Genomic DNA, 57,369 nt, shown 5'->3' with positions numbered 1-57,369 from the left:
AGTTAGTAGAAGTTTATGTAGATAACGGTATCTCTGGTACAAGTTTAAAAAAAAGAACTGAACTAAGAAGACTGATGAAAGATGCAGAGAAACAGATGTTCGATGTTGTTTATGTAAAATCAATATCACGATGGGCACGGGATACAGTTGATTCCTTAAACCTTATCAGAAAACTAAGAAGTCTTAATATTAGGTTAAGGTCAATTACAGAAAATTATGATTCGTTCACTGACCAGAATGAATTTTTCTTGACAATACATTCTGCTGTTGCTCAGCAAGAAAGCGAACTTACATCTGCAAGAATAAAGTTCAGCACCGCAGAAACTGCTAGAAAAGGAAAACATCATGGTACTCCACCATATGGTTATAACAAGGTTAATGGAAGACTGGTACCTAGTCCTTTACACTCAATAACTGTACAAGAGATATTTAAGCTTTACCTGTATGAAGGTTGGGGGGTCCAAAAGATTGCTAATTATTTGACGTCGAATAATGTTCCTACTCCCCGTAGAGTATTGAATGCAAAGAATGCTGGGGATAAATGGCACGACTCTGCTGTTCGTATAATACTGACTAATCCTCATTATGTCGGTGATTTAGTCCAAGGACGGGAAACTACTTCTAATGATAAAGTTTTTCTTCAAAAACGGGGTTATAAAAGCCGAATTCGACATAGTAAAGAGAATCACATAGTCGTAAAAAATACCCATAGCGCTTTAATAAGTCACAGTGAATTTGAAGAAGTTCAATCCAAATTAACTATGAGGGCAGAAAGAATTTTCCGCGGTAGAGGAAATAAGTCTATATTCGCTAGATTAGCGTTCTGTGCCGATTGTGGTGCTGGTATGATTTATAAAAAGGACAGAAAGAGTTATGTTTGTGGTACTTATCAAAAAAATGGTAGTAAGAAATGTGGTTCACATAAGATTCAGCACGAATCACTTAAAGAGGCAGTCTTAACAGACGTCCATGAATTGGCAAGTCCGACAATTGATATGCAACCTTTACTTGAAATAGCATTAAGCAGGTTTAATAAACAGGCTAGTTCATTTAAAGAGGAACTTAGTCAAGTTAACCGTGAACTAACTAATATCCAAAGTGAACTGACTCAGCTCACTCGAAAATTGGCAAAAGGTCTTATTCCAAATGACTTATTTCAATTGGCTAATGAAGATATTATGAAAGAGAAAAAAATTTTGGAAAGTAGGGCAAGTGAGTTAGTTAGATTACTTTCTTCAGAAGAAGACAGTGTACATCATTTGAGCACCTTCCAAAAACAGTTAAAAAAATTTGTTGAATTACAAATCTCTGACGAAGAAGTTCTTCGACAAATGTTGCACAATTTAATAAAGAGAATTGAGATTTTTGCTGATGGTACAATTAGTATTCACTATAGATTTAAGAACCCAATATAAGGAAGGCTTAGAAGCCTCCCTTATATTATTTTTTTAATGTCATCAATAATACGCTCTCAACATGCGCAGTATGCGGAAACATATCAACCGGCTGCAAATACTCCACCTTATAATCTTTAGACAAATAATCAATATCCTTTGCTAAGGTAGATGGATTACATGAGACATACACAAATTTCTTCGGTTTAACCTTTTTAATCGCGTCTAATAATTTTCGATCACAGCCAGTTCTCGGCGGGTCAACGACAACCACATCTGGGCGCCAGCCTTCTTCTACCCATTTCGGCAGCCAGTGTTCTGCTGTGCCTGTTACATAGGTTGCGTTTTCGATACCGTGTCTATCTGCGTTTTTTTGTGCATCTGTAATCGCAGCTTCGATTGTATCCATGCCGCGGACTTCACTTGCGCCGTCTGCTAGCCATAAGCCAATAGTTCCGACCCCACAATAAGCATCCGCTATTTTTTCTTTTCCTGTTAACGCTGCTGCTTTTTTTACTTCATCGTACAGCTTTACTGTTTGAACAGGGTTCAATTGGAAAAAGGCACGGGCTGACAATTCGAAGTTTAAATCACCTAGTGTTTCTTGAATGACTTCTTCCCCACTTAAATGGATGGTTTTTTCGCCAAAAATAAGAGACGTTTTGTTGCCGTTGATGTTTTGCACTAAAGATTTTACTTCTGGTAATCTTTTTTGAATTTCAGCCATTACTAATTTTTTTCTTGGCATTTCTTTTTGTGTTGTGATCAATACCACTTGTACTTCTCCAGATTCAAAGCCAGCGCGTGTTACAATCGTGCGGACGATCCCTTTTTGTTTCCGTTCATCATAGATTGGCACTTGGAATTCTTCTAAGATTTTGCGGACTTCTTCTGATACTTTATTCGTTAACGGATGCTGTACCATACAATTCTGAATGGGGATTAAGCGATGGGAATCTAGTCCATATAGCCCTGCAATCACAGCACCATTTTTTTGCTGTCCCACTTGGAATTGACTTTTATTACGATAATTCCATGGATCTTCCATGCCGATTGTTGGGCGAATATCCAATTTATCGATTTTTAGCTTTGTATGTCTTTCTAATGATTGAATGACAATATCTCTTTTTTCCTGCAATTGCTGATCATAGGCTAAATGCTGAAGCTGACATCCTCCACATTGTTCATAAAAAGGACATGGTGCTTGTACGCGAAAAGGCGAGGCCTTTCTTATCTTCTTTACCTTTCCTTCTGAAAACTTGGGCTGAACCTTTGTTGCTTCTACTACCACTTCTTCTCCGGGAAGAGCACCTGGCACAAATACAACCTGCCTTTTAAAATAGCCGACTCCTTCTCCGTTGATCCCTAAACGTTTTATTGTCAATGGGAAGGTTTGTCCTACTTTCAGCTTCGCCATCGTATTTTGTTGTTTATCTTTCATCTATAATTACTCCTATTATCTTCTATTAAAAGGGTACTACTAGCTTTCCTCATTATGTCTTCTTCCTATACTAAAGCTTCTTTGGGGAAATATCCAGTTTCTCTTATTCCCAGAAGCTGAAAAAGATTTCCAGCTAATAAAAACTATAATTCCTCAGGTAAATAGCTTAATGACAAGTGAAGCAACTATTGCAAAAATATTGTAATAGTTGCTTTTTTAACGAAAACTCCTGAGGCAGCTATAAAATAATTACTGTCAACCATCCCTTAAGGTATTGACATGTAGATAATTCTAAGCTATTCTAAATAACGCAAGTAATTACTTACATTCATTTTTGGAAGTTGGATGGGATATGGAAAAAATAAATAGTACATCAGATCGAATCATTCAAGCGTTTATTGAGCTATTTCGTGATTATGGATATAAAGGAACAACGACCCGCGCCATTGCCGAAAAAGCAGGAGTAAATGAAGTAACAATTTTCCGCCATTTTGGAAATAAAAAGGGGATTATGGAAGCAGCTATTCAATCAGTATCCTATCACCCTATGTTAGAAAAAGTTATTAATGAACAAATGGTTTGGGATCTTGAACAAGATTTGTGGGTAATCGCAGAGGGCTACCTTACGTATATGGAAAAAGTTAAAGATTTAATTATGATTGGTATGAGAGAAGCGCAAATGTTTCCCGAACTTAATGAAACGATTGTTAACATTCCAAAGCAATTAAAAGAAATGATGGTATTATACTTTAATGAGATGAATAGAAGAGGCAAGATAGTGGATACAGATATTGATTTTCAAGCGATGAATTTTATCTGGCTGAATTTCGGCTACTTTCTTTCAAAATCTCGCTTTGGTGACAGTGTCATTTCAAGTTCAAAAAAGGATTTTATAAAACACAGTGTTTATCTTTTTGCTAGGGGATTAACACCCTAGTAATTTTTTTTACTACAAATGCAAGCATGTACTTGCTTTAAAAAGGGGAATTTAAATGAAAACATTAAAACAATTTTTTAAACATCCTGAAACTATTATTGGTATTTCCACTGCGGTTGCATTCCTATTAATTTTCTTCTGTGTATGGATGACAGCATATGATGGCGTTAATAATCGGATCGACAAACTGAAAATTGGCTTAGTTAATGAAGACCAACAAATAGGTTCCATGATTGAAAAAAAAGTAGTGAAAAATGTACCATTTGAAGTGAAAATGTACCAATCGATTGATTCTGCAAAAAAAGATATGAATCAATCAAAACTAGATATGGTAATGCATATCCCTGCAATCTTCTCTAGTCGACTACAAGAAAATGGGAAACCGGAAATTAACTATTTCATTAACCAAGCAAACGCTACTTTGGCAAAACAAATAATGGATGGAGCAGCAAAGAATATTACTCAATCCATTAATGAAAATGTTTATAATTATAAACAACAACTTATTCTGTCAAACTTACAGGAACAATTAGGAAAAAACATACCATCAAATGAGCTCGCACAAGAATTTTCAAAGGGAATTTCTCAAGCTTTGGAATCTTTAAACATCCAATCTGTCCAAACAACTGTAGAAAAGACGAATAATGTTGATGGATTTGCTCCTACTATGGTGCCGATGATGATGGTACTTGCTTCATATGTAGGCTCTATGATTATGAGCCTTAATATGAATATTGTTTCATCAAAAATAAAAAGCAATTATAATAAATGGTCGATATTCTTAGTAAGACAAATCATTAATATAGGTGCATCCATTCTTTTATCTGGCATCACATTATTATTGTTTGCTATATTTAATATTGAATTACACATATCTATAATGGAGTCAGGAATATTTCAAATTTTTGTCTATTTTTCTTTCTTAAGCTTGACACAGATGTTTGTTATTTTATTTGGACCAGGTGGCATGTTATTTAACATCCTTGCCCTTTCATTGCAGCTTGTTACTTCAGGAGTAATTATTCCAAAAGCGATGTTATCCAGCTTCTATCAGACGATTGGTTCCTATTTACCGGCAACATATGCCTCAAATGGCTATTATTCATTGATTTTTGGAGGAAAGAGTTTAACAACTGAGATGATGGCTCTGCTAATCGTATCAGCTGTAACCCTTTTTGTAGCATTGTTTAGAATTGCTTTACTAAAAAAAAGCGTTTCTACAAATAGTGTCGTGAGTCAATAAGACTGTTTTACAAACTAGGTATTCAAAACAGCATTAGCACTGAAAAAGCTTCCTAAAATATCCCCCTTTCCAGCTAATAAAAACTACATTCCTTAGGTATATGGAACTGAAATTCATTACATGATTTAGCATTGGCTTAATAGTAGATTAATAATCCTTTTCTATACTAAGGTAGTACGAAAAATTACTTTGTTGAGGTGATTCTTTTGAATTTCAAGAAGTTAACATTGGGAATGATGACTGCTTTACTTTTTACAGGAATGTTAGTTGGCTGCTCTGACCAAAAAGATGACCAAAAGGAAGATACCAAAACAGAAACACCAGCAGAGAACGAAACAAAAGAATAAGAACATGAATATAGAAATAAGAAAGAGGCTGATCCCGATGTTCAGCCTTTTTTCTTATATGCATTTTCAAAAAAAGCAGATTATTCTTCTTCTGAACTTGCTTTATTTTTCAGAGCAAAATAATCTTTTAACATCACCTGATTTTCTGCTATATCTGCTAGTGTATACTGGTCCAATACTTTAAAAAACTGTTCCAATGCATTATTTAGAACATGCTTTAATGAACATACCGGCGTAATGACACAGGCATTTTTATCCTCAAAACATTCTACCAAATAGAAGTTTTCCTCTGTTTGGCGGATAAGTGCGCCAATATTGATTTCTGCTGGATCCATCGCTAAACGAAAACCACCGCTTCTCCCTCTGATTGTTTCTATATAGCCTAATTTTCCGAGATTGAAAATAATCTTCATCAAGTGATTTTTCGATATATTATAAACTTCGGATATTTCTTTGATATTTGTCAGTTTTGGTGTTTCTTTTGTTGCCAAGTAGATTAATACTCTTAGAGAGTAGTCAGAATAGTTAGTTAACCGCATAACCCTATCTCCTTTTGCTATTTTTACGGTTCTAATAGTGAAAATGTGAACATTTTGTTAAACATGTTAAAAACAGTGAAAAAGATGTATTTGAAATATTGCTTTTATCCAGACAGACTTTTATCATTAAAGATGTATTTAAAATATTACTTTAAAAGAAGGTTATAAAAATGCTATCACAAAAAACAATTGACATTATTAAATCTACTGTACCAGTATTACAAGTACATGGTACACAAATAACTACTGTTTTCTACAAAAATATGTTTGCTGCACACCCTGAACTGCTGAATATTTTTAATCATGCTAATCAAGCACGAGGACGCCAGCAAACCGCTCTTGCTAATACCGTATTAGCAGCAGCACAAAATATTGATCAGCTTGAGACTATTATACCAGTTGTAAAGCAAATCGCCCACAAACACCGCAGTTTAATGGTGAAAGCCGAGCACTATCCAATCGTCGGGGAATTTCTTTTAAAAGCGATTAAAGAAGTTCTTGGAGATGCTGCTACTGATGAAATTATCCAAGCATGGGCTGATGCTTATGGTGTCATTGCCCAAGTATTTATTGATATTGAAAAAGAAATGTATGAAGAAAGTGCTTCTAAAAATGGCGGCTGGGCTGATTATAAAGAATTTAAAGTGATGAAGAAGATAAAAGAAAGTGATGTTATTACGTCCTTTTATTTAGCTCCAGCTGACGGCAGTTCATTGCCAGCCTATGAAGCTGGTCAATACATTACCATCCGCTTATCCATTCCCGGGGAAAAATTCTTATTTAACCGTCAGTACAGCCTATCATGTGCCAGCAATAAAGAATATTTCCGTATTTCCGTTAAAAAGGAAGCGTCAGTAGAAAATCCGGACGGCAAAGTTTCTAATTATCTTCATAGCGATATTGATGTTGATGATCTAATAGAAGTTACCGTTCCAGCTGGTGACTTCACCCTTTTAAAAGAAGAAAGCCCGATTGTTTTTATTAGTGGTGGTGTTGGTATCACCCCATTTATGAGCATGGTAGGAACTATTGCAAAAGAGCAGCCAGATCGCGAGGTACAATTTATTCATTCTGCAAGAAGTGGTTCCGTTCAAGCATTCAAAGAGGAATTAATCCAACTGAAAGAAAAAATTGCGAATTTCAACCTTTCCTATATATACGAAAATCCTTCTGAAGAAGATAAGCTAAATCCTTTCTTCCAAAAAGCTGGCTATATTGATGCTGACTGGCTAAAAGAGAATGCCATCACAGCAGATGGACATTACTATGTCTGCGGCCCAGTTCCATTTTTACAAGCAGTGATAACAGGGTTAAAAGCAAATGGGGTTGATGATAGTCAGATTCATTATGAATTCTTTGGTCCTTCTATGAAGTTATAAGAAAGAAAAAAGCCATTTGTCCGCTGACAACTGGCTTTTTTTCTATTAATGGATATCCCGTTTCTTAAAGTTACCGCCTTTTACTTCTGATACATCATAAATAGCGACAAATGCTGTCGGATCTAATTCATGAATAATTTCTTTCATTTTTCTTTCTTCCATGCGACTGACTACACATGTAATTTCTTTAAATGGTTCATTCGAGTATCCACCTTCTGCAAGTGTATAAGTGGCACTACGACCTAGGCGGTCACGAATGGTTTCAACCATTATTTCCGGCTCATCTGTAATAATTTTAAACGTTTTGGATCCACTTAACCCTTCTTCTACAATGTGGATTACTTTAGAGGCAATGAAGTATGCAATCGCGGATAAAATAGCTCCTTGGAGACCAAATACGGTAGATACGAAAATAAATACAAACAAGTTTAAAAATAAGATTAAGTCACTTGTTCCGAATGGTAACTTTCTTGAAAGTAATACAGCTAACATATCGATTCCATCTAATGCTCCACCATTACGCAAGGCTAAACCCATTCCAAAACCAATGATAATCCCACCAACAACCGTTATTAGAAGTGTATCTCCTTCAATGATGGTCGGGACATGGTGCATTAAGCTTGTACTAATTGCTAAGGAGAGTATACCGATAACCGAATATATAGCAAAACTTTTTCCTATCTGTTTATATCCTAAAAATATAAAGGGAATATTTAATATCCCAATCAAAATTCCAAGGGGAAATCCCATTAACTGAGAACCAACGATACTTAAACCAGTAACCCCTCCATCGGAGACTGCATTGGGAATAAGCACTGCTTCCAGTCCATATCCCGTGATAATTCCTCCAATAATAACTAATAATGCTCTTGAAGCCTTAAGAAGCTTCTTTTGTTTTTTCTGTGTCTTTTTCTCCATTTACTTTCCTCGTTTCAAACTATTTAAATAATCAACTTATTTATATTTTACCATAGTTAATTGTTAACAACTAAAGATAAGGCTAAAGAGCTACTCAATGCTTCTCCATAGGTAAAGGGATGCATAGCTTAAATATGGATGCCATTCCGGGAGCAACGCCTCCATTTCTTCTTTTGTCGGCTTCTTATCCAATTGTAAAAGCTTTTTCAACGCATTTTGAATCCCTATATCCGCAATGGGAAAAAGATTATTCCTTCCTAATCCAAATAACAATAGATTCTGAATCGTCCATTGCCCGATTCCTCGATAGCGGATTAATTCTTTCATAATTTCGTCATCAGACTTTTTTTCTAAACTAGCGAGATCTAAATTACCTTTTATTATTTCATTGGAAAGATCGATAATATACTCTGCTTTTCTTGTACTAAATTGCAGCTCACGCAATTCTTGGACGGTAAGCTTTGCTACTGTTTCTGGTGCTGGGTAAAACCAGACACCATCTTTTTGAAAACCATATGTAGTCACAAAACGCTGGGTTAAGGTGAAGGCAAACTTTAGGTTTAGCTGCTGATGGATTATACACTTTACTAAACTGTTGTAAGGATGAAAATCTAATACAATCGGTGTTCCATAATGCTCCTCAAAGAGCGGCTTTAATTTGGTTGCTTGAAAATGTTCATGAATGGCGAGCAAGGATTCATCCCACCGGAAAATTCTGCGGATTTCTTTATAAATGAGGTCATGCAAAGAGGAATCTATTTCCTCCCATTCTAAGCGAAATGTTGGTTTTTCCGTTATTCCAGTTGCTTGTATCTTCACCACGATTGGTTTGTTATCGATACGAAGTGGTACTTTGACCCATCTTGCTTCTTTATCCAGTACATGTAGTGGATCTAAGGCTAATCTGCTCAATACGAGATCAAAATTATAAGGTCCTTCAATTTTAATGGTATGCAAGGTGATCACCTGTTTTTTTCTTGTATTATAGCATGAAAAAGCCCAATCAAGAGAAGAAAATCTCTAATTGGGCATGCTTACCATTCTTAATGCATGATCCCTTCATCCATTTCTTTCTTCAGTGTTAAATCGTCTAAGCTTTTAAAAGTATAGCCTCTTTTTTTCAAATCTTTAATTGCTTGTTCCAGCGCTTCTGCGTTATCTTTTGAAACAGTATGAAGTAATAAAATACAGCCAGGATGAACTTGTTTCATTATATTATCATAGCTATACTTCCAGCCCTTTTGCTGATCGGTCTTCCAATCTACAAAGGCTAATGACCAGAACACTTGTGTATATCCTAACTCTTGAGCAAGCTTTAATGTTCTCTCACTAAAAACACCACGCGGGGGACGTAAATAAGTCATTCCCTTTTTCCCTGTTAGTACTTCCGTTTCTTTCACAACGGAATCAAGCTCCTGCTTTAACTTTTCATCACTAACTTGGGTAAAATCTGGATGATGGTAGGAATGGTTTCCAATAATATGGCCTTCCGCAGCCATTCTTTTAACAAGATCTGGAGCACTTTTTAAATAATGACCAGTAATGAAAAACGTTGCAGGTACCTTTTCTTTTTTTAGAACATCAAGAATTTTCCCTGTATACCCATTTTCATAGCCATTATCAAAGGTTAGATAAAGCACCTTATCTTCACTTGTATCTTTATAATAAGCACCATACTTTTCTAGTAAAGCATCTAACTCTGGTCCTGCTTCTGCTGGTTGTTCATTTGCTGCCTTTTTGAATCCCCAGCTTTGTGGTTTATTGGATACACTCGCTACAGCAGGAAGGGCAAATAAACAAAAAGCAGAAAAACAAATAAACGCTTTGATTGCTAATTTCAATGTAATTCCTCCTTTACCGTTCATTCCTTTTGTTATTTTCTGTACACTGGAGGAATTCATTCTTGGTAATAACAAGCAAAGAAAAAAACGGCTAATCTTTTAGCCGTTCTCACCAAATTTATTTGTATACACGATCTTTAAATTGCGCTAATTTTTCTAAAGAGGACATTTCAATATCTTGATGAAGAGAATTACCATGTGCATCCATTGTCACCACGGCTTTAAATCCCTCTACTTTTAAATGCCACATCGCTTCAGGAATTCCAAACTGCATTAGGTCTACACCTTCTACCGATTTAATGCAATCTGCGTAATATTGGGCCGCTCCGCCAATGGCATTTAAGTACACACCGCCATGCTCTTCCAATGCCTTTAATGTTTTAGCACCCATACCGCCTTTTCCAATCACTGCGCGAATGCCAAATTTTTTCATGATATCCCCTTGGTAAGGCTCTTCCCGAATACTTGTTGTCGGTCCAGCAGCCTTCACATGCCAATTTCCATCTTCATCTTTGAGCATAACTGGCCCACAATGATAAATAATTTGTCCATTTAAATCAATTGGAGCCTCATTTGTACTTAAATATTTATGGATCGCATCTCGCCCTGTATACATCATTCCATTAATTTGGACAACATCTCCGACTTTTAATTGGCGGATTTCCTCTTCACTAATTGGTGCTTGAAGAGTAATAACTTCCTCTGCTGCCGCTACTTCATTGTCTTCCGTTTCTGCTTTGAAATCAATTTTATCTCCTTCTTGATATTGCCATTCCTTAATTTCCCCTGTATCAGGGTTTACGGAGATAGCCAAACGACGGAATGCCCAACAATTGTAAGCAACAGATACAAAGAAGCTAGCCGGAATACGGTTCATCACGCCAATTTTACAGCCTAACAGCGTTGTTTCCCCGCCAAATCCCATTGTACCAATTCCTAGTTTATTCGCATTCTCCATGATATACGCTTCTAGCGCCGCTAATTCTGGAATATCATTTGTATCGTCGACAGAGCGGAATAGCTGCTCTTTCGCTAAATCATATCCTGCAGAACGGTCTCCACCGATACCGACTCCAATGAAACCTGCACTACAGCCTTGCCCTTGTGCTTGATATACAGAATGAAGAATACATTTGCGAATTCCGTCTAAATCACGCCCAGCACGGCCAAGCCCTTCTAATTCACATGGAAGACTGTATTGAATATTTTTATTTTCACAGCCTCCGCCTTTTAAAATTAAACGAATATCGATATAATCCTTTTCCCACTGTTCAAACTTTATGACAGGTGTCCCTGCCCCTAAATTATTCCCGCTATTTTCGCCTGTAAGTGAATCAACGGAGTTTGGTCTGAGCTTCCCATTTTTCGTTGCAAGCTCCATTGCTTCATAAATAGCTGCTTTTATATCCAGCTGATTGACAGCAATAGGTGTTTTTATTTTAAATGTTGGCAGCCCTGTATCTTGGCAAATAGGCGAGACTTCCTTATCCGCCATCCCAATATTTTGCGTAATGGTCGCTAAACTCATCGCCGAACGAGTCCCAGCATTTTCTGATGCAGTAGCTTTCGCAATTGCACGGCGCACATCTTTTGGAAGATTGGTCGATGTTTCTACAATTAAATCGTAAATACTCTTCTTCAGATTTTCAAAATACATGCTTCTCCCCCTCATTTGAAAAGCGCAAGGCATACCTTGCACATTTTTTGTTACATACAAATACTCCCTATAAAAAATTATACTCTTCTCTTCGGCGATAGAGAAGTGATTTGCAATCGTTTACAGAAATATTCCCCCAAAAAAACAAAAAAAGCCTGGATGATTTTCTCCATCCAAGCAGTATAATCCTATAAATCTCTATGTTTAAACTCATTACATTTCGATTCTATTTCATCTATCATTTCAATTAAGCGATCAATATCCTCTAGTTCAGCTTCTTCTGGATCAATTGCATCTAGCACATCCATAAACATATTTAATCTTGTTTTTAGAAAAGTAACTTGCTCATTTTTATCTGTAATTGAACTACCCAATGTATTCTCTCCTTTCAAAACTACTTCTTAATCGTAACGAATTTTTCTTCTTTCGGCAACCTTCGTCTTTTTAGCTTTGCACAGGTATTATTTTTTTACACATTCATAGCGGAAAAAGAAAGAAACATCCAGTCAAAGATGCTCCTTTCTGTTTATTTATTGAAACTTTCCTTCCCTAACCCTGTTGCTATATAATCGATAATTCTATCCATCACTTTAGGAAAAAGCTCTGTTCCTATTTCATCTTTATGCAATCTTATCATCATAATCGCTTGGATAACTCCTACCGTTAATTCGGGATTCTCTTTAGGTAAGACTCCACGGTCCATGAGAGTTTTAATAGCGTTGATTCCTCTTTGAGTATGTATCCGCGAGAACTCTTCCATCTGTTCCGGAAGTTTTCTTGTAAGTCTTTCATGTTCATCACTCTGAAAAACGCGCTGAAGAAAAGGATTTTCCTCAACAAATGTAAAAGATGTATGAAAAAATGAAGTAAGCAATTCTTTTGAAGAGAGATCTTCACGAAATAATTCAGCAAGAACTGTCTCACGTACTTCTTCTTCATTTTTTAGAATTTCAAAATAAAGCTCCTCTTTAGATTGAAAGAACTTATAGAAAGAGCCCTTAGCAATCCCACATGCCTGCACAATATCATCAATAGTTGTTTTTGCCAGTCCATACTGTATAAAAATTTCTCTTCCTTTTTCCATAAGGGAACGATGAATATGCTCTTTTTCTTGTTTTGTAAATTTAGGCATGACAAATCTCCTTTTAATATTTTATGACTTTTTATAGACATTTAGTCACATAATGTTTATACTTATCTTAATCTCTTTGTAAATAAAAGTAAATAAGTAATAGCATATTTTTAAATCTATATGACTATAAGACCTTTTTTGTTCATATAAAGAGATGGCAATGGAGGGGAAATTCATTGTTAGATCCATTCCCCCTCTTTCAATATTGAATATAAAGATGGAGAGATGATAATGAAGACCTTAGAAAAAGCATTTGAATTTGAAAAATTATATAATTTTCGTGATATTGGCGGTATGACAACCAGTGACGGGCGCAAAATGAAAGCTGGTGTTTTATTTCGTTCAGAAGAGTTATCTAAGTTATCCAACAAAGATTTGGAAACCTTCGATAAATTGAATATAAAAGCCATTTGTGATTTAAGAACACCTAATGAACAAAAATCAAAGGTAAGTCGTATCCCGACCGGAAAAAGAATTCAATTATTAAATGTATCCATCCATGATAAAAGCCGAGAATTTACCCGTCTTGAATTCTTTAAATTTCTAGTTAGCAAGTCAAATACCATTGATTTTGAAAAGATCATGAAAGAAATGTATGAACATATGGCCTTTGGCTGTCATAAGGAAATTCGCGAAATTCTTATCTTTCTTTCAAACCAGCAAAATATTCCTGCCCTGATTCATTGCACAGGAGGAAAAGACCGAACTGGCTTTATATCAGCAATTATTCAATTACTTGTGGGTGTCCCATATGAGGCGGTTATAAACGAGTATCTAGTATCAAATCAGTTAATAGCTGCTCGTATGAAGAAAGTCGAAAACTTTATTAGATGGATGAGTTTGTTTCAAGTATCACCAGAACGATTAAAGCCCATGCTAGAGGTTCAACGTGATTACTTAGAAGACGTATATAGTAAAATCATCGAGGAGTACGGAAACATAGAAACATATCTTCTGGTGGCTTGTAATATTCCTCAAAGCAATTTAGACAAGCTCAAACAATTATTAATTGAATAGAAAGTTATGATCTTTAATATAGGGGCATTACATGTGAAGATGGGTTTAGAGATAATTTAATTGGTGATTTGGCTTAACTTTCTACCCAGCAAGTTTATTAAAAAGAAGACAACGCTACATAAAAAGAGCATCTTCTAAGACTTAAGATGCTCTTTTTCTCTACATTATTGTAGGACTGTCCCCTTTTCCTTTACCTCCATATCTTCTCTAACAGCAGGAAGCTGGGTTCCTTCTTTCATTTCTGATGATTCAATTATTTGATCTTTCGTTGTAGCTATCCTGTTCGTAATTTGATTATATTGTCTCTTTGTTTGAAAGTAGAGTTGTTTGAAATCCTCTGTAATTTCTTTTAAGTCCTTGGAACGCTCACGCACAGTGGATTGAATCTGCTTGTACAATCTCTGGGTATCATTCGTAATAGCTTTCATGGCATCAGAGGAACGATGGAATCTTTCCTTCCAATCCTTTTTAAATTCATCTGGGTTATCTTTATAACTCTGAACAATACGAGTGCTTCCATCTTTTATATTCTCGAATTTCTGCATCGTTCTTTTCCTTGTAGCTGGATCAATTAGAGAAACTGTGACACCAATGACACTTCCAATTACTAAGCCTGTTACAATTTTATTTCCTTGATTTGCTGCATTAGACATATCATTCATCTCCCTTCTTCTCGTTAAAGATTCTTTTCCCGCCTACGCAATATTTAAACAAAAACGTTTGACAGATAGGATTTTTCCTTTAATAATGACAAGGGGCCTTATATCCCTAACAATGAAAAAAGCATTCTATACCTTTTTTACACATAGATATAGTTAACTATTTATTTTATAAAGGAGCTTATGATGATTACTGAAAAAAACATAATTTCTCCAAGCATTGATCCTTGGGAAGCTTATATGGATATGGAGCAGCATGGAAAATTAACCTTATCTAACATTGAATTTACTACAACAACCTTATGTAATATGCGCTGCGAGCATTGTGCTGTTGGTTATACTCTTCAACCAAAAGACCCGAATGCTTTACCGATTGATTTATTACTAAAAAAACTGGATGATATTCCGCATTTACGCTCACTAAGTATTACTGGCGGAGAGCCAATGATGAGCCGAAAATCTGTAGAAAACTATGTTGTCCCTCTTTTTAAATATGCACATAGTCGCGGAGTAAAAACACAGTTAAATTCAAATTTAACACTAGGTCTGGATCGTTATGAACCCGTAATTCCGTATTTAGATGTACTGCATATTTCTCATAACTGGGGAACAGAAGAGGAATTTGCAGAACGAGGTTTTGCGATGATGGCTAGAAAACCAACTTATGAACAAAGAGGGAAGCTATTTAACAACATTATTACAAATAGTAGAGCTTTAGTAGAAGCTGGGGTGGTTGTCTCTGCCGAAACCATGCTAAATAAGCGTACACTCCCATATTTAGAGCATATCCACCGGCAAATTGTTGAAGAGATGAAATGTCAAAGACACGAAATTCACCCTATGTACCCATCAGATTTTGCTTCTGCTTTAGAAACATTATCACTAGACGAAATTCGTGACAGCATCAATCACCTTCTTGATATTCGCGATGAAAATGTGTGGATGCTATTCGGTACCCTTCCGTTTTATCCATGTAATACGAAAGAAGAAGACCTACAGTTATTAAACCGCCTTTATTCTAGCAAAAACGTAACAGTTCGAAATGATCCAGATGGTCGTTCTCGTTTAAACGTAAATATTTTTACTGGCGATGTAATCGTTACTGATTTCGGTGACACTCCAGCTCTTGGTAATATTCAAACAGATAATTTAGAGGATATCTTCCAAAAATGGCTTTCCACTGATTTAGCTCGTTCACTAAACTGTCATTGTCCTGCTGTTAAATGCCTTGGACCAAATGTCCTTGTAAAAAACAGTTACTATCAAGATGTAGATTTTACAAAAAGAAATGCAGTAATTAGTCGATAATAAAAAGTAGTGTCCATTGATAGTTGATGGACACTTTTTATTGTGCGTTGTGGGAGTTTTTTGCATGATGATTTTGTACTATTGGTATAAGTTTGCGGTAAGGAGAAATGCTGTTTTTCTTTTTGGCTTTCATCTCCCTTATGAACACCTCTTTTCCGCTTAGCTTACCTTCTTTTGGTTTTCATTTCTCTTATGAACACCATTTTTCTCTTTCCTCTCCGCTTTTCTTGCTTTCATCCTTCCTATGAACACCACTTTTCCGCTTAGCTTACCTCCTTTTGGTTTTCATTTCTCTTATGAACACCATTTTTCTCTTTCCTCTCCGCTTTTCTGGCTTTCATCCTTCTTATGAACACCATTTTTCCGCTTAGCTTACCTTCTTTTGGTTTTCATTTCTCTTATGAACACCATTTTTCTCTTTCCTCTCCGCTTTTCTTGCTTTCATCCTTCCTATGAACACCTCTTTTCCGCTTAGCTTACCTTCTTTTGGTTTTCATTTCTCTTATGAACACCACTTTTCTCTTTCCTCTCCGCTTTTCTGGCTTTCATCCTTCCTATGAACACCATTTTTCCGCTTAGCTTACCTTCTTTTGGTTTTCATTTCTCTTATGAACACCATTTTTCTCTTTCCTCTCCGCTTTTCTTGCTTTCATCCTTCTTATGAACACCTCTTTTCCGCTTAGCTTACCTTCTTTTGGTTTTCATTTCTCTTATGAACACCACTTTTCTCTTTCCTCTCCGCTTTTCTGGCTTTCATCCTTCCTATGAACACCATTTTTCCGCTTAGCTTACCTTCTTTTGGTTTTCATTTCTCTTATGAACACCATTTTTCTCTTTCCTCTCCGCTTTTCTTGCTTTCATCCTTCCTATGAACACCACTTTTCCGCTTAGCTTACCTTCTTTTGGTTTTCATTTCTCTTATGAACACCATTTTTTCCAATTATCCCCTCCTCGTTTAGCTTTCATCCTCCATAAAAAAGCCACTTTCTCCGATTCACTTCTGTTATTTCTGTTTCCCACAACACCTTCTCTAACAAAAAAGACTGACATCCATAGTCAGTCTTTTCACCATTTATTTATTTCGGTTTTTCGCTTGCGCTGAATTCAAAGGAAACATGATCTTGGACAGGAATCCATGCACCAATTCCTTGAGAAGTTACATTTTTGACTATAATGGATTTTTTGCTTCCTTTAAGCATCATGTATACTTCACCATATGTCACTTTTCCTTTTTCATTAACTGCAGGTGCATAGCCATATAAATACCCTAGTCTTTTAGCTGGGATATTGTATACTTGATCCTTTTTCGTTCCTGTTCCAACCACTGTTTCAAATGCGAGAGATAACCCTGAATTTTGAGCTGCTTTTACAAGCATCATTTTCTTTACTTGTTCTGCATTGGGAATTTTTGCAGTTAAGCCGCCTCTTACTTTTTTCTGTGATTCTTGCACATAATGGATCTGATAGGATGATTTTCCACCACGATTATCATAGAAATTGGTGTTTATTTTCTGATACTCCCAATTTGGCGCTGTTTCTGTTGATTCATAGTTAAGCGGCCATTGGCCTAAATACACAATGGCTTTATAGCCAAGAGCAAATGGCGTACTATTAACCGTGGATTCATTCAGCATACGAATCAAGTCTGGATTATCGATTTTCACTTTAGAAGAATTAATAAGCTGCTGTGTTAACTCACTAGGTTGTAGCTTAGGTACATCCTGTGTTGGGTTTGGATACGTATTTTCCTTCGTTATATTCATAACTGCATTAGGTATGGTAATAATTTTGGATTTCCGTGGATTTTCTTCTTTTTCTTTTTCTTTTGCTTTTTCCGCATACGTGAACATTGGCAGCATTAAGAAAAAAGATATAAGCACAATCATTATTTTCTTGTACATAGCAAGTTGAACTCCCTTCAAATAATCATCCATCACTATGATTATTTTTTTCGGAGTTTATCGAGATTATCCATTTAAAAATAATTTTTTTCTTTCCTTCTATTTTATTACAAATTTCCCCGTCAGCTTAGAACAGTATGGATGGAAAAATTGAATAGCTGGACCAAGTCCAAAAGCAATGATTAAGGTACCAAGCCCAATAGGTCCTTTTACTAAAAAAGCGAACAATAAAGCAAGTATTTCTCCAATTAGCTTAGCCACCATAAGATTGACTCCATATCTCTCCTGAATGGTAACCATAAAATCATCAATGGGATTTAAAGGAAATTCAGACTGTAAGTAGAGAGCAATCCCGAGACCCACAATAATTAATCCGGCAATAAGTAAAAGTAATTGACTCATAAACATAAAATAATGAAGACGATTAACAAGATGTGCCATCCAAAAGTCAACAAAAAAACCAAGAATAAACACGGTTGCTAGAGATAATAAATTTGGTTTATTGCGTAAAAGTAAAGCGTTAACAAATATAAGGATGATACCTATAATAACAATCCAGCTTCCTATTGTTAATCCAACCAAATGAGACAAACCTACATTAAGAGCATCCCAAGGACCAGCTCCTAAATTTGCCTTAATAGTCAACGTTGCCCCAAACGCTAATATAAAAAGCCCGACTACATACAAAAGGCATCGATAAAAAAATGACGACATACCTGTATATCCCCTTTCTCCAACCATCCTCTTTCTTTCATTCATATGCTTACCTAACTTAAAACTTGTCCGTTATTCTTAAAAATAAATAATCAGAATATTTACATTTATTAAATATTATTGTATAATAAGATCATCAAATAAAAGGAGGGCAGCTATTTAGATCGCTTGTATTTTAGTAAAGGAGGACAATATAAACCTTTGAATATTCATCAATCAGAATGTAATCCATATTACAAAAGGAAAAGAGGTTGGTGATCCGATGGAAGCGACATGATAGAATCCCTAAACAACATATTTAAATCAACGAATACTTAAAATTTATTATCGAAAAATAAAGAGGTGAATAAAGAAAAAGAAGCCTAGCCGTTGTAAAGAAAACGGCTAGGCCTTGTTATTTCTAAATTATGTTTCTTAAAGCAAATAAAACCCAATTCCCATAATCGCATAAGCTGCCAGTAAGGTAGCTCCCTCAAACCAGTTTGTCTCTCCATCATTTGAAATACTTACCATTAGCAATACAGCTGTTACCATACTAATAAGTTCTGGCAACGTAAAGACTAATGACATTCCACTCGGGAAAAACAAGGAAATTAATACTAATAACGGTGCCACAAACATCGCAATTTGCAACGTTGAACCAATCGCAATTTCAACCGCTATGTCCATCTTGTTCTTGTATGCCATTACGACAGCAGAAGCATGTTCGGCCGCATTTCCTACAATCGCCACAATAATGATCCCGATAAATAACTCAGACCAGCCAAATGATTCTGCAACTACCTCGAAAGTATGTACTAGGTTTTCTGATACATAAGCAACTGCTAGTGTTGCAATCGCCAAAATAGCAATACTTTTTTTCACAGACCATTCTGGAATTTCCTCATGAGCATGACTGTGGTCTCCACTCTTTTCCACTTGATAAACTCCGCGATGAGTTACTAATTTGAATAAAAGTGCTGCTAAATACAATACAATCAATATAATAGCGATCCCAATGCTTAAGGAAAGTGTTTTTCCTTCACCCATATTCATCGTAAAAACTTCTGGAATTACAAATGCAACAATAACTGCGAAAATCAGCAGTCCTGAATTATGACGAGCATCAAAAACATTAAATTGCTGTCTCTTATACTTTAGCCCGCCGATAAAAAAGGACAATCCTGCTACCAGCAATAGATTCCCTAACACAGATCCAGTTAAGGATGCTAACACTACTTCTGTTAATCCCTCACGTAAAGCAAATATAGCAATTATTAATTCTACGGCATTACCAAAAGTAGCGTTTAGCAATCCACCAATTCGAGGGCCAGCGACAATTGCTAAGCTTTCTGTTGCTCTTCCCATAAAACTTGATAACGCGATGATGGTAAGACAGTAAATAACAAACATAAGAATGCTTGACCAATGTAACAAGGAACCTATTATCGATAATGGAACTCCAATAAATGCTGCTATCATAAATATTTTATTAACCATTTTTTCGCTTCCTTTCTCCTATCATCTTCATATATTTTCCCATCCAACTGGAGGCTAAACTTATTATACAGCTACTTTCCCTAAATATAACCAGTTTTTAAGAAATGTTACTGTTTTATCATAAGAAAAATAATATTCTTATTTCTCTAAAAAATCTATTGCAATACTGTTCAATCCCCTTTAACATCATTTAGGGAGACTAAATATAGACACAATGTAAGAAATAAGGGAGTATATTATGAACAGTAAAAAATTTGCCGTACTAATTAGCATTGTCAGTATTTCTGGATTTAGTCAAGGAATGCTGCTTCCATTAATAGCTGTTATTTTTGAAAATGATGGTCTTTCTTCCAGTTTAAATGGCTTAAATGCAGTCGGACTCTATATAGGGATTCTGCTAATCTCTCCTTTTATGGAACATCCCTTGCGTAAATATGGGTATAAACCCGTTATCATTTTTGGCGGGTTGGTTGTTATTGTCGCACTAGCACTTTTTCCAGTGTGGAAATCCTTTTGGTTCTGGTTCCTTCTCCGTTTATTTATTGGAATTGGAGATCATTCTCTCCATTTTGCAACCCAAACATGGATTACTACCGCTTCACCAAAGGAGAAACGCGGACGCAATATTTCACTATACGGTGTATTCTTTGGGATTGGATTTGCAGTGGGACCATTGTTAACACCATTAGTAAAAATAAATGAGTCGCTGCCATTTATTCTTTCATCTATTATGTGCTTTATCGCATGGATCTTTATTCTCTGGATTAAAAATGATTTTCCAGAACAAACAGTTGAAACCAATTCATTTCTCGATACAATGAAACGCTTTTCTAGTGCCATGAAGTATGCATGGATTGCTTTTCTTCCACCGCTTGCCTATGGATTCTTAGAATCAAGCTTAAACTCTAGTTTTCCTGTGTATGGATTAAGAATTGAATTAAGTGTCGTCCAGATTTCTCTCTTGCTTACCGCCTTTTCGATAGGAGCTATTGTCTTTCAGCTTCCTTTAGGAATGATTAGTGATAAATTTGGCAGAAGACAGACACTTATAACGATTTTAATTATTGGTACTGCCTGCTTTTCTTTCGCAAGCCTATTAGAAGCTTATTTAATTGGCCTGATCATCTGTCTCTTCCTTGCCGGAATGGCAGTTGGCTCTACCTTCTCACTAGGTATTAGCTATATGACCGATTTAGTTCCAACTAATCTTCTACCGACTGGAAATCTTCTTTGTGGAATGGCCTTTAGTGTTGGGAGTCTCATTGGTCCATATTTGGGCGGGGTGTTTATTCAGTATTTCCAGCATATAAGCTATTTTGTAGTGATTGCTGCTATCTTATTTATTGTTGGTTTGATTATTTTCCTTTTCGGGAAAAAAGAAGTGAAAAATCAATATTTAGCAGAAGCAAAATAATACCTTGCGCATACAATATGTGGTAAAATCAGCTTATACAACTAAATATAAAAAAATTATTTTAATTCGGTATTTATGCTGTCACCTACTAGGTGGCAGCTTTCGTGTTTTTTAAGGGTGTTGAACTTGATTCTCGCTCTCAATAAGAATGATTAACAAAGGAGGAAAAAACGATGTCTACAGAAACAGAATTAAAAACCTATATCGAAACAAAGGTAGAAGCAAAGCCAACTCTATTTGCCAAACTATCTCCTCATCTCGAACTTATTGCTGCCGGGATAAGCGGAGTATTCATTGTTGGCGGCTGGATTTTACATCATTTTCATTATTCTTCTATGTCTATTCTTGCCTACTTACTTGCTTTTGTGATTGGAGGGTATGCAAAAGCGAAAGAGGGAATCAGCGAAACTATTGAAAATAAAGAATTAAATGTCGAAATGCTCATGATTTTTGCTGCAGTTGGTTCTGCTATTATAGGATATTGGGCAGAAGGAGCGATATTAATATTTATCTTTGCTGTAAGCGGAGCATTAGAGACTTATACAATGAATAAGAGCAACAAAGAAATATCTGCCCTGATGAAATTACAGCCAGAAGAAGCGGTGCGAATCCTGCCTGATGGCCAAGAGCAATTGGTTCCAGTATCATCTCTTTCTATCTCCGATATCATTTTAATTAAACCAGGTGAAAGAGTACCTGTGGATGGAAAGATTATAAAAGGAACTACAGCAATTGATGAAGCAGCTATCACAGGCGAATCTATCCCATTATCTAAGGGGATCAATGATGAAGTTTTTGCCGGAACCGTAAATATAAGTGGCTCCATTACCGTCACCCTGACAAAACATGCAGATGAAACTCTTTTCCAAAAAATTATTACATTGATTCAATCAGCACAAAGTGAGAAATCCCCTTCGCAAGCCTTTATCGAAAAGTTCGAAGGTGCGTATGTCAAAATTGTGTTAACTGTTGTTGTCCTATTAATGTTCCTTCCCCATTTCCTATTAGGGTGGTCTTGGAATGAAACTTTTTATCGAGCAATGATTTTTTTAGTCGTGGCCTCTCCTTGTGCCTTAGTTGCAAGCATTATGCCAGCCACCTTATCAGCGATTTCGAATGGAGCAAGAGCTGGTATTCTTTTTAAAGGTGGCGTTCACCTAGAAAACCTTGCCCATATAAGAGCAATTGCCTTTGACAAAACAGGAACATTAACAAAAGGAAAACCGGTTGTAACTGATGTCCTGGTTGATCGTCATTTTTCAAAGAAAGAAATCATTCAAATAACAGCTAGCATTGAAAGCCATTCAAATCATCCACTTGCAAAAGCAATTGTCCAATACGCTAAGCATAAGTATCAAGAGACATTCCCCCAGCCAGAGAGCATTCAAGATAATTCAGGCTGGGGTGTGACCGCCCTTTTGAATAACAGCGAATGGCGGATCGGAAAAGCTGCTTTTGTAGGAGAAAAGGAAGCAAAGGCTTTCCAAGAAGGAAAATATGATCAGTTATCAGAAGAAGGAAAAACCACTGTATTTATTAAAAAAGATGCAGATGTGATTGCGTTAATCGCATTAAAGGATATTGTAAGAGAAGAATCAAAAGAAGCTATTAACCGCTTAAAAGAAAATGGTATTTATACGGTTATGGTGACAGGAGATAATGAAAAAACAGCAAAAGCCATTGCCCAAGAAAGCTATGTAGAGGACTATATTGCGGAATGCTTACCAGAAAAGAAAGTAACCTCTATTAAAGAGTTAAAAGAGCGATATGAAATCGTGGCAATGGTAGGGGATGGAATTAATGATGCACCAGCTCTCGCCACAGCAAATGTCGGCATTGCCATGGGGGAAGGTACAGATGTTGCTTTAGAAACGGCAGATGTCGTCTTAATGAAAAATGATTTACCTAAAATTGCTGATGCTATTCAACTATCTAAACGGATGAATCGAATTATTAAACAAAATATTATCTTTTCTATTTCGGTCATTATGCTATTAATTATTTCCAACTTCTTACAAATCGTTGCCCTTCCATTTGGCGTTATTGGACATGAGGGCAGTACCATCTTGGTTATTTTAAATAGCTTGCGGTTATTAAAAGGATAAGCAACTCGGCGGGAGGAATGGGATACATGTTTGGCTGATATTTTTTGCTTTTGGCTGATTCCTCCCTCCGGTTGGCTGATATTTTTTGATTTTGGCTGATTTCTCCTTCCGGTTGGCTGATATTTTCTGGTTTTGGCTGATTTCTCCTTCCGGTTGGCTGATACTTTCTGGTTTTGGCTGATTTCTCTTTCCGGTTGGCTGATATTTTTTGGTTTTGGCTGATTTCTCCTTCCGGTTGGCTGATATTTTTTGCTTTTGGCTGATTCCTCCTTCCGGTTGGCTGATATTTTCTAGTTTTGGCTGATTCCTCCTTCCGGTTGGCTGATATTTTCTAGTTTTGGCTGATTCCTCCTTCCGGTTGGCTGATATTTTTACTTTTCAGCTAATTCTCTTGCTCGATTGGCCAGATATATTCAATTATCCACTATTCCCCAGCCCAATTAGTGATTTTTTTATAAGAGAACCATTTAATTGGCTAAGCTGTATATGAGTCATCATTAATTCCCCCACACTGTTTTCGTCACTGCTAACATTGTTACCAAAAGGAATTAATGGACCAAACACAAACTAGCTAATTTTCCCAATTTATATTGCTATCCTTTATTACGCCAAGCAAAAAGGCCTCCAAAGTGTATCTTTGAAGGCCTTTTGGTTAATGGTAGCCGTTTGATCCGTTGGCAGAACCAGATGTTTTATGCTTTGGCTTACTTTTCCCTTTTTGTTTTGTTCCGCCATCTTTTTTTGTATGTTTTGTCATTTTAAATTCCCCCTTTATTAAATGTTTCCCCTCTAATAGTTTGTTCTTTTGCATTTTTTTTATAGAGGTAAATAACGGATACACTTAACAAGGTTCTTTCTTTCTTTCCGTGAAATAAGCATTAATCTCGCCACCAATAATAATAATAATGCCTGTTATATAGAACCAAATCATTAGAACAATAATTGTTCCAATACTTCCATATGTTGCCGAATAATTACTAAAGTTCCCTACATAATAAGAGAAGGCTAAAGAAGCGACTACCCAGCCAATTGCAGCGAAAATGGCTCCTGGAATAGCGGAAATACATTTTAGTTTTTTATTCGGTGCAATCCAATAAAGAGCAAGAAACACAATAAATAAAATGATTGGGGATGCAAGAAACCTTAAAGTATTCCACAAAGATAAAAATTCATCCGTTAAGTTAAATTGGGAAAATAAAAACATCCCGATTTGTTCTCCAAATACTGGCAATAGCAAAGCAACTACTACTACAGCAATCATTCCAAGTGTCAGTAAAATAGACATTCCTCTTGCAACTATAAAAGATCTTGTTTCTTCCACATCATACGCTTTATTTAATGCCTTTACGATAGCATTTAATCCGTTTGAAGCAGACCATATTGTCGCAATGATACCAAAGGATAATAAACTAACATTTCTGCTTAGCACCTGATCAATATTGGATTCAATCGTATTCATAATATCTCCTGGAGCAAAACCCTCCACTAATCCTAATAAGTCTTCCTTCGTAATAGGAAGATACGGAAGAAGTGTCATCACAAAAATAAGTAATGGGAAAATTGACAAAAGGAAATAATAGGATAATTGGGCTGCCAGATCAAATACATTATCTTGTTGAATTTTCTTGATAAGAACCTTTATAAATGGAATTACGTCTCCCATACAAAATCACCGTCCTAACAGTTCTTTTATGTATGTCTATTGCCCTTTATTGTGTAAATAAAAACCTGTCCATTAAATAGAAAAGACATTAGCCCTTTCTGTACTCATGGTATGTAATGGAAGGCAGCCTAAATGCATCCCTCTTTTCAAATAAAGAGAGGGGGACATAGGCTGCTATCCCTGTTAAAGCATTCTTACAGGCTATTCTGGCTTAGGTAAATATTGTATGCTGGAAACAAGCGTTCTTTCCTGATTTCTCATTTTTCCACTTGTGAAAGCTTCCTTTGTATCTCGGATAATACCTGCTACGACTGGTGTTATTCCTTTTAGTTCTTCTAACTGTTTTTTAACAAATGCAGCATCGTCCGAAATTTTCAGGGCTGAATTCTTTATTTTTTCGGAAGTCAGATTCAAACTAGATGTCATTTGATCTAAATCTGTTACAGTATCTTTCGCATGCTGTAAAGTTGTTACTGCATGTTGTCTTGTATGTCTATCAAATAAGCTGATTGCTGTTCCAATAAGACTGCCGATAAAAAGACCTTTTGTTATACTCATTTTCATCATCCCTGCCACCTCTCCAAATTAGTTATTTTGGCTATTACAGCACCATTTCTAAAACAGGCTTGAAGGATGGCTCTTATTGCCTATAAGGAATATTTTTGTTTAATCTCTCGTAACAGACCTTCACAGCCATCCTTCACTAAGGCAAACACCTCTTCAAAATTGCCGGTATAATATGGGTCTGGTACTTCCTTTCCCGCAGCATGGTCTGTATAATCCATTAATAAACGGACTTTTGTGCCGACTAACATTTCATTAAGCTTTTTGATATTCGCTATATTACTGTTATCCATTGCAATTAGATAATCAAATTCTTCTAAATCCTTATCCGCCAATTGACGGGCAAAAATACCTGCATCCTTGATTTTATTTACTTTAAGAATATCTCTTGTTCCCTGGTGAGGCGGATTTCCAGTATGCCATCCGCCAGTTCCGGCAGAATCACAAATAATAGTCTTCTGCAATCCTTCCTTTTCGACTAGGTCACGGAATACCGCCTCCGCCATAGGCGAACGACAAATATTTCCTAAGCAAATAAATAAAACACGTATTTTCATTTTTATTTTCCTCCATTTTTCTATTTACATACTTTTTTTACTTACCAGTTCGCAAAAAGCACTTTATTTAATCATATACCTCTATATTGACATTTCTATGTTTGCATGAAAAGATGAATAGAACAACTTTATTGTCCAAGAAAGGGGAAAGGTATGAATTTAGATAATAAAACAACAGAAAATGTGAATTTCATGATTGAAAAGATAAAAGAAAAATTAAAAGTATTAAACATAGGTGCCATTAAATCCACCCATTTTGATGAAGATCTATATGATGACATTAAAGAAATTTATGATCATGTGATGAAACGAGACTCCTTTAGTCCAAATGAAATGCAGGCACTCGCTGAAGAGCTTGGAAACTTGCGAAAACAATAACTTGATTTAAAAAAATCAGTGGGTGGATGCCCACTGATTTTTTTAAATGCCATAAGATCGACAAAATATCCCCTTAAGCATCTTGATCTGTAAGAATAACAGGACCTTCTTTTGTGATGGCAATGGTATGCTCATATTGTGCTGAGTGCTTCCCATCTATCGTTCTCGCTGTCCATCCATTATTATCCATTTTCATTTTATAATCACCCATATTGACCATTGGCTCAATTGTAAATACCATTCCTTCTTTGATACGTGGCCCTTTACCAGCTAAACCAAAATGAGGTACTTCTGGTTTTTCATGTATTACTTTTCCAATGCCATGTCCGATAAAATCTCTCACAACAGAAAAACCGTGTTCTTCCACATATTGTTGAATAGCGAATCCAATATCCCCGATGCGATTGCCAACCTTCGCCTGTTCAATACCTATATAGAGGGCTTTTTTTGTAACATCCATCAGTTTTTGCAATTCAGCTGATACTTCTCCAACTGCATATGTCCATGCAGAATCAGCCAATGCTCCATTATAATTAACAACCATGTCAATGGTTACGATATCTCCCTTTTTTAGAGGCTCATTTCTTGGGAAACCGTGACAAATTTCATCATTTATACTAGCACAAGTTGCATATGGATAATCTCGGTATCCTTTTTGTTCGGGAGTCGCTCCCATTTCTGCTAAATAAGCTTCCACCTTTTGATCAATTTCCAAAGTAGTAATACCTGGTTTAATCATCTTGGCAATCATTTTATGACAACCAACTAGAATCTCACCAGCCTTCTTCATTTGTTCAATTTCTCGTTTTGATTTTAATACAATCATGTCCAAGCCTTCTTCCTATCTAAAGTTACCGCTAAGAATGAACACAAATAGAATTTTGTCTATTCCTCTTTTTATATTAGCGGTTCATTAAGTATGCTATCTTAACATTATGAGTTGATTGCAGCAAAAAAAACAACTATTCTCTTCTTAAGATTAACACAAAAAAAGAGCCTATACCTACTGCAACTCATGATAAAAAGATTATATTCCCCTTACCATAAATCTGTGTAGGTACAGACTCTTTCCATTATTTATATTTCTTTATTTATTTAAAAGCTTTAACGATTCACGATTAAAGGCAGGGATATCTTTTGGCGTTCTGCTTGTTACTAATTGGTCCCCACATACGACTACCTCTTCATCCTTAAAAGTAACACCTGCGTATTCCATGTCCACTTTGATTGATTTGTAGCCAGTAGCATTTCTACCTTCTAGCGCTTTAGCAGTAATGAGGAGCTGCGGTCCATGACAGATTGCAAAAACAGGTTTTTTTTCATCCATAAACGCTTTTGTAAAAGCCACAACTCGATCATCGACACGAAGCTGGTCAGGAGAAAATCCTCCTGGTATGAATAAGGCATCAAATTCATCAGGGGAAACTTCATCTATTCCTTTATCAATTGTCACTGAGGCTTCTTTTTGTTTTCCTTCCACCGTTTTACCAGCTTCTAGTTCAATTGTTACAACTTCGTGCCCAGCTTCTTTATAAGCCTTAGCTGGTTCTGTGTACTCAGAGTCCTCAAACATATCAGTAATTAAAGTAGCAATTCTTTTACTCATATATAGCATCTCCTTTTCCTATTTTCTATAAGTAACGTTCCCCATAGAATGAAAATAAAACATGCTAGGACCATTTTTTCACGCTTCGTTTCTTCTTGCAAAATCAACAAATCGAAATTTATCTGGTCGATGTCGCGACTCAGTAAATTGAAATAAAGTAGCATTTTCAAAATAAATGTAGTTTTTCACTACTACGATCGAATGAAATCCTTCTAAATCTAATAGATTATAGTCTTCTTCTGTAGGCTCTTCTACCGTAAATTCTTTTTTCGCAAAGCTAATTTTTAAATTTAACTCTTTCTCAATATAGTCAAAAATAGAGTTTTTACATATTTCCTCTGTTAATCCCGGAACATATTTTTCGACAATATAATCCTTATCTAAAATGATCCGTTCTTGATTAATTTCTCTTACACGAAACACTTCCCAGATAGAATCGTCCTTGTTTAACTGCATTTCCTTTTGCAAAAGAGAAGATGGTTGTTTATTCGTAAAGCTCTCAATAATTGTTACAGAGGAATGTCCCATTTTATCCGCCAATTCCTTAAAGCTAACTAGCCCAGAAATCGGAAATTGAAGTTTTTCTAAATCAAGTACTAAGGAGCCTTTTCCTCTGAGCTTTTGAATATATCCTTTTTGCGATAAAATATTTAAAGCCTTACGGATCGTTTCTCTAGATGTGTTATACTGCTCAGCTAATTCATTTTCAGATGGCAAAATAGTATCAGGTGGATACTTTCCATTTCTGATCGCAGCCTCAAGTTCCTCGAATATCATATAATATTTATTCAACATGAAATTCACCAACATTTTCAAATTATTCGTTACCATTCTACTCTTTTTCAGACAAATTGTCTAAAAAGGATTGAAAAATAAATAAAAAAATGTTTCAGTGTATGTAGAAAAGGGTAAACACTATAAGATATATTTCAATATTGTGAACATACTTTTAAAATAGTCTTTTACATCAATGGTTTATAAGCATAATGGATAGAACAATTCGTTCTTTATATGGAACTTTTTATCTATAAATGCTATCATAAATATACATACCGTAAAGAGTGAAAGTGAGTGAGCGTATGATTGGGGATCGTGTAAAACAGCTACGTTTAGAGAAGAGAATGTCCTTGTCAGAATTAGCTGAACAAGCCGGAGTTGCAAAATCTTATTTAAGTTCCTTGGAAAGAAATTTACAATCCAATCCATCGATTCAGTTTTTAGAAAAAATAGCAGCTGTTTTCAATATACCAGTCGATCATTTAATCAATGATCAACAGAATAAGGATGAGTTAGATTCTGAATGGTTAAAAATTGTAAAAGAGGCAATGGATTCTGGAGTATCCAAAAAAGAATTTCGTGAATTTTTGGAATTTAACAGATGGAGACTGGAACAAAAAAAATAATACGTTTTCCACTTATATGGCTAAAATAGGTTATTAAATTTTTCCATTACAAAAGAGTTATCTACATTGAATGCCTCACAATATAATTCCATTATTGTGAAAAAATTCAATGTAGAGATACCTTTTTTGTCCATTTTTGGACAATCATTTTCTATATACAAATGTTTATTTCGGATTTTCTTGAATTAAGTAATCCTTCTCACTTCGCAAAAATTCTCTTACTTCTTGCAAATTCATTCCAATATTTTTGGCTTCATTAATTAATTGAATCCATTCTGAATCCAATTCCTCGGTAAAAAGTTGACTATTAATCACTTAATTCTTCCCTCCCAAAAATACATTTGTATTTTGGCAGTCCGGCCATCATTGTTTTAAGACATTAGATCCGTGACTTTGCGTCCCAAACTTTCGTATTGGTTTGCCTTTTACATTTACCTTTTCTCGTATTCTTTACTGTTTTCCCATTATATCGCTTTTCCTCATGAAATGATGCAGTAATTTGTCATAAAATTAGGACAAATTACTAAAATATTTCTCGTTGTTTCTACAAAATATGTTGATTCCAGCGAATCTTATCGAATTAATCATACTTATGCATTATTTACAGATTTCTCTAATGCCAGCAGCACTACTTATCTTGTCTTCTATCATAATATTGTGTTTGATAGCTTTTTAGCACTTTTTTAAAAGAATAATTAATATGAATTTGTTCAAATGTAATTGCATCAAAAAAAGGATATTCCGTTAAGTCATTTTGGCATATAGGACAAATCCACCTGCCTCGTTCACTACTACTGTACGATGGTCTATTGCATATGTCACAGTTTTTTCTATACATTTTTCACCTCTTCCTTTGCCTTTTCCTTTTAGGTTTGTATGCTGAAAAATAATTGCTACGATTTAGTAAGAAAATCCATCCTAGTATCTTTTTAATTAGGATTATAATGTTATAAAACACAATAATGTTCTTATTAAAGAACTTTCCCATAAGTATAGTGCAAAACTATCATTTTTTAAAATTCCAAAAACAACCGTTTTTTCTTTTTAACGAACAACTATCATTCTTTTCCTCAGAATAACTCCTATTATCTAGCTTTTTCATATTTTCTATTCATTTTATCGTTCGTTATAATGAAATTATATTTCTTTAGGTGATAAGGAGAAAATTGTTATGCTGGTTGGAGCAAAAATAAAGACATTAAGAATAAAAAAAGGCTTTTCTATTAATGAACTTTCCGACAAATCTGGTGTTTCCAAATCTTATTTAAGTTATATTGAAAGAGGAATTCAAAAAAATCCCTCTCTTCAAGTATTAACGAAACTTGCCCACTCTCTTGAGACAAATGTGGAGGAACTACTAGACAATAATCACACAGTGATAGAAGGCATTGATGAAGACTGGATGAGTTTGGTAGAAGAGGCAATTGAAGAAGGAATCACAAAAGAAGATTTTGCTGGCATTCTTGAATATGTTAAATTTAAAAAAAGACAAGAGAACTAGAAATAAGGAAAAGCTAACTCTATTATAGCAATCGCGCATAAGCATAGGACATAAGCAAAAAATAGTTATGATTATCATAAGTTCATTTTTCTCAATGGGACAACTCTAAAGTCTCCTTGGCTTCCTCTATTGGAGTTTATCTGTACTCTTCCTGTTTCGTTTTTTTAATAAAATTTTTTCATTAAAAAGACTATTCAAAGAGAATGGCACTACCGATTTGGAAAGCGACATTCTTACTTCGAATAGTCTTATTTCTTATTTATTTAACTCTACTGCTATTCTTGAGCCCACTTCTGCATTGTTTTTGACTAATGCAATATTAGCAACTAGGCTTGTTCCTTCTGTTAATTCTTTTACGCGACTTAATAAGAATGGAGTTACTTTTTTACCTGTAATATGGTTTTCTTTCGCTTCTTGAAGTGCCTTTTCAATAATATCTGTAATGTATTTTTCATCGAGAGCATCATTTTCTGGAATTGGATTAGCGATCACTACCCCGCCATCTAATCCTAATGCCCATTTTGTTTGGATCATGTCAGCTGCTTCTTTTGGATTTTCTACTGAGAAATTCACTTCAAATGGACTAGTTCTTGTATAGAAGGCTGGAAGAGACTTTGTTCCATATCCTACAACTGGAACGCCATATGTTTCAAGATATTCTAACGTTAATCCAATATCTAATATAGATTTAGCCCCTGCGCAAACAACCGCTACGCTTGTTTTAGCTAATTCTTGTAAATCTGCAGAAATATCCATTGTATGCTCTGCTTCTCTATGAACACCGCCAATTCCACCAGTTACAAACACTTTAATTCCTGCAAGCTCTGCGCAAATCATGGTAGCTGCTACAGTGGTTGCCCCATTTTTTTTACCAGCAATTAAATATGGTAAATCACGTCTGCTTGCTTTCTCAATATTATCGCTTTTAGCTAAAAATTCAATTTCATCTTCTGATAAACCAATCTTTATTTTTCCTTCTATTATCGCAATAGTTGCAGGAACTGCGCCATTTTTGCGAATAATATCTTCTACTTCTTTAGCGGTTTCCACGTTTTGAGGATAAGGCATACCATGGGAAATGATAGTTGATTCTAATGCTACAATCGGTAGATTATTTTTCTTTGCTTCTAATACTTCTTTTGAGAATTCTAGCCATTCTGTTTTCATGTTATATGCTCCTTTTAGCGAAAGTATTTTCCAAATAGTTCTTGTAACTTTTTATTATTTAATAGTGGATTTACTGTTTGATTCGATTGAAGGGTTATGTTCGAGCAAGTAATGCCGATTTTACAAGCGTCTTCCGTGTTTAGGCCTTTAATATGAGAATACATTATACCTGAAACAAGGGAATCGCCAGCACCTGTTACATCGACTACTTCTGCTTCTGGAGGTAAGATAACACCAGCTTCCCCTAGCTTTGTAAAATAGATAAGGCCTTTATCTCCCCTCGTTATAACTACTTTTTCAACACCTTTTTCGAGAATGATTTCGGCTGCTTTAAAGAAGTCTCCCTCTTCTTTTATTTTCATCTCCGCTAATGCCTCTGCCTCATCTCTGTTTGCAATCAACCAAGTAACTCCATGCAAATCTTCGGGCAGTTTTCGTACTTTTGGTGCCGATACAGGTGTAATACACAATGCCATTTGTTCTTGCCTGCATCTGATGATAATATGCTCCAATACTTCTGCTGAAAAATTAGTGTCAAGAATAACTAATTCTGATGTTGCAATATACCCCCACTTTTTATCGATTATATCTTTATCAATGGTGTCATATATAGACATATCCGCTAAAGCAACAGCAAGTTCACCATCAGATTCCAATAAAGCTGTATAGGTCCCCGTTCGATATAGATTAGACAAAAGAGAAGGAGTGATATCTGCATAGCTTTTGGTATTCTCTAGTAGCCATTCCCCTTCATGGTCATCTCCCACAATAGTAAATAAAGAAGTTTCGAGTCCCAATCTCCCTAAATTCTCTGCAATATTTCTTGCTACCCCGCCAGGAGACTGACTTGTAGAGGCTGGATTAGAGGTACCGTATTGAATGGTCTCCTCTGCTTGAACTTTACGATCTACATTGGCTCCTCCAATACAAATAACTTCTTTCTTTTTTGGTAACACATAGGCTCTACCTAGTAGTTTTCCTTCTTTTGTTAAAGAAGAAATATAACCTGCTACCGCAGAACGGGATAAGCCCATTTTCTCAGCTATTTCATTTTGAGTAACAAAGGGATTTTCTTTAATCAGCTGAAGAATAAAAATCTCTTTATCATTCACTTCCATCTCCCCCTCAAATAAAGTGAAACTGCCAATTGTCAGAAGTAGAGAAGAATCATCTCTAGCCCTAAAAACAACATTTGTCTACATTATAAACTTTTGTTTATCAAACAACAAGACTTTATTCATTTTTATGAAAACTTTATTTATTTGTTTTTTTAGGAATCTCTTTTTAATCAAGATTTTCCAATCAAAAAAAGAAGACTATCCATTGTTAGTCTTCTTTTGCTACTCTTGGTTCAATTAAAATATCTACTCTTCTATTTTTTGCTCTTCCAGCAGAACTATCATTACTAGCAATAGGCTGAAACTCACCGTAACCTTTGGCGCTAAATGATTTAGGATCTAGTTTCTTGTTTTCAAGAAGTAATTTCATGAAATTTAAAGCTCTAGTCACACTTAGTTCCCAGTTGGACGCATATCGTGAATTGCGGATGGGAACATTGTCTGTATGTCCACTTATAATAATGCTTCGCGGCGGATCCATGACAAGTAAATTAGCAATTTCGGAAACAACTTTTCTGTCTTTATTGCGAACTTCGGCACTTCCAGAAGCAAAGAGTACATTATCTCTAATTGAAACATGCAAACCTTCATCCGTCAGTTCCGTATCCAGCTTATTCCCTAATTTATTCTTAGCAATATAGGCATTTACCTTTTGTTGAATCTCTGATAATTCTTGTTTATCTTTCTGTTTTTGTAATTCTTTTAGTTCTTTTTCGCTAAGATTTTTTTTATCTTTTTTATCTTCCTTTTTCTCTTGATCAGCCAAATCAACATCTGTAGTTTCACTATTCATTGACGGTGCAGGACTAGGGTATTCAAATATACCTGTCCCTCCTTGTAATTCTTTATTAAAAGCTTCTGCGATTTCAGAGAATTTTTTAGCGTCAACAGAACTCATGCCATATAAAACGATAAATAAAGCCAGCAATAAAGTAAGGATATCCGCATAAGGAACAAGCCAAGATTCATCAACATGCTCCTCATGATGTACTTTCTTTTTTTTCTTTTTACTCATTCGTATTCACACTACTTTCGCTTTCTTCAAGAAATTGTCTTCTTTCTGAAACAGGTAAATACGATGCAAGCTTTTGTTCAATTACCCTAGGCGCTTCTCCTTCTAAAATAGAAAGAACCCCTTCTATCATCAAATATTTTTGACTTGCTTCCATGTGTGATTTTCTCTTCAGTTTATTTGCAAATGGATGCCATAAAACGTATCCAGTAAATATCCCCATTAAAGTAGCAACAAACGCGGCACTAATAGCATGTCCAAGCGCTTCAGCATCAGACATATTTCCTAAAGCTGCAATCAGCCCAATTACTGCTCCAAGTACTCCCAATGTAGGGGCGTAGGTACCTGCTTGGGTAAAAATAAGCGCTCCTGTACGATGTCTCTCTTCCATTGCTTCAATTTCTTCTGTTAATACATCTCTAATATACTCTGCACTTTGTCCATCCACAGACAAAGATAAGCCATTTCTCAAAAATGGATCTTCAATTTCATCTGTTTTTGCTTCTAATGCAAGAAGTCCCTCTTTTCTAGCTAATTGTGCCCACTCTGAAAACAAGCGAATTAACTCTTTCGTATCCTGCACTTTCTGCTCCTTAAACAAGATGCCGAATAACTTTGGAACTCGTTTAATCTCTGAAGCAGGAAAGGCAATAACTACTGCTGCTACTGTACCTACTAAAATAATTAGAATAGCTGCTGGATTCAATAATACCGCAGGACTGACACCTTTAAACACCATTCCTACTCCCACAGCAATAATAGCAAGTATAATTCCTATCAAGGAAGTTTTATCCATTATTTTCACCTATCTTATTCCAAAATTTCGATTCTATGTCTTACCTTTTTTTTCGACATTTCTCTTCAAAATTTTAGTTTTATTTCATGTAAATTTCGGAAACTTCATGAATCATGACAATAGTCCTGCTTTTTTAATCGAAAAAGAGGACGGGTCATAAGAATTTCAATCAAATATACCCCCGAACAATTATACGTACACACTAAAAAATAGTCGTATAATTGTTCGGGGGTTAATTAAATTTAAGAATGAGGGTTTGTGATGATTACCGCAGCCTGAATACACTTCGCTTTCCATGGGGCAGCCGCGGAGGCTTAGGTTGCTCCCCGGGGTATTATATGTCTGTAGTGTAATAGAACGAATTGGTTTTCACCACCAAATTAGAGAATATTCGTCTTTATCCATTATATATTTGTTTTGCCAGCCACTCTTTTGAAATATAAGTTAAGAAACCTATATTTGAATCATAACCGTACCTACTATCATTATTTCGGAAAGAATTTATTCTCTACCTTTTTCTGATATCCAGAAAAAGGATTAGAGTGACTTTCTCCTGTACGTTCTTTCATCATTTTACGAAATCGCAATAATTTTTCATTATATTTTCTTTGTAAAACTACCTTTTCTCCTTCTGTCTCACAGGAACGAATTAAATCTTCCATGGACAATAATTCTTGTCTAATCTTATCCTCTTCTAATGAATATCCAGCATTCTTGAGAACACGATAGGCCATTCGCAATTCTTTTGGTACAGAATCTAGACTATCTTTTGGGAGTGGTTTTCCGAACCCTGGAAGATGGTTAAATTCCCCGTCTTTATATGCTTTTTTTATTTTATCTTCTGAAACAAGAATCGAAAAATCCATTCATCTATCCCCTCCTGTTTTCATAAACCTATTTCCATTATACAATTTCCACTTCTCGTCGGTATAGGATGAGCGATTTTTATAAAAAATAGAAAAGAAAGGGGTGTTATTATTGGCACGTGGAGAACATTTCAATCATAAGAAGAAACACCATCCAGGTCCGCTTCCAAAGGACACAAGAAAACATACACATACAGAGGATGCTCCTGGCGATGAAGAATTTATCGTAACACAGGAAGCTTTTAAAAACCGAATCGAAGAAGAAGAGTAAATCCATGCAATAGACGGCGTTCGCGACCATTGGAAAAGGGCGCCGTCCTCCTTTTTCCCTCCCTTTATTTTCCTATACGTTCGAAATAGGTCTTCTATATGCTCCGCATTAATATTCAGCAAAAGCTCACTATTTCCCATTCCCCTTCTCCTCTCATGTTATACTAGAAGGTATCGTATGACTAATAAAACGATAATTATTAAATAACTTAAAATGAATAACAGAATCTGCTTCTATTATTCAAGACAGCTAAAAATTCTATTGGAAGGTGTTTAGATGAAATCTCTTGTGTTATGTGAAAAGCCAAGTGTTGCGAGAGAAATAGCCAGAGTGCTTGGTTGCAATAAATCCACTAAAAATTATTTGGAATCAGATAAATATATAGTGACTTGGGCTTTAGGCCATTTAATTGAATTAAAAATGCCCGAGCATTATGATCCCAAATTTAAAAATTGGAATTTAGATGATTTACCAATTATTCCACAGAAAATGGAATTAAAAGTGATGAAGCAAACCAGTCATCAATATAAAGCCATTGAACAACTGGCAAAAAGAAAAGATATTAAAGATTGTATTATCGCCACAGATGCAGGGCGTGAAGGAGAATTAGTCGCACGTTGGATATTAGAGAAAATCCGATTTACCAAACCAACTAAACGATTATGGATATCTTCACAAACGGACCGAGCAATAAAGGATGGCTTTAAACAACTAAAGCCGGGAAAAGATTACGATCGCTTATATCAATCCGCTGTGTGTAGAGCACAAGCAGATTGGCTAATCGGCTTAAATGTTTCAAGAGCCTTAACAACGAAATTCAATGATCCATTGTCAGCAGGGCGTGTTCAAACCCCTACTTTATCAATGGTTCTAGAGAGAGAAAAAGAAATTCAATCCTTTGTTCCAAAAGAATATTGGACCATCACTGCACAAATAGATTCTCTACAAGCGAAATATGAAAAGAATCAAGAGAGAAGAATCTTTTCAAAAGAAACAGCAGAAAAAATTGTAGCTAATACGAAAGGGAAGCAGGCAGTGGTTGAGACGCTTACCGTAAAAGAAAAAACAGAGCATCAGCCATTGCCTTATGATTTAACAGAACTCCAGCGAGACGCAAACCGCCGATTCGGTTTTTCTGCCAAAAAAACGTTAAATGTCCTGCAGAAGCTATATGAGCAACATAAACTTGTCACCTATCCGAGAACGGATTCACGATACTTAACGACAGATATGAAGAATACGATGATTGATCGCATTGAAAGTATATCCGGCGCATTTAAAGAAGAAGTTCAACCTATCTTACGTAACAAGGGGAAGGTCGAAGCAAATAATGTGTTCAATAACAATAAAGTATCTGACCACCATGCCATTATCCCGACCGAGCAGCCTGTATTTTTAAACCGGTTAGATAATGAGGAAGTAAAAATTTATGACTTAATCGTAAAAAGATTTTTGACGTTATTTTATCCAAAATATAAGTATGAAATTATTTCTACTACATTAAACATTAATGGAGCTTCCTTTGTCGCTCAAGAAACAAATATATTAGAATTAGGTTTTAAAGCTTTAGACTCTCGCAAAACAGATTCTTCAAAAAATATACAGCTTCAAAAGGGACAACAATTAAAAGTCCAATCTGTAAATTTGGAGCAAAAATTTACGGAAGCTCCATCACGTTTTACAGAAGCTGATATTCTAGGAAAAATGGAGAAATTCGGACTGGGGACTCCTGCTACGCGTGCTGAAATAATTGAAAGATTGCTTTCATCTGAGGTATTAGAAAGACAAAATGGGAAATTACATTCTACCTCCAAAGGAAAACAGCTTCTCAATCTCGTTAATGATGATTTGACTACTCCCGATTTAACGGCAAAATGGGAGCAAGAGTTAGAGGATATCGCTAAAGGAAAAGCAAATCCTCATCAATTTATGGAACAAATTAAAGAGCAGACCAAACGATTTGTCCGGGAAATAAAACAAAGTGAGAAATCGTATAAAATGCAAAATCTCACTGGCTCCAAATGTCCTGAATGTGGGTCTTTCCTAAAGGAAAAAAATACAAAAAACGGAAAAATTCTTGTATGCTCCAGTATGGATTGTTCTTTTAGTAAAAGAAAAGATCCTAAACTTTCCAACAAGCGTTGTCCACAATGCCATAAGAAAATGGAAATCCATAATGGAGTGGCCGGTACCTATTTCCAATGCAGAAACTGCAATGTAGTGGAAAAAGCTACAGACCGTAAAAAGACCATTAACAAAAGAGAAGAACGGAAACTTGTTCAGAAATACAGTAAAGACGAAAGCTTTGGAAATAGTCTAGGTGATTTATTAAAAGCCGCGATGAAAAAAGACGATTAAAAGCTACAAGGCTGGTATATTCGCATTCCAGCTAATAATTACTCCAATATCATCCGAAAAGTTATGGATAATTTCGGATGATATTTTTTATGTACTTTGCTACTATTACAAGCCGTTCACACTACTCTTTGCTTCCATGAATCAGTATTCTTCATTTTCTTCATCGATTATTAAACTTTTCTAATAAAGTACTCGCACTTAGTTCTCTAGTGGAGGCAACTTGCCAATCCGCTTTTGCAAAAACATCTCCTTGTCCTATCCCGACAGAAAACATAGGTGTCTGCAGAATTCCACTCAAGCCTGCTTGTCCATCCTCTATCGCAGCACACTCATGATAATCGACCCCTAAGCAATCTGCTGCTGTTAAAAATATTTCCGGATCTGGTTTTCCCTTTTTCAGGGAATGTGGATCTACTATGCATTCGAACCAGTCTCTTATTCCAAAGCGATCCAATAAAAAAGGTGCATTGGAACTAGAGGATGCAATCCCAAATTTAATACCCATTTCCCTAAGATCTTTCAAAAATTCATACATTCCTGGCAGCATATTTTCTACTGTGAATTCCGAAATTAAAGCTTTATAATATTCACTCTTGCGATTTCCTAACATTTCCTTTTCTCTATCTGTAAATACTTTATCTGTTTGTGCAACTAAGTCGTCAATTAGCACCTTTCGCGGAACACCTTGATATCTTAAGTTATCTTCTCTAGTAAAGGATGCCCCAATCTCCACCGCCATTTTTTTTGTTGCTTTGTAATATAAGGGAACAGTGTCTGCTATAACACCATCAAAATCAAAGATAACTGCTTGTAACCGATTAGCCATAAAAACCTCCCATAAATAAAAAAATCCATTATAGCTATTTTACCAAAAATGCTTATTATTTGTTTCTCTTGCGATAAGATCAATTATTATCCTAATGTTACGATCAATCAGTTTATTTCTCTTTCTAAAAAAGCTACAATAGAAGCAGCATCCATTCCATATTGGGATTCATGTTATACATAGAGCTAACCGCTTATAGAAAAGGAGAATAAAAATGAGTACATTTCAAGAAAATTTACAAAAATATGCTGAACTCGCAGTAAAAGTCGGTGTAAATATCCAAAAAGGACAAACACTTGTTATTAATACATCCATTGAATCTGCAGAGTTTGTTCGTCTTGTCGTAAAAGAAGCTTACCAAATTGGCGCAAGTAATGTTGTAGTCAACTGGAGTGATGATATCGTTACTCGTACAAAATACGAATTGGCACCAGATGAAGCATTTAAAGAATATCCTGAATTTAGAGCAAAAGAGACGATTTCACTTGCAGAAGAAGGGGCAGCCTTCATGTCTGTAGTATCTTCTAGTCCAGACCTTTTAAAAGGGATTGATTCTGAACGAATTAGTAACTTCCAAAAGGCTTCTGGAACAGCTTTAAGCCAATTCCGAAAATATGTACAGTCTGATAAAGTAAGCTGGACCGTAATTGCTGTTCCATCCAAAGCTTGGGCAAATCTTGTTTTCCCAGACGCTCCTGAAAACAGCAGAGTGGAGTTACTATGGGATGCTATATTTAAGGCTATTCGAGTAGATCAAGCAAATCCAATCCAAGCATGGAAAGAGCATGATAAAACACTTCATACAAAAGTGGATTACTTAAATGAAAAAGCATACAAACAGCTTCATTATACAGCTCCAGGTACAGATTTAACGATTGAACTTCCAGAAGGACATCTATGGTGTGGAGCAGGATCTATCAATGAAAAAGGTTTTGAATTCATGGCAAATATGCCGACTGAAGAAGTCTTCACTGTTCCACATAAAAAAGGAGTAAATGGAACTGTATCAAGCACAAAGCCGTTAAGCTATGGCGGAAACATTATTAATAATTTCTCCGTAACCTTTAAAGATGGTCGAATTATCGATGTAAAGGCAGAAGAAGGGGAAGAAATTCTTCGTCAATTAGTTGAAACAGATGAAGGTTCTCATTATCTTGGAGAAGTAGCTTTAGTACCACATCGTTCACCTATTTCACAATCAAATATTCTTTACTACAATACTTTATTTGATGAAAATGCCTCAAATCACTTAGCAATCGGAAGTGCATATGCATTCTGTATTGAAGGTGGAAAAAAGATGTCAAGTGAAGAACTAGCTGAAAAAGGTTTAAACGATAGTATTACACATGTCGACTTTATGATAGGATCAGACAAAATGAATATTGACGGTATTACCGTAGACGGAAAAGTAGAAGCAGTATTCAGAAATGGAGATTGGGCATTTTAATTTTAAGTAACTAAGTTCAATAAGGATGTTCCATGGAATGTTTATGTTATGAAACATTTCACGGAACATCCTTTATTTTTTACTATTCTTTTAATCTTTCTATTTTACCAAGCTAATCGATTTAATTCGTTGAGATAAGTCCAATTGGATGATTAGTTTATAGTTTCCTGCTGTATACGTAGCTATAGACCCAGCCTCTTTCGTAACAAAATCATCTGGCTTCCCGATTGTATCCTGAATCGATTGTACTGATTCTTTTAAACGAATACCTGGAATAGAAATAGAAGTAACAAGATCGGTTTTCTTATCATAGTAATAAGTAATCTCAGGAAAATCCAATTGACTATATTTCTGATTATAATCCTTGATTGTATAATTAGAATTAATTTTCTTTATCTCTTTTATATTTGTTCCGATTGGATATTGGGCGCCTATCAACATTCCTTGTTCCGCTAAATTCTTTAAACTAGAAGTAACAGATAAGTTTTTATATGGATAGTAAAATTCCGTATCATCCAGCCATTTATTGATAATTTCCTTATTTTTAATAGAAGTTCCATCTATTTTTACTAATTTCCCGCTTTTCTGCTCAAGCATCCACGTATCAAATTCCATTTGGTCGGTATCTTTTTCCCTTAAGGTTTGTATATAATTTTGTTGAATGTTTTTGATATTTTTACTATAGATACGCATTCCATAATCAGTTAGGGTAACTAATTTCCCATCATGAATGGTATAGAAATAGGCCATTACCTCATTTGCTTCTTTCCCTTGGTAAACAGCCGCAATATTTTGCTGGTTAACAAGAAATGTTCCTATATTTTTTTGCGATAAATTGAATGTCATAGGATTGGGTAATTCTAGATCTTGTTTTACTGCTTTCTTTCCGTATTCTTTCGTCCATAAGTAAAAGGCAAAGTCTCCAGTCACAATCGTATCGTCTTTTTCCCCTAGATCCGTATCTTCTACTTGCTGATATTTCCTTTCCCCTTCTCCTATAATATATAATTCATACTTTTTCTCTTTCACGTTTATATCTATTTCAAAATAAGCATTATCTTTCGTCCATTGTAAATCTTTCTTAATCACCATATGTTTTTGATCCAGCTCATTTTTATGTTTCTCTGTTAGATAGGAATTTACCATAGAAGTGATTAAAATCCCTGCAATTATAATGACTCCGACCACTATTAGCCAGATATATTTATTTTTTTTCATTATCTTTCTCCTATTTTCCAAACACATCTATACTCCTTTAGAAGGAGTTAGAGTTTCACTTTATGGATAGTTGTCGTTCTAGTTGTTTAAAATCAAGCATAACTACCATAATTTCTATTATTGAAAGCTCACTAAAGATAATTCCAATTTTTTATTGAACTTCATATATACTTATTAATAGTACCAAATTGCTCTCCAATCTACAAATCTAGCTTTTTCCAGCACCTATTTCCCCCTTCTCCGAGACCTTTACCACACAACATATGGACTATCCACCGCTCACCCATTCCCCATATCCAAGGACCTAACTTGCGTCAATATAAATAAATATGAGATGATTAATATAGCTAGCTATATATATAAATAGAGAAAACTCCGATCCTCGTGGTTTTTCTTCACTCTTGCTAATATTAAGCACCTTACTCAGTCTTTTCGGATGCCTTTTTCCTTATTGATTTCACCGCCCGTTAAAATGGAGATAAAAGATTCTTAAAATTAGGAGGGATAAAATGAAACAACTACATCTTATAATCAATGGAAGGGTACAGGGCGTAGGTTTTCGATACTTTGTCCAAATGATTGCTATGGAAAATCAGATAACCGGCTGGGTTCGCAATAAAGCAGATGGAACCGTGGAATGTAGGGCTGTAGCTTCTTCTGAAACACTGCGAGCTTTTGTGGAAAAAGTAAAAAGGGGTAATCGCTTTGCCAGAGTGGACCATATAGAAATACAGGAAAGTGAGCCAGAAGAACTATTTTCGAGCTTTAAGGTTATTTATTAAATATTCCATAGGACATATTCAATTTCTGCCATGTTCTATTTTTATTAAATTATGCTTGTATAGACTTGAAAATAATAAATTTTCATGTCAGAATAATAATATTTTAAAAAACAAAATAAGATGTACATATATTATTAGGAGGATCATATGTGGAAAGACTTTAAAGCATTCGCAATAAAAGGAAACGTAATAGATTTAGCAGTAGGGGTAATTATTGGAACGGCATTCAGCAAAATTGTCAGTTCACTAGTAGATGATTTGATCATGCCGCTGTTCGCCCATTTTATTGTCGGCGTAGATTTCTCAACATGGTCTTATTCAAGTATAAATTACGGAAACTTTATACAACGAATTGTTGACTTTTTCATTATTTCTTTCTCTATCTTTTTAGTAATTCGTTTTTTAAATCGCTTTAAGAAAAAGGAAGAGGTCCAAGAAGAAGCAGTAACTGTTGATACTAAAGAAGAGCTATTAAAAGAAATCCGTGATTTACTAAAAACAGAAGTTATTCGCGATAAAGATGGTTTAAATTGAAACCTTTTTGTGCCTTGTTCGTATTACTATATAAATTAAACACAGTACAGGAGTGAAGAAAAATGTATGCATATAACCCAAGTAATGAATATATGCCTTCTGTTTTAAGAACTTTTGCTCTTTCTCTAGGAATAGCATTTATCGGAACAATGATCGGTAATTTCGTCCCAGCCAATTTATTTTTACCGTTATCAATTTTAGAGGTTGTTCTTTTATTAATCGCTATTTTCGCAAGAAGAGGAAAATCTTTATCTTATGGTTTCTTATTTACCTTTACGTTTATTTCAGGGATTACCACTTTTCCAATCGTCTCTTATTATGTATCCACAGTTGGCGGAAATGTTGTCATTAATGCTTTGGGTACTACGACAATTGTGTTTGCTGGGGTTGCTATATATGCAACAAAAACGAAGCGTGACTTCTCTTTCTTAAGAGGAATGTTACTCGCTTCCCTAATCGCTTTAATCGCTATCGGGATTTTCAATATCTTTTGGCCATTAGCAACAGGTGGCATGCTCGCGTATTCCTTCATTGGTGTCCTAGTATTTAGCGGCTATGTGTTGTATGATTTTAATCGAATGAAACATTATGGTATAACAGCAGATCAAGTCCCTTTAATGGCCTTGAATTTATATCTCGATTTTCTAAATTTATTTATAAGTATCTTACGTATTTTCGGAATTCTGTCCGAAAGAGATTAAAAAGGTTTGAGTAAAGAGGCCAAAAACCTCCTTGCTCAAACCTTTTTATATGTATGCCTATAAATAATCCGCTATTTGTCTTCTAATTAATCGAATCATTTCTTCTGGATTATCTTTTATTACAAAAGAGTGCACTCCACGATTTGTATGTAAATATAGCATTTTATATTGATTACTCGAGGGCTTAAAGGAAATGTCATGGATGGTGTGTAAATGAAATGTCTGCTCGGCGCTAGTAACTCTATCACTCCATAAATCAAGACTTTTTTCTTCTTCGATTATTTCCATATTCAAGTCAATCTTTCTTGTAACAACAAAATAAGAAAGAGAAAATATTTTCACCTTTACCTCCTTGCACCTATCCCATAGTATAGAATGATTATGGATAACGAAATTAAACGCTATCCACCTGCAAAATCAGACAGTGTTATTAGACAATATTTTGGAGAATGCCATCATTTCCTGGAAAATAATTTGGTATTTCGACAACATGAAAAATCGATTTTTATCAATAATGAAAATATTCTCTTTCTCCCAGACTTTCTTTCGACAAACTTACTAGCTTTAGTATGATTTTATTTATTATTAGATAGGCAAGAGAATGACATCACATTCCCTTGCACATCATCAATAACTTCTATACTTCTTTGCAAGTTCTTCTGTTTCTTTCTTCCGTTTCTTTCGTGCTTCCGCTCGTTCCTTCGCTGATTCGTAAAGGCTCTTTTCCTCTTCTGTTTGTGGAATAACTTTGGGAACTTTTGTCGGTTTTCCATTTTCATCGATGGCAACCATCGTTAGAAAGCTAAGTGCACATAAATGGCGCTCTCCAGAAATTAGATCTTCTGCTGTTACTTTTACAAATACCTCCATGGAAGAAGTTCCTGTATAGGTAACAAAAGCTTCTAGACATACAGCATTTCCCTCATGAATTGGATACAAAAAATCGACTGAATCAGTCGAAGCAGTAACAATTCCTCTTCTTGCATGACGCATCGCCGAGATAGCAGCTGTATCATCAATATAGGCCATTAATTTGCCACCAAATAAAGTTCCATAAGTATTAGTATCTGTTGGAAAAACAATACTTGTTTTCACCACTAGTGACTCACTACAAAATTTTGACTCTTCCATAGCTCCTCCTTGCATATTCATGGGAGTTTTCTTCTTGTTTAACATATCTACCATCTTATTATATGCTAATTTAGGAGGAAGAGTCTAATATTGCTTAGATTAAGGTTATCGAAAAAAAGAATTTTTCTTCCGGGCTTTTAACAAATCCCCCATCCACCCTCGTGATTTAAGATAGAAATATACAACAACCGTGGAGCCAATAATTATTGCTAAAGAAAAAACGTAGCCGAATTTCCATTTTAGTTCTGGCATAATTTCAAAGTTCATTCCCCATAATGCTCCCCAAGCCATAATTGGTGTACATATTGTAGTGAATACCGTCAGTGTTTTCATAATTTCGTTTCCTCTATGTTGGGATACTACTTCTTCAAAATCAACGAGATTATTTAATTCTTTTTGATATTCTTCTACCAAAATTAATCCTCTTTCGATTCTCTTAGTAACACGAGCATATACCTTTCCTTTTGTGATTTCCTCGCCAAAAGCTTCCTCTAATGAGTATCTGATTTCAAGAAAAGGAATCATGACATTCTTCCAAACAAGAAGTTCATGTCTAGACTGATATACTTTATCTAATGTTTTTATACTATTTCTTTGTTTAACATCCCAAATCAATTGTTCTAACTGTTGTTCATAAGCGTCTATATGATACAAAATATCTGTCATTACTTTTCCTAGAATAACCATAAATCCTTCAATCGGTGTTTGTGCATGCTTAATCTCTTTTAATAGATTGTTTCCATCAATATGTAAACTATTATCCTTATAATCATAAGTGATTAATGTATCGCGTGATAAGAAAAAATGAAAAATTTCATAATCTTCTCTTTTATCTATTTCTCTATGGTATATAAGCGAACCACTTAATACTTCTTGATCTTCTTCTGATGTATCAATATGAAGATAGTTACTTCGATTCCCTTTTATATCGCGAAACCATGTGTTTATTAATGGACCCTTTTCAAAAGAAACTTTCTGTATATCCGCTTCTTTCAATAACTGAAACCAGTCCCAGTTCTCTAAACGGTATCTTTTCACTTGAATCTCCCCTTAAACGCTTTTCTATTATTATTCCCTGAATGACGTTTGTAAAACTTATAATAGGGTAAATAAACAATAGGATGGAACGAGAAGGAATAAAATTAGGAGGGATTATCTCATGTTTGGAAAAAATTCAATGCGTACATTTGCAATTGTCGGGGCTGGATTAGGAAGTTTTTTCCTGTTTACATCAAAAGGAAAAGACATGTTTCATCGCTTTAAAAGCAAATTCAATTCTACGCAACAAGAGGACTTACTTTCTAAAGCAGGAAATCCCGCTCCAGATGATATCGGTGACAACAATATGGTAAATGAAGGTGCTATGTATTCCGTAAATTACTATAATAAACAAAGAAATAGTAACTAGTTTCGATGCAACTAAATGAAAAGGTTCATTACTCGGACTATTCCTTTCATCTAGTAATGATTAATTAAAAGACATTTATGTACAGAATGGGAAAACTTGAATCAGTAGAGAGAATCGACTGATTCAAGTTTTCTCTCATAAATGAACTATCTTTTTATTCATAACTTTTGGCTTCAATTGATCCTTCGCCCGTTTCATTCTTGTTTTGACCGTTGATAACGGCGTTTTTGTATGGTTGCTTATCTCTACCAATGTTTGATTGTGGTAATAAAAAAGCAGTAAAGGTTCTTTGTACATATTTGGTAGTTCTTCTAATGTATCAATCATCTCTTCTTTTTCACATTTGCTCATTAATGTTTCCTCAGGTTCCAAAGCCACAGAAGTATCTCTCGCATATGTATAAACAGACTCTTCCCAAAACTTCTTAGATGTTTTCTCTTTTCTCCAGTAGTCTCTACATTTATTTAGAGCAATTTTATAGAGCCAGCTTTTCACTTTATGGTGGTCTTCAAAGCTGCCAAATGAGGTATACGCGGAAATTAATACTTCCTGATACAAATCTTCCGCTAGTTCTTTATGCTTAACAAGCGATAATATATAGATATAAATTGATTTTCCGTATTCCTTCACGACTTGTTCAAATAATTCTTCTTGATTTCCCATAGTATATGTTTTATTTATTAGGGATTCCATGTTCTTTCTTTTTCCCCTTCCCAGTTTTACGATTCTACTTAATAAACGCTTGCGCCTATGCGAATCCCTACACTTTTTTAAAAATTTTTATTGGAATTTATTCACTGGTGTCAGCCACATAGAAACTCCAATTTTTTTGCATATTGTTAAATAATGCATGGAAGCTAATATAACTGCTCCTAAATTCATCCCAATTGCAATTCCGCTCATTTGAAGCTGGCTTAGAGATCCTAAATAATAAATCGCTGCATAGGAGAATGATGTGGCCCACACACTATGAAAAACCGCATCTTTCAACAAGCCCAAACCAATTAAATATGCTTGCATGGGAATGGTGAAGTAATGAAGTAAAAAATAGGGCCATAAAAGCTGCACAATTATAGCTGCCTGAGTAGAGTGAAAAAAGGTCATCGTCAGTGTGTCCGCGTAAAAATAAAAAATCCCAACAGATATGGTTCCGTAAATAGCTGTTATGATCATCACTTGCTGCAATAATCTTTGTAGTTTTGCATAATCTTTTTGTACATATGCTTTTGAAACAGTTGGTATAAGCATTGTCATGAAACTATGGGATATAAAAGCTGGAAAAAAACCTATTGTCATCGCTATCCCTGCAAGCATTCCATACTGTTCTGTCGCATTTGCTACCGTAATTCCTGAGGCAACAAGTGCTCCTTTTATAAGAAAAGGCTGAATGGCATGTGTTAAAGCATGAAATATTCGAAGACCTGTTGTCGGAATAGACACAGATAATAAATCCTTCCAAATGACTTTCCCATTCATGCTTTCATTTTTCCCTTTTTTAATTCGTTGATATTGCACAAAAAACATATGCAATAAGTATAATAATACGACTGTATCACTCCCTACAATGGTAAAAAAGGCAATCAATACAGAAGTATTTAAATCAAAGGAAAACCATTGAAACAAAAAGACTAATAAACCTAGTTGAATAATTTTTTTCAAAAAATTAGAAGCTGCAATTTTCCCCATTTGCTGTTTTCCCATAAAATAACCTCTTGCAATAGAAGTAAAGGAAATAATCGGCAATAGAAGAATAACTAGCCACTTCAAGAGTGGATGATAATCATAAAAAATAGGGATAAAAGGTATGATGATAGATGCGATGGTGGTTAGAAAAATAGTAAAAATAATGGTCCACTTTAATACTTGCTGCAGCATCGATAAATGATACTTGGAATCTTTTTCAGCAATAAATTTCGAAATGGATGTTGGCAATTCAAAGGTAGCAAGCAGTACAATAAGAAAGATAGTAGGTAATATGGTCATAAATAAACCTAGTCCATGTTCTCCAAGTTCCCTTGCCATTACCATATTAATAATGAATTCAATACATTCGCCAAAAAACGCGGTAACAATTAATAAAAAGGTCCCTTTATAAAATGAACTCATGAATCTCTCCCTCAATCTATCTTCCACAAGCATGTAAGTAAAAGATGTGTGTTTATTTTCTCTTCTTTAACATCATATGAGACAAGTTCAAAAAATATTTTCCTAGATTGTCTTTTTCTTTATTGAAGAGAGAGAAATGTCTTAATTAAACGTTTGATTAAGGGACCTATTCCATTTCATTTAAGGATTTTTTATTAATTGTTTATTCTACAAGCGAGTGTTTAAAAGCATAAATGACAGCCTGCGTGCGATCCTGTACTTGCAGTTTACTTAATATATTGCTTACATGTGTTTTAACCGTTTTTAGAGCAATAAATAATTGGTCAGCAATTTCCTGATTACTCTTCCCTTCCGCCATTAACAAGAGAATCTCCATTTCTCGGGTAGTTAGCTCTTCGTGCAGAGGTGTAGATTTCTTTTCTCGCATTTTTGTCATCATTTTATCGGTAACTTCAGGCTCAAGGACAATTTGTCCTTGATATGTTTCGCGCACAGCTCTTGCAATTTCACTCGCCTTGGATGTTTTAAGCATATAACTTGTAGCCCCCGCCTGCAAAGCAGGATATACCTTTTCATCATCAAGAAAACTGGTAACAATAATAATCTTTGCATCCTGCCAAGCGTCTATTATTTGCCTCGTTGCCTCAATTCCATCCATTTCATCCATTACTAAATCCATCAAAATCACATCTGGCTTTAATTGAAGAGCAAGCTCGACAGCTTTACTGCCATTTTCCGCCTCTGCAACAACTTCAATATCTGTCTGTGCAGATAAATAAGAAGAGACTCCAATCCGCACCATTTCATGATCATCCACTAGCAATACTCTAATCATTTAAATCCTCCTTTCTTCCCAAAATCGGTACTTTCACTTCTAATCTTGTTCCTTTATTTTCCAAACTTATCAATTTTAATACTCCACCAATTTCGGCTGCTCTTTCGTGCATATTTTGAAGTCCATAAGATCCTGCTTTTCTCTTATCCACATTAAAGCCGACACCATCATCGATGATTCGCAATATAACAAATGCCTCCCTTTGAATAAGCTGTACTTCTAGGGAACTTGCTTTAGCATGTCGTAATGTATTGGATACCGATTCTTGAAGAATTCGAAAAAGATGATCTTCAATTCCTTTATCCAAATCGATATCTTCTAGTTTCATTTCTATTTCTAAAGATACCTTTTGCTGAAGTTCATGTAATAATTCAACAATTCCCGCTTTTAACGTTTTCCCTTTTAAAGCGATTGGTCGTAAATGAAGTAATAAAGCTCTCATCTCTAATTGAGACTGTTGAATCGTTTCCTCTACTAACTGTAATTGTCGTGATTCATGATCATTCGTTTTCGGTCTTGTTTCATTAATTGCTGATAACAGCATCGATGCCGCAAATAATTGCTGGCTAACCGAATCGTGCAATTCTCTGGCCAGACGATTTCGCTCTGCAATAATGACAGTTTGAACCTTCACCTCTTGATCTTCCGCTTTCTCATTTACGAGTTTCTGAGATAACTTCGTTTGTTCCACTAATTGATTCTGCAGTTGAATGATTCTATAGCTTAAAGATTGGAGCTCCTCTGTTGAACCAATTGGCTGAACTGGATAATACTCCATTTTATCCATTGTATGTAAGGTTTCTTCCATGGAACGAATTTGTTTTTTCCAAGAAAATCCTGATAAATAACCAATTAAAACACCTAATGTAATATCCACACTGATTAAAAATAAAATAAATGGAACATCCATTACTTCTTTTTCCCACAAAGCACTCCAGTTTGACGGTGGAAAGACGATTAGATAGCTTATAGAAAAAAATACAAGTAAAAGAAGGGATGCACTTACTCCCCACAAAATTTGTCTTGTTATAATACTCATATTCTTTTCACCTCTAAGCTACCTGTAATTAATGAGGTGAAGATTTTCACTCTCGTCTCAGCCTGATCAAATCCAGCTGTCCGAATGCTTATATTTTGATTCCAAATCTTTTCTTCTGCTTCACTAAATATTTGATAGGAACCAAATAAACTAGAATGGTGGATACTGACTTCCATATCATAAGGGATATATACCTTCACATCTCCGACAATATTTCGAATCATCATAACTGTTTCACCCTCTGGTAACACCGTGTAGCTAAGGTCCACAGTAGTATTCGTTATGCCACCCTGAATGTTGATATCGTCCCATTCATATACATGATCTGGGGTGATATTACGGCTAAAGAGAGAATTCGTAAACAAGGGCTTTTTCTTTATTATAGTTTCTTCTGTCTGTATGGCCGTTTCCTTATCTCTTATGATTGGTTTAATAATATCCTCGGTATTCTTTTTTTGAAATAATTGAAAAAGGTAATAAGCAAGGAGTGTAAACAAGATAATTTTCACTGTAACCATATTTAATATACTAACGATTAAAAGCAGGCTCCCTATCCAAAAAAGAATCTTCCCAGCTCCGCCGTTCCGTGATTTCTTTGATATATAAATCATGCCAATTGAAACAAGAAGGGAAAAGATTAGTCCGGGATTAAAGACGAAGATTTCTAATAACAAAAAACCTCCAACAATATAAACCCAATTTGCATAGTTATCTTTTATTTGTTTAAACATTGGCTATTCTCTCCCTTCTTTATTTTATTTGGATGAATATCTTTAAATAATAGAAGGCTGGCTTTACATGCTCCAGCCTCTTTTAGGATACCATTTTTTTATAAGGAAATGGAGTCATCTTCTTTTTTTAACATATCTTTCTCTAATGCTGCTAACTTTTCGTCCATTGTTTGTTTATAGTATTCTGTATTTATTTTTTCTTCTAACGTTTCTATATATTGTTCCATTTCACTGAATCGCGTTGGATTTGTTGGATTCGCCTGTTTTTCTTCTAAAACTTTATTCATTGTATGATGGGCTTTGGTTATATTTTCTTTTGCCATCAGCTCCATCTGGCGTATTTTCATATCCTTCAATTTATGCTTCATGTCCATATATTTCGTTTCTATTTCATGCAATTGCTGCTCTGTATTTTTTAACGACTCTGTTAAGCGTGCTACTCTTTCTTCATAATGAGTCTGCTCTTGTTTAGCATAAGCAGAAAGTTCTTCTTCCCCTGCTTTGCTTGCCACCTCAGCCTGTCTTTGTCTTTTCTCCGCCATTTGTTCAGCCTGTTGTAATTCCTTCATGAATTCTTCTTTTAATTTATATTGTCTTTCGACCATTTTTTTTACTTTATCTGTCTCTTTCTCACATTCTCTTACATATTGATTTAAAAGCGCGATTGGATTTTTTTCTTCCTTCTTATCTAATAAATGATTAATGTCGGCCATTACCGTATTTTTTATTCTTTCTAATAGATTTGTCATGTTAACCTCTCCTTATTTATTTAATTCTGACCACTGTTTTTCAAAATTTACAAAAGGGTCATCCGTTGTTTTATTTGTAATAATGTTTTGCTTGTTGTTCCACTTTTTGTAAACAAGATACAATACATATGCGGCTGCTAATCCGATGATAGCAGGCAGGTTACTAGCCGTTATGATAAGCATAATCACTCCGGCTATTCCCCACCACAGCTTACCTGATGAGCTTGTTGCTTTCGTGTATTGCTTAAAGGCAAAATAAAGAATTGCTGCACTAATAACTAAACCGAGTATTGGACCTATCTGTGATAATAGGATGATAGAGGCAACTGCCCCAATAAGAAATAAACCAAATTTTTTCATTTTACTTTTCGCTCCTTTCTTATCTACTATGTTACCTCCTTCAAGTTTTTTTCATAACATGCCTTAGCTTGATTTTCCACTACAACTTTAGTCTTAGAGAATACTAATCCTAAAAAAACAAAGAAAAAACTGTTCATAATGGAACAGTTTTTCTTCTACAGTAATTATTTTTCTGTGCCTGTCAAAAAGCTCTTGGAGCGAATTCCTGATCTTCTAAGAACAAAATCTACATCTACTTTAATATCTGCTTTTGAAAATTCTTGATTCCACTTGTCTTTTATTTTCATAAATGAATCATAGTCTTGCCTTCTCATTGCTTCTCCAAATCCGAAAATATCCGTTTCGTATTGGCTTTGAACATGTGAAATGGTATTCGATATTTCTTGGGATAAAGCTTTATTCACTAGTTTTTCATATTTTTCAATGGTCCCCAGCTTATCCACACTTTTATAGCATTGCGTACCCTCAAGATATCCTTCCGCTTTTATCCCAACATGAATTACAGGCTTATTATTCTTCCATTTAGAAGTTGTTTCTGTTTGCGATTCTGTTACACGAATAGCACTATAGTCTCCCTGTCTGCATTTAATGGTAAAAGAAGTAGTTTTTAATTCATTCCGAACCCACAAATAATTTCTCGAATCTTCCATGCTCAGAAAATCGATCAATTTACCCTTTTTAAATATCGCCAGAGAATCAACGACTATTATTGCATCCGGAGTTACCTTCATGATATTTTCCATACTATTTCCTTTTTCTACATCTCCTTTTAAACGGACAGTTGCTAATACTGGTTCTTTTCCTTCTAGGTTCAGTTCGGAGATAAACTCAATAATACTCATTCCCGGGTCTCCTCCCCAATCCTCTAATAAATGATCCAATTGTGGAGATAACTTTAAGGAGGATGCCTTTCTATAATGGGCAACTACTTTTAAGATATCTTCTGCCTTTCCATCTTTTGCAATAATAATTTTAAAGTCATCCCGTATCTCCCTATTTCTTTCCAAAAAGTCAATAAAATCAAGCATTCCCGACCTAGCTATTTCCTCACTGATTACCAGTATCTTCATATGAGAGAAAACTAGAAACTGTGCATAGTACTCATTTAAGTGATGCGTAATTTCAGAAATAGTATTTCCCTCAATGCCCTCTACTATTGTGGGCGCATTTCCGGCAGCCGTTTGGGTATTTAATTCTACTGCATTCAATGCCTCTACTGTCAATTTATATTTTGCATTTTCGCCTTTATCAATGGCCATCCCTGATACTAATTTAATTTCTGATAATTCTTTTCGATCCCAACAACCAGTTAATAGAAACAAACAGTTTAGTATACATAGAAAGACACAAATTTTCTTCACTTTTCCTTCCCACTTTCCGGTTTAGGCGGAGATGGGGACCCTTGTGGCTTTTGCCTATTCTTTACATTTGGACTTAAATAGGAAGAACGCTTATTAATGGACCATAGCGGAAAACGAACAAATACGTCCTTTTGATCTTCAATAATAAATGGAGCAACAGGTGCTAAATACGGAACTCCAAAGGAACGAAGAGAACTTAAGTGTGCAACCATAAATACAAGTATTAAAAGAACACCATATAACCCTAAAATAGAGGCAACAATGATAAGAACAAATCGAATAAGTCTAGATGCGTTCGCGAAGCTATAATTGGGAAAAACGAAATTAGCAATCGCAGTGATCGCCACGATGATAACCATAATATTGGAAATAATTCCTGCTTCAGCGGCTGCCTGTCCAATTACTAAAGCCCCTACAATCGAAACCGTCTGACCAACGGCCCGGGGCATCCTTACTCCTGCTTCCCTTAAAATTTCAAAGGTAATTTCCATGATAAATACTTCTACTACAGCTGGAAAAGGTACATCCTCCCGCTGTGCAATAACACTCAGTAATAAAGTGGTTGGCAGCAGCTCTGGGTGAAAAGTCAAAACTCCTACATATGCGGAAGGCATAATTAAACCAATCATAAAAGATAGATAGCGAATTAAACGTACGAAACTACTCATAAAATAGTTTTGATAGTTATCTTCAGGAGAAGTGAAAAAATCAGTCAGTACTGCTGGAACAATTAATACAAATGGTGATCCATCAATGATGATGACAATTTTTGCATCCATTAAATAGGTAGCTACTGCATCCGGACGCTCTGTATTCATCGCTAATGGAAAAACAGTCAAGCTTTTATCTACAATTAATTCCTCAACATTCGCTGACTCAAATACAGCTGAAATATCAATTTTATTTAATCGATTCCTTACTTCTGTTACTATTTTTTCGTTTGCAATCGAATACATATACCCCATGTATACATTCGTACGCGTTTCGTTTCCTATCATAAATTTTTCAAAACGCAATTGGTGATTTCTTATTCTTTTTCTTATTAAATTGATATTTGTGGAAGCATCTTCTACAAAAGAATCCTTTGGTCCCCGTACGACTGTCTGTGTAGTAGGCTCGGCTACTGATCTGCCTTCACTATTTAAATAATTTAAACTAAGTGCCTGCCCGACTCCTCTAAAAGCAATAACGATACGTCCTTCCAAGAGAGAAGAAACGATTTCATTAACCTTTTTTAATAATTTATATCCAGAAACACCAAAACTTTTTTTACTTAAACGCTGTAGATCCTCAATAGTTTCAACAACAATATCTTTATCGGCTGAATTCTCTAACGTATTTCCTAACATCTCTTTTAACATTTCTGTATTAACTACTGTTTCTAAATAATAAATACAGCCTTCACTTTTTCCAACTCGAATCACATCTGACTGCAGATCAGCTGTATTTCCAAAGGTTAAACTTATCACCTCTCTCAATGCCTCAAAGGTAAGTTCATCAATCCCTATTTCTTTCGCTTCGGTCGGTACGACTTTAGAGGGTATTTCTTTTTTGCTATTTATAGACATCAGTTTTTTAAAATAATTCATATTTTCAACCCCCTTTTTTCATCCCTTTGTTCTTTCCATTTTTTCATTAACAACACAAATGTAATCAAAATAGGTACCATAAATTCCAGTGGAACATGAATAAGAAATAAGTCTACATTTAATCCTTCCACGATATGGTCCGAAAAATCGGAAGAAATGAAGATGGTAAACATCGTTGTGATACAGGCAACTGGCATAGCAAAATATCGGTAAGGTATCCGAAAAATATACTCCATTCCTTTTAAGCCGCCATATAGAAACACAGAACCTTTAATTAATATTCCTAACATCATAATAAATACTACGAGCACGTCGATCCTTTCCAAAAACTCTCCTATACTGACAAGTCTTGCCGCTATCAATAATGGAAAATTGGCTCGCGCTGCTGTATTTTCCCCTAGTGTGGCTATAATGATGAAAACCGATGATAGTAAGATAATACTTGCGACAACAACACTAACTAAAGCTACCTTCTTCGTTGCTTTAAAATCTCCAATATGAGCGAAAATAACCGTAAATGCTATCAACTCTCCATATGGGAAGGCAACGATGGATGGAATAGCTGCTTTCATTATTGGCTTCATACCATTACTTAAAACTGGCTGCACATTAGTAAGGTTTATTTTTTCACCAGCATATAAAAAGATAAACAGCAGGATGATAAATAAAAACATATAGGGACTAAATATTTCAGCTGTTCTTCCTAATACTTCAATTCCTAAATATAAGATATAGCCAATTACTAACATAAGCGCTAATATTGTAAATTCGATAGGTGTCACAGGCAGAATGGCAGATGTGATTAGTTCCCCAAAGTCTCTAATTACTCTTGCAGACACATAGAGGAAATAACTTAAGTATACGAGAGCTAATACGATAGCAACTTTTCTAGAAAAGCAATATTCCATCATCTCATATAAGTTTTTCCCAGGAAGCAATGACATTAAATAAAGATAAAAACTTATTATAATTACGCCGACAATCATACCAATTAAAACAACTATCCATGCGTCTCTTTTGGCATCAATTCCTATACCAATTACGATAGAACTTCCCAAAAGGAAATTTATAATCATCGTAAATATTTGGGTTAAAGATAGTTTTTCTGTCAACATAATCACTCAGCACCTTATCGGTTTTAATTTAATGTAATCAGAATTAGATCGTCGCTACTTCCTAAAACACATTCTGTCCTCTACTTTTTACGTTTTTCTTGGAGTTAAATTTATTCCAATGTTTTATTAACATGATAAATACCATTAATGCCGGCAGGCCAAATTGTAAAGGAATATGTAAAAGAAAAGGATTAGACTGTAATCCCTCCTCCATATGATCGGTATAATTTCGAGCAATTAATGTGGTAAATACCCCTACAATACAGATCATCGGAATCGAAAAATACCGAAATGATTGATCAAAAATGTACTCGATTGCTTTTAATCCGCCATATATATAAATACAGCCTTTTACAAGTGTTCCGAGCATCATACAGAAAACAACAATAGCATCGATTCGTTGTAAAAAATTCCCTATAGAAACTAGTCGAGCTGAGCTTAATAAGGGAAAATTGGAACGTAATCCAAGCTCGTGTCCTAAAGACAAAATAATCATGACGGAGGTTACTAACAATAATAAACTTGAAATCAAAACACTATAAATAATAATTTTTTTACTGTACTTAGCATTTGAAACATTGCTCATTATGAAAGTTAAAACGAGTAATTGTCCATACGGTCGTACAATTTCATAGGGAAACACAGCAGTCCATAAAGGCTTAAATCCGCCAGCTAATACCGGTTTTATATTTGAAAAATCAAGGTTTTTACCAGCATATAAGAAAATAAATAAAAGCAGGATAAAGATAAAT

Annotated in this window: 60 protein-coding genes and 1 riboswitch (2 of these 61 running past the window's edge); of the genes, 19 read left to right on the top strand and 41 right to left on the bottom strand. The window is 35.2% G+C overall.

Translation table 11 applies throughout. The annotated features are described in order from the left end of the window. Positions 1-1,415 carry the 3' portion of a recombinase family protein gene (locus C2I06_RS22520; RefSeq protein WP_164463761.1) on the top strand. Its footprint begins 136 nt before the window's first position, so only the last 1,415 of its 1,551 coding nucleotides appear in the window; its start codon lies beyond the left edge, outside the window; its stop codon occupies positions 1,413-1,415. Positions 1,416-1,440: 25 nt separating this feature from the next. Here the strand turns inward: C2I06_RS22520 and rlmD are convergent, their stop codons facing one another. Further along, positions 1,441-2,835 (bottom strand): 23S rRNA (uracil(1939)-C(5))-methyltransferase RlmD, encoded by a 1,395-nt coding sequence (rlmD, locus tag C2I06_RS22515; RefSeq protein WP_123258893.1) that lies wholly within the window; start codon positions 2,833-2,835, stop codon positions 1,441-1,443. Positions 2,836-3,187: 352 nt separating this feature from the next. Between rlmD and C2I06_RS22510 the strand changes: the two genes are divergently transcribed. From C2I06_RS22510 to C2I06_RS25225, 3 genes are all read left to right on the top strand, one after another. Continuing rightward, positions 3,188-3,772: a TetR/AcrR family transcriptional regulator gene (locus tag C2I06_RS22510; protein ID WP_095330750.1), complete on the top strand. Its 585-nt coding sequence runs from the start codon at positions 3,188-3,190 to the stop codon at positions 3,770-3,772. A 55-nt stretch (positions 3,773-3,827) separates the two neighbouring features. Then, positions 3,828-5,015, top strand: coding sequence for a YhgE/Pip domain-containing protein (locus C2I06_RS22505; RefSeq protein WP_095330748.1), 1,188 nt, complete (start codon positions 3,828-3,830; stop codon positions 5,013-5,015). A 206-nt stretch (positions 5,016-5,221) separates the two neighbouring features. Further along, positions 5,222-5,362: a hypothetical protein gene (locus C2I06_RS25225; RefSeq protein ID WP_163184888.1), complete on the top strand. Its 141-nt coding sequence runs from the start codon at positions 5,222-5,224 to the stop codon at positions 5,360-5,362. 80 nt (positions 5,363-5,442) lie between these two features. Here C2I06_RS25225 and C2I06_RS22500 read toward each other — a convergent pair whose 3' ends face one another. After that, on the bottom strand, positions 5,443-5,901 hold the full coding sequence (locus C2I06_RS22500; protein ID WP_095330746.1) for an RrF2 family transcriptional regulator: 459 nt from the start codon (positions 5,899-5,901) through the stop codon (positions 5,443-5,445). 170 nt (positions 5,902-6,071) lie between these two features. Here C2I06_RS22500 and hmpA point away from each other — a divergent pair, with 170 nt between their 5' ends. Beyond that, positions 6,072-7,280: an NO-inducible flavohemoprotein gene (gene hmpA / locus C2I06_RS22495; protein WP_095330744.1), complete on the top strand. Its 1,209-nt coding sequence runs from the start codon at positions 6,072-6,074 to the stop codon at positions 7,278-7,280. A 45-nt stretch (positions 7,281-7,325) separates the two neighbouring features. Here the strand turns inward: hmpA and C2I06_RS22490 are convergent, their stop codons facing one another. The 6 genes from C2I06_RS22490 to C2I06_RS22465 form a co-directional block, all read right to left on the bottom strand. Then, complete coding sequence (locus tag C2I06_RS22490; RefSeq protein ID WP_095330742.1) at positions 7,326-8,198, bottom strand: YitT family protein; 873 nt, start codon at positions 8,196-8,198, stop codon at positions 7,326-7,328. Positions 8,199-8,288: 90 nt separating this feature from the next. Beyond that, positions 8,289-9,155 (bottom strand): DNA-3-methyladenine glycosylase family protein, encoded by an 867-nt coding sequence (locus tag C2I06_RS22485; protein WP_370999748.1) that lies wholly within the window; start codon positions 9,153-9,155, stop codon positions 8,289-8,291. An 86-nt stretch (positions 9,156-9,241) separates the two neighbouring features. Then, positions 9,242-10,063, bottom strand: a complete 822-nt coding sequence (pdaA, locus tag C2I06_RS22480) for a delta-lactam-biosynthetic de-N-acetylase (RefSeq protein ID WP_123259199.1) — start codon at positions 10,061-10,063, stop codon at positions 9,242-9,244. 94 nt (positions 10,064-10,157) lie between these two features. Then, the gene (locus C2I06_RS22475; RefSeq protein WP_123258892.1) at positions 10,158-11,696 is read right to left on the bottom strand and encodes a fumarate hydratase; all 1,539 of its coding nucleotides are present in this window, start codon (positions 11,694-11,696) and stop codon (positions 10,158-10,160) included. Between the two features lie 188 nt (positions 11,697-11,884). Beyond that, complete coding sequence (locus C2I06_RS22470) at positions 11,885-12,070, bottom strand: SE1561 family protein (RefSeq protein WP_047941711.1); 186 nt, start codon at positions 12,068-12,070, stop codon at positions 11,885-11,887. Positions 12,071-12,222: 152 nt separating this feature from the next. Next, positions 12,223-12,828, bottom strand: a complete 606-nt coding sequence (locus C2I06_RS22465; RefSeq protein ID WP_123258891.1) for a TetR/AcrR family transcriptional regulator — start codon at positions 12,826-12,828, stop codon at positions 12,223-12,225. Between the two features lie 231 nt (positions 12,829-13,059). Here C2I06_RS22465 and C2I06_RS22460 point away from each other — a divergent pair, with 231 nt between their 5' ends. Next, the gene (locus C2I06_RS22460) at positions 13,060-13,845 is read left to right on the top strand and encodes a tyrosine-protein phosphatase (RefSeq protein WP_095330736.1); all 786 of its coding nucleotides are present in this window, start codon (positions 13,060-13,062) and stop codon (positions 13,843-13,845) included. A gap of 164 nt (positions 13,846-14,009) precedes the next feature. On the opposite strand, the gene C2I06_RS22455 is transcribed toward C2I06_RS22460, so the two are convergent. Beyond that, the gene (locus C2I06_RS22455; RefSeq protein ID WP_095330734.1) at positions 14,010-14,498 is read right to left on the bottom strand and encodes a YtxH domain-containing protein; all 489 of its coding nucleotides are present in this window, start codon (positions 14,496-14,498) and stop codon (positions 14,010-14,012) included. A gap of 192 nt (positions 14,499-14,690) precedes the next feature. On the opposite strand from C2I06_RS22455, the gene yfkAB reads away from it, so the two are divergent. Continuing rightward, complete coding sequence (gene yfkAB, locus C2I06_RS22450; protein ID WP_095330732.1) at positions 14,691-15,812, top strand: radical SAM/CxCxxxxC motif protein YfkAB; 1,122 nt, start codon at positions 14,691-14,693, stop codon at positions 15,810-15,812. Between the two features lie 1,076 nt (positions 15,813-16,888). On the opposite strand, the gene C2I06_RS22445 is transcribed toward yfkAB, so the two are convergent. The 3 genes from C2I06_RS22445 to cax all read right to left on the bottom strand — a co-directional run bounded on the left by C2I06_RS22445 (position 16,889) and on the right by cax (position 19,906). Further along, on the bottom strand, positions 16,889-17,713 hold the full coding sequence (locus tag C2I06_RS22445; RefSeq protein ID WP_095330728.1) for a YfkD famly protein: 825 nt from the start codon (positions 17,711-17,713) through the stop codon (positions 16,889-16,891). A 99-nt stretch (positions 17,714-17,812) separates the two neighbouring features. After that, complete coding sequence (locus C2I06_RS22440; RefSeq protein ID WP_095330727.1) at positions 17,813-18,427, bottom strand: YczE/YyaS/YitT family protein; 615 nt, start codon at positions 18,425-18,427, stop codon at positions 17,813-17,815. A gap of 414 nt (positions 18,428-18,841) precedes the next feature. Then, positions 18,842-19,906, bottom strand: coding sequence for a calcium/proton exchanger (gene cax, locus C2I06_RS22435; protein ID WP_123258890.1), 1,065 nt, complete (start codon positions 19,904-19,906; stop codon positions 18,842-18,844). Positions 19,907-20,144: 238 nt separating this feature from the next. Here cax and C2I06_RS22430 point away from each other — a divergent pair, with 238 nt between their 5' ends. Then, complete coding sequence (locus tag C2I06_RS22430; protein WP_095330723.1) at positions 20,145-21,320, top strand: MFS transporter; 1,176 nt, start codon at positions 20,145-20,147, stop codon at positions 21,318-21,320. Positions 21,321-21,493: 173 nt separating this feature from the next. Beyond that, positions 21,494-23,425: a heavy metal translocating P-type ATPase gene (locus C2I06_RS22425; RefSeq protein WP_123258889.1), complete on the top strand. Its 1,932-nt coding sequence runs from the start codon at positions 21,494-21,496 to the stop codon at positions 23,423-23,425. 841 nt (positions 23,426-24,266) lie between these two features. Here C2I06_RS22425 and C2I06_RS22420 read toward each other — a convergent pair. From C2I06_RS22420 to C2I06_RS22410, 3 genes are all read right to left on the bottom strand, one after another. Continuing rightward, positions 24,267-25,088 (bottom strand): YihY/virulence factor BrkB family protein, encoded by an 822-nt coding sequence (locus C2I06_RS22420; RefSeq protein WP_095330719.1) that lies wholly within the window; start codon positions 25,086-25,088, stop codon positions 24,267-24,269. Positions 25,089-25,289: 201 nt separating this feature from the next. After that, positions 25,290-25,655, bottom strand: a complete 366-nt coding sequence (locus C2I06_RS22415) for a YtxH domain-containing protein (protein WP_163184870.1) — start codon at positions 25,653-25,655, stop codon at positions 25,290-25,292. 80 nt (positions 25,656-25,735) lie between these two features. Further along, positions 25,736-26,209 (bottom strand): low molecular weight protein-tyrosine-phosphatase, encoded by a 474-nt coding sequence (locus C2I06_RS22410; RefSeq protein WP_095330715.1) that lies wholly within the window; start codon positions 26,207-26,209, stop codon positions 25,736-25,738. Positions 26,210-26,362: 153 nt separating this feature from the next. On the opposite strand from C2I06_RS22410, the gene C2I06_RS22405 reads away from it, so the two are divergent. Continuing rightward, the gene (locus tag C2I06_RS22405) at positions 26,363-26,587 is read left to right on the top strand and encodes a DUF1128 domain-containing protein (RefSeq protein ID WP_095330713.1); all 225 of its coding nucleotides are present in this window, start codon (positions 26,363-26,365) and stop codon (positions 26,585-26,587) included. A gap of 73 nt (positions 26,588-26,660) precedes the next feature. Here the strand turns inward: C2I06_RS22405 and map are convergent, their stop codons facing one another. The 3 genes from map to treR form a co-directional block, all read right to left on the bottom strand. Then, a complete protein-coding gene (map, locus tag C2I06_RS22400; protein ID WP_095330711.1) occupies positions 26,661-27,413 on the bottom strand; it encodes a type I methionyl aminopeptidase in 753 nt (250 codons plus the stop codon). 261 nt (positions 27,414-27,674) lie between these two features. Next, the gene (locus tag C2I06_RS22395) at positions 27,675-28,193 is read right to left on the bottom strand and encodes a type 1 glutamine amidotransferase domain-containing protein (RefSeq protein ID WP_123258887.1); all 519 of its coding nucleotides are present in this window, start codon (positions 28,191-28,193) and stop codon (positions 27,675-27,677) included. 78 nt (positions 28,194-28,271) lie between these two features. After that, positions 28,272-28,988 (bottom strand): trehalose operon repressor, encoded by a 717-nt coding sequence (gene treR / locus C2I06_RS22390; RefSeq protein WP_171509291.1) that lies wholly within the window; start codon positions 28,986-28,988, stop codon positions 28,272-28,274. Between the two features lie 284 nt (positions 28,989-29,272). Between treR and C2I06_RS22385 the strand changes: the two genes are divergently transcribed. Next, entirely contained in the window at positions 29,273-29,596 is a 324-nt protein-coding gene (locus C2I06_RS22385; RefSeq protein WP_047941727.1) for a helix-turn-helix domain-containing protein, read from the top strand. Between the two features lie 165 nt (positions 29,597-29,761). Here C2I06_RS22385 and C2I06_RS22380 read toward each other — a convergent pair whose 3' ends face one another. Both C2I06_RS22380 and C2I06_RS22375 read right to left on the bottom strand, forming a co-directional pair. After that, positions 29,762-29,911 (bottom strand): anti-repressor SinI family protein, encoded by a 150-nt coding sequence (locus tag C2I06_RS22380; RefSeq protein ID WP_082138297.1) that lies wholly within the window; start codon positions 29,909-29,911, stop codon positions 29,762-29,764. Between the two features lie 32 nt (positions 29,912-29,943). Then, positions 29,944-30,029: riboswitch (cyclic di-GMP riboswitch) on the bottom strand. A gap of 195 nt (positions 30,030-30,224) precedes the next feature. Continuing rightward, the gene (locus C2I06_RS22375; RefSeq protein ID WP_047941728.1) at positions 30,225-30,434 is read right to left on the bottom strand and encodes a hypothetical protein; all 210 of its coding nucleotides are present in this window, start codon (positions 30,432-30,434) and stop codon (positions 30,225-30,227) included. Positions 30,435-30,767: 333 nt separating this feature from the next. Here C2I06_RS22375 and C2I06_RS22370 point away from each other — a divergent pair, with 333 nt between their 5' ends. After that, a complete protein-coding gene (locus C2I06_RS22370) occupies positions 30,768-31,097 on the top strand; it encodes a helix-turn-helix domain-containing protein (RefSeq protein ID WP_123258886.1) in 330 nt (109 codons plus the stop codon). Between the two features lie 255 nt (positions 31,098-31,352). Here C2I06_RS22370 and C2I06_RS22365 read toward each other — a convergent pair whose 3' ends face one another. The 5 genes from C2I06_RS22365 to C2I06_RS22345 all read right to left on the bottom strand — a co-directional run bounded on the left by C2I06_RS22365 (position 31,353) and on the right by C2I06_RS22345 (position 36,056). Continuing rightward, positions 31,353-32,264, bottom strand: a complete 912-nt coding sequence (locus C2I06_RS22365) for a pseudouridine-5'-phosphate glycosidase (RefSeq protein ID WP_095330703.1) — start codon at positions 32,262-32,264, stop codon at positions 31,353-31,355. 14 nt (positions 32,265-32,278) lie between these two features. Continuing rightward, positions 32,279-33,382 (bottom strand): carbohydrate kinase, encoded by a 1,104-nt coding sequence (locus tag C2I06_RS22360; protein ID WP_217279784.1) that lies wholly within the window; start codon positions 33,380-33,382, stop codon positions 32,279-32,281. A 208-nt stretch (positions 33,383-33,590) separates the two neighbouring features. Next, entirely contained in the window at positions 33,591-34,397 is an 807-nt protein-coding gene (motB, locus tag C2I06_RS22355; protein WP_095330700.1) for a flagellar motor protein MotB, read from the bottom strand. Then, entirely contained in the window at positions 34,390-35,190 is an 801-nt protein-coding gene (motA, locus tag C2I06_RS22350; RefSeq protein ID WP_095330698.1) for a flagellar motor stator protein MotA, read from the bottom strand. Before motA ends, motB begins: the two co-directional genes overlap by 8 nt. Before the next feature lie 485 nt (positions 35,191-35,675). Then, positions 35,676-36,056, bottom strand: a complete 381-nt coding sequence (locus C2I06_RS22345) for a DnaJ family domain-containing protein (RefSeq protein ID WP_123258885.1) — start codon at positions 36,054-36,056, stop codon at positions 35,676-35,678. A gap of 112 nt (positions 36,057-36,168) precedes the next feature. Between C2I06_RS22345 and C2I06_RS25220 the strand changes: the two genes are divergently transcribed. Together C2I06_RS25220 and C2I06_RS22340 are read left to right on the top strand one after the other, a co-directional pair. Then, positions 36,169-36,327 (top strand): hypothetical protein, encoded by a 159-nt coding sequence (locus C2I06_RS25220; RefSeq protein ID WP_162837578.1) that lies wholly within the window; start codon positions 36,169-36,171, stop codon positions 36,325-36,327. A gap of 276 nt (positions 36,328-36,603) precedes the next feature. After that, entirely contained in the window at positions 36,604-38,685 is a 2,082-nt protein-coding gene (locus C2I06_RS22340) for a DNA topoisomerase III (RefSeq protein ID WP_095330696.1), read from the top strand. A 160-nt stretch (positions 38,686-38,845) separates the two neighbouring features. Here C2I06_RS22340 and pgmB read toward each other — a convergent pair whose 3' ends face one another. Then, positions 38,846-39,511 (bottom strand): beta-phosphoglucomutase, encoded by a 666-nt coding sequence (gene pgmB, locus C2I06_RS22335; protein ID WP_123258884.1) that lies wholly within the window; start codon positions 39,509-39,511, stop codon positions 38,846-38,848. 214 nt (positions 39,512-39,725) lie between these two features. Here pgmB and C2I06_RS22330 point away from each other — a divergent pair, with 214 nt between their 5' ends. Continuing rightward, positions 39,726-40,958 carry an aminopeptidase gene (locus tag C2I06_RS22330; protein WP_095330693.1) on the top strand — a complete coding sequence of 411 codons (1,233 nt, stop codon included), beginning with the start codon at positions 39,726-39,728 and terminating at the stop codon, positions 40,956-40,958. A 99-nt stretch (positions 40,959-41,057) separates the two neighbouring features. On the opposite strand, the gene C2I06_RS22325 is transcribed toward C2I06_RS22330, so the two are convergent. Next, on the bottom strand, positions 41,058-42,176 hold the full coding sequence (locus C2I06_RS22325; protein ID WP_163186762.1) for a DUF4309 domain-containing protein: 1,119 nt from the start codon (positions 42,174-42,176) through the stop codon (positions 41,058-41,060). 509 nt (positions 42,177-42,685) lie between these two features. Here C2I06_RS22325 and C2I06_RS22320 point away from each other — a divergent pair. The 3 genes from C2I06_RS22320 to C2I06_RS22310 all read left to right on the top strand — a co-directional run bounded on the left by C2I06_RS22320 (position 42,686) and on the right by C2I06_RS22310 (position 44,193). Then, on the top strand, positions 42,686-42,958 hold the full coding sequence (locus C2I06_RS22320; protein ID WP_123258882.1) for an acylphosphatase: 273 nt from the start codon (positions 42,686-42,688) through the stop codon (positions 42,956-42,958). 147 nt (positions 42,959-43,105) lie between these two features. Then, the gene (mscL, locus tag C2I06_RS22315; RefSeq protein ID WP_095330689.1) at positions 43,106-43,492 is read left to right on the top strand and encodes a large conductance mechanosensitive channel protein MscL; all 387 of its coding nucleotides are present in this window, start codon (positions 43,106-43,108) and stop codon (positions 43,490-43,492) included. A 62-nt stretch (positions 43,493-43,554) separates the two neighbouring features. After that, positions 43,555-44,193, top strand: coding sequence for a Bax inhibitor-1/YccA family protein (locus C2I06_RS22310; protein WP_095330688.1), 639 nt, complete (start codon positions 43,555-43,557; stop codon positions 44,191-44,193). 57 nt (positions 44,194-44,250) lie between these two features. On the opposite strand, the gene C2I06_RS22305 is transcribed toward C2I06_RS22310, so the two are convergent. From C2I06_RS22305 to C2I06_RS22295, 3 genes are all read right to left on the bottom strand, one after another. Beyond that, positions 44,251-44,535 (bottom strand): hypothetical protein, encoded by a 285-nt coding sequence (locus C2I06_RS22305; RefSeq protein ID WP_095330686.1) that lies wholly within the window; start codon positions 44,533-44,535, stop codon positions 44,251-44,253. Positions 44,536-44,820: 285 nt separating this feature from the next. After that, a complete protein-coding gene (locus tag C2I06_RS22300; RefSeq protein ID WP_095330730.1) occupies positions 44,821-45,324 on the bottom strand; it encodes an acyl-CoA thioesterase in 504 nt (167 codons plus the stop codon). 105 nt (positions 45,325-45,429) lie between these two features. Further along, positions 45,430-46,362, bottom strand: a complete 933-nt coding sequence (locus tag C2I06_RS22295) for a magnesium transporter CorA family protein (RefSeq protein ID WP_095330684.1) — start codon at positions 46,360-46,362, stop codon at positions 45,430-45,432. A 121-nt stretch (positions 46,363-46,483) separates the two neighbouring features. Between C2I06_RS22295 and C2I06_RS22290 the strand changes: the two genes are divergently transcribed. Further along, on the top strand, positions 46,484-46,732 hold the full coding sequence (locus C2I06_RS22290; RefSeq protein WP_047941743.1) for a hypothetical protein: 249 nt from the start codon (positions 46,484-46,486) through the stop codon (positions 46,730-46,732). A gap of 135 nt (positions 46,733-46,867) precedes the next feature. On the opposite strand, the gene C2I06_RS22285 is transcribed toward C2I06_RS22290, so the two are convergent. The 11 genes from C2I06_RS22285 to C2I06_RS22235 form a co-directional block, all read right to left on the bottom strand. Beyond that, a complete protein-coding gene (locus C2I06_RS22285) occupies positions 46,868-47,425 on the bottom strand; it encodes an RNA polymerase sigma factor (RefSeq protein WP_123258881.1) in 558 nt (185 codons plus the stop codon). Positions 47,426-47,512: 87 nt separating this feature from the next. Then, on the bottom strand, positions 47,513-48,838 hold the full coding sequence (locus C2I06_RS22280; RefSeq protein ID WP_123258880.1) for a polysaccharide biosynthesis protein: 1,326 nt from the start codon (positions 48,836-48,838) through the stop codon (positions 47,513-47,515). Positions 48,839-49,040: 202 nt separating this feature from the next. Continuing rightward, complete coding sequence (locus C2I06_RS22275) at positions 49,041-49,673, bottom strand: response regulator (protein WP_123258879.1); 633 nt, start codon at positions 49,671-49,673, stop codon at positions 49,041-49,043. Further along, on the bottom strand, positions 49,666-50,712 hold the full coding sequence (locus C2I06_RS22270; RefSeq protein ID WP_123258878.1) for a sensor histidine kinase: 1,047 nt from the start codon (positions 50,710-50,712) through the stop codon (positions 49,666-49,668). The genes C2I06_RS22275 and C2I06_RS22270 overlap by 8 nt, the downstream gene beginning before the upstream one ends. Further along, positions 50,709-51,443 carry a cell wall-active antibiotics response protein LiaF gene (liaF, locus tag C2I06_RS22265; RefSeq protein ID WP_123258877.1) on the bottom strand — a complete coding sequence of 245 codons (735 nt, stop codon included), beginning with the start codon at positions 51,441-51,443 and terminating at the stop codon, positions 50,709-50,711. The genes C2I06_RS22270 and liaF overlap by 4 nt, the downstream gene beginning before the upstream one ends. 98 nt (positions 51,444-51,541) lie before the next feature. After that, positions 51,542-52,192, bottom strand: a complete 651-nt coding sequence (locus C2I06_RS22260; protein ID WP_095330676.1) for a PspA/IM30 family protein — start codon at positions 52,190-52,192, stop codon at positions 51,542-51,544. Between the two features lie 12 nt (positions 52,193-52,204). Then, positions 52,205-52,552, bottom strand: a complete 348-nt coding sequence (locus tag C2I06_RS22255) for a lmo0954 family membrane protein (protein ID WP_095330674.1) — start codon at positions 52,550-52,552, stop codon at positions 52,205-52,207. 164 nt (positions 52,553-52,716) lie between these two features. After that, on the bottom strand, positions 52,717-53,913 hold the full coding sequence (locus C2I06_RS22250; protein ID WP_123258876.1) for a Ger(x)C family spore germination protein: 1,197 nt from the start codon (positions 53,911-53,913) through the stop codon (positions 52,717-52,719). Beyond that, entirely contained in the window at positions 53,910-55,502 is a 1,593-nt protein-coding gene (locus C2I06_RS22245) for a spore germination protein (RefSeq protein ID WP_123258875.1), read from the bottom strand. Before C2I06_RS22245 ends, C2I06_RS22250 begins: the two co-directional genes overlap by 4 nt. Then, positions 55,499-56,617 carry a GerAB/ArcD/ProY family transporter gene (locus tag C2I06_RS22240; protein ID WP_123258874.1) on the bottom strand — a complete coding sequence of 373 codons (1,119 nt, stop codon included), beginning with the start codon at positions 56,615-56,617 and terminating at the stop codon, positions 55,499-55,501. Before C2I06_RS22240 ends, C2I06_RS22245 begins: the two co-directional genes overlap by 4 nt. A gap of 61 nt (positions 56,618-56,678) precedes the next feature. Beyond that, on the bottom strand, positions 56,679-57,369 hold the 3' portion of the coding sequence (locus tag C2I06_RS22235; protein ID WP_123258873.1) for a GerAB/ArcD/ProY family transporter. Its footprint extends 443 nt past the window's final position; only the last 691 of its 1,134 coding nucleotides appear in the window; the start codon falls outside the window, past its right edge; its stop codon occupies positions 56,679-56,681.

This window comes from Niallia circulans (genome assembly GCF_003726095.1).
GTDB classification, from domain to species: domain Bacteria; phylum Bacillota; class Bacilli; order Bacillales; family Cytobacillaceae; genus Niallia; species Niallia circulans_A.
The sequence above is the reverse complement of the archived record's forward strand: the minus strand, read 5'-3'. Positions and strand labels throughout refer to the sequence as shown.

What these genes read in the sequence shown, in the direction of transcription:
- rlmD (WP_123258893.1), bottom strand. Translation starts at nt 2,835, where the DNA reads ATGAAAGATAAACAACAAAATACGATGGCGAAGCTGAAAGTAGGACAA.
- C2I06_RS22510 (WP_095330750.1), top strand. Translation starts at nt 3,188, where the DNA reads ATGGAAAAAATAAATAGTACATCAGATCGAATCATTCAAGCGTTTATT.
- C2I06_RS22505 (WP_095330748.1), top strand. Translation starts at nt 3,828, where the DNA reads ATGAAAACATTAAAACAATTTTTTAAACATCCTGAAACTATTATTGGT.
- C2I06_RS22500 (WP_095330746.1), bottom strand. Translation starts at nt 5,901, where the DNA reads ATGCGGTTAACTAACTATTCTGACTACTCTCTAAGAGTATTAATCTAC.
- hmpA (WP_095330744.1), top strand. Translation starts at nt 6,072, where the DNA reads ATGCTATCACAAAAAACAATTGACATTATTAAATCTACTGTACCAGTA.
- C2I06_RS22490 (WP_095330742.1), bottom strand. Translation starts at nt 8,198, where the DNA reads ATGGAGAAAAAGACACAGAAAAAACAAAAGAAGCTTCTTAAGGCTTCA.
- pdaA (WP_123259199.1), bottom strand. Translation starts at nt 10,063, where the DNA reads ATGAACGGTAAAGGAGGAATTACATTGAAATTAGCAATCAAAGCGTTT.
- C2I06_RS22475 (WP_123258892.1), bottom strand. Translation starts at nt 11,696, where the DNA reads ATGTATTTTGAAAATCTGAAGAAGAGTATTTACGATTTAATTGTAGAA.
- C2I06_RS22465 (WP_123258891.1), bottom strand. Translation starts at nt 12,828, where the DNA reads ATGCCTAAATTTACAAAACAAGAAAAAGAGCATATTCATCGTTCCCTT.
- C2I06_RS22460 (WP_095330736.1), top strand. Translation starts at nt 13,060, where the DNA reads ATGAAGACCTTAGAAAAAGCATTTGAATTTGAAAAATTATATAATTTT.
- C2I06_RS22455 (WP_095330734.1), bottom strand. Translation starts at nt 14,498, where the DNA reads ATGTCTAATGCAGCAAATCAAGGAAATAAAATTGTAACAGGCTTAGTA.
- yfkAB (WP_095330732.1), top strand. Translation starts at nt 14,691, where the DNA reads ATGATTACTGAAAAAAACATAATTTCTCCAAGCATTGATCCTTGGGAA.
- C2I06_RS22445 (WP_095330728.1), bottom strand. Translation starts at nt 17,713, where the DNA reads ATGTACAAGAAAATAATGATTGTGCTTATATCTTTTTTCTTAATGCTG.
- C2I06_RS22440 (WP_095330727.1), bottom strand. Translation starts at nt 18,427, where the DNA reads ATGTCGTCATTTTTTTATCGATGCCTTTTGTATGTAGTCGGGCTTTTT.
- cax (WP_123258890.1), bottom strand. Translation starts at nt 19,906, where the DNA reads ATGGTTAATAAAATATTTATGATAGCAGCATTTATTGGAGTTCCATTA.
- C2I06_RS22430 (WP_095330723.1), top strand. Translation starts at nt 20,145, where the DNA reads ATGAACAGTAAAAAATTTGCCGTACTAATTAGCATTGTCAGTATTTCT.
- C2I06_RS22425 (WP_123258889.1), top strand. Translation starts at nt 21,494, where the DNA reads ATGTCTACAGAAACAGAATTAAAAACCTATATCGAAACAAAGGTAGAA.
- C2I06_RS22420 (WP_095330719.1), bottom strand. Translation starts at nt 25,088, where the DNA reads ATGGGAGACGTAATTCCATTTATAAAGGTTCTTATCAAGAAAATTCAA.
- C2I06_RS22415 (WP_163184870.1), bottom strand. Translation starts at nt 25,655, where the DNA reads ATGATGAAAATGAGTATAACAAAAGGTCTTTTTATCGGCAGTCTTATT.
- C2I06_RS22410 (WP_095330715.1), bottom strand. Translation starts at nt 26,209, where the DNA reads ATGAAAATACGTGTTTTATTTATTTGCTTAGGAAATATTTGTCGTTCG.
- C2I06_RS22405 (WP_095330713.1), top strand. Translation starts at nt 26,363, where the DNA reads ATGAATTTAGATAATAAAACAACAGAAAATGTGAATTTCATGATTGAA.
- map (WP_095330711.1), bottom strand. Translation starts at nt 27,413, where the DNA reads ATGATTGTATTAAAATCAAAACGAGAAATTGAACAAATGAAGAAGGCT.
- C2I06_RS22395 (WP_123258887.1), bottom strand. Translation starts at nt 28,193, where the DNA reads ATGAGTAAAAGAATTGCTACTTTAATTACTGATATGTTTGAGGACTCT.
- treR (WP_171509291.1), bottom strand. Translation starts at nt 28,988, where the DNA reads ATGTTGAATAAATATTATATGATATTCGAGGAACTTGAGGCTGCGATC.
- C2I06_RS22385 (WP_047941727.1), top strand. Translation starts at nt 29,273, where the DNA reads ATGATTGGGGATCGTGTAAAACAGCTACGTTTAGAGAAGAGAATGTCC.
- C2I06_RS22375 (WP_047941728.1), bottom strand. Translation starts at nt 30,434, where the DNA reads ATGTATAGAAAAAACTGTGACATATGCAATAGACCATCGTACAGTAGT.
- C2I06_RS22370 (WP_123258886.1), top strand. Translation starts at nt 30,768, where the DNA reads ATGCTGGTTGGAGCAAAAATAAAGACATTAAGAATAAAAAAAGGCTTT.
- C2I06_RS22365 (WP_095330703.1), bottom strand. Translation starts at nt 32,264, where the DNA reads ATGAAAACAGAATGGCTAGAATTCTCAAAAGAAGTATTAGAAGCAAAG.
- C2I06_RS22360 (WP_217279784.1), bottom strand. Translation starts at nt 33,382, where the DNA reads ATGGAAGTGAATGATAAAGAGATTTTTATTCTTCAGCTGATTAAAGAA.
- motB (WP_095330700.1), bottom strand. Translation starts at nt 34,397, where the DNA reads ATGAGTAAAAAGAAAAAAAAGAAAGTACATCATGAGGAGCATGTTGAT.
- motA (WP_095330698.1), bottom strand. Translation starts at nt 35,190, where the DNA reads ATGGATAAAACTTCCTTGATAGGAATTATACTTGCTATTATTGCTGTG.
- C2I06_RS22345 (WP_123258885.1), bottom strand. Translation starts at nt 36,056, where the DNA reads ATGGATTTTTCGATTCTTGTTTCAGAAGATAAAATAAAAAAAGCATAT.
- C2I06_RS22340 (WP_095330696.1), top strand. Translation starts at nt 36,604, where the DNA reads ATGAAATCTCTTGTGTTATGTGAAAAGCCAAGTGTTGCGAGAGAAATA.
- pgmB (WP_123258884.1), bottom strand. Translation starts at nt 39,511, where the DNA reads ATGGCTAATCGGTTACAAGCAGTTATCTTTGATTTTGATGGTGTTATA.
- C2I06_RS22330 (WP_095330693.1), top strand. Translation starts at nt 39,726, where the DNA reads ATGAGTACATTTCAAGAAAATTTACAAAAATATGCTGAACTCGCAGTA.
- C2I06_RS22325 (WP_163186762.1), bottom strand. Translation starts at nt 42,176, where the DNA reads ATGAAAAAAAATAAATATATCTGGCTAATAGTGGTCGGAGTCATTATA.
- C2I06_RS22320 (WP_123258882.1), top strand. Translation starts at nt 42,686, where the DNA reads ATGAAACAACTACATCTTATAATCAATGGAAGGGTACAGGGCGTAGGT.
- mscL (WP_095330689.1), top strand. Translation starts at nt 43,106, where the DNA reads ATGTGGAAAGACTTTAAAGCATTCGCAATAAAAGGAAACGTAATAGAT.
- C2I06_RS22310 (WP_095330688.1), top strand. Translation starts at nt 43,555, where the DNA reads ATGTATGCATATAACCCAAGTAATGAATATATGCCTTCTGTTTTAAGA.
- C2I06_RS22300 (WP_095330730.1), bottom strand. Translation starts at nt 45,324, where the DNA reads ATGGAAGAGTCAAAATTTTGTAGTGAGTCACTAGTGGTGAAAACAAGT.
- C2I06_RS22290 (WP_047941743.1), top strand. Translation starts at nt 46,484, where the DNA reads ATGTTTGGAAAAAATTCAATGCGTACATTTGCAATTGTCGGGGCTGGA.
- C2I06_RS22285 (WP_123258881.1), bottom strand. Translation starts at nt 47,425, where the DNA reads ATGGAATCCCTAATAAATAAAACATATACTATGGGAAATCAAGAAGAA.
- C2I06_RS22280 (WP_123258880.1), bottom strand. Translation starts at nt 48,838, where the DNA reads ATGAGTTCATTTTATAAAGGGACCTTTTTATTAATTGTTACCGCGTTT.
- C2I06_RS22275 (WP_123258879.1), bottom strand. Translation starts at nt 49,673, where the DNA reads ATGATTAGAGTATTGCTAGTGGATGATCATGAAATGGTGCGGATTGGA.
- C2I06_RS22270 (WP_123258878.1), bottom strand. Translation starts at nt 50,712, where the DNA reads ATGAGTATTATAACAAGACAAATTTTGTGGGGAGTAAGTGCATCCCTT.
- liaF (WP_123258877.1), bottom strand. Translation starts at nt 51,443, where the DNA reads ATGTTTAAACAAATAAAAGATAACTATGCAAATTGGGTTTATATTGTT.
- C2I06_RS22260 (WP_095330676.1), bottom strand. Translation starts at nt 52,192, where the DNA reads ATGACAAATCTATTAGAAAGAATAAAAAATACGGTAATGGCCGACATT.
- C2I06_RS22255 (WP_095330674.1), bottom strand. Translation starts at nt 52,552, where the DNA reads ATGAAAAAATTTGGTTTATTTCTTATTGGGGCAGTTGCCTCTATCATC.
- C2I06_RS22245 (WP_123258875.1), bottom strand. Translation starts at nt 55,502, where the DNA reads ATGAATTATTTTAAAAAACTGATGTCTATAAATAGCAAAAAAGAAATA.
- C2I06_RS22240 (WP_123258874.1), bottom strand. Translation starts at nt 56,617, where the DNA reads ATGTTGACAGAAAAACTATCTTTAACCCAAATATTTACGATGATTATA.